Here is a 54,712-nt window from a genome sequence, read left to right on the forward strand (position 1 = left end):
CAGGCCGACAGATCACTCCAAAGACAGCCCGGAGACGTCAGTCAGTGTCAGGGTCAGACCCGCTGAACGAGGCGAGTACATCATCAACGTCAGTGAGGCCGTCTATCGTTGCGGGGGTGAGCACCGCCCTATACCGCCGCTACAGGCCCGAGACGTTCGCCGAGGTGATCGGCCAGGACCACGTCACGGGCCCCCTCATGCAGGCCCTGCGCAGCGGGCGGGTGAACCACGCCTACCTCTTCAGCGGTCCACGAGGCTGTGGAAAGACGACGTCGGCACGCATCCTCGCCCGCACGCTCAACTGCGCGAAGAACACACCCGAGTCGCCGATCGACACCCCGTGCGGCGAGTGCCACTCGTGCCTGGAGCTGGCGCGCGGCGGCTCCGGCTCGCTCGACGTGGTGGAGATCGACGCGGCGTCGCACAACGGTGTGGACGACGCACGCGACCTGCGCGAACGCGCCACGTTCGCGCCGGCGCGTGACCGGTACAAGATCTTCATCCTCGACGAGGCGCACATGGTGACGCCGCAGGGCTTCAACGCGCTGCTGAAGATCGTCGAGGAGCCGCCGCCGCACATCAAGTTCATCTTCGCGACCACGGAGCCGGACAAGGTGATCGGCACCATCCGGTCGCGCACGCACCACTACCCGTTCCGGCTCGTGCCGCCGGACGTGCTGTCCCCGTACCTCGAACAGCTCTGCGCCGCCGAGCAGGTAGAGGTCACCAGCGGAGTGCTCCCGCTGGTCACACGTGCGGGCGGCGGTTCGGTACGCGACTCCCTGTCCGTGATGGACCAGCTCATCGCCGGCGCCCCGGACGCGGTCGTCGACTACGACCTCGCGGTCGGCCTGCTCGGCTTCACGCACGCGACCCTGCTCGACGACGTCGTCGACGCGCTCGCGGCACGCGACGGCGGTTCGATCTTCCGGGTGGTCGACCAGGTCATCGTGACGGGGCACGAACCGCGCCGGTTCGTCGAGGACGTGCTGGAGCGTCTGCGCGACCTCATAGTCATCGGTGTCTCGGGTGACGCCGCAAGTGCCGTTCTCCGGGGTATCCCGACCGACCAGCTCGACCGCATGCGAACCCAGGCCGGACGCCTCGGGGTTGCCGAGCTCTCCCGGGCAGCCGACCTCGTGAACGCGGCCCTCACCGAGATGACCGGCGCCACGTCACCGCGCCTGCACCTGGAGCTGCTGTGCGCTCGCTTGCTCCTGCCCGGAGCCGACGACGGTGCCGCGGGCTTCGCCGCGCGTATCGACCGGCTCGAGCGTGGCGGGATCGTCGCTACCGGAGCCCCGGCCGCACCCGGGCCGGGCCACGGCGCGGCATCGGGCGGTACGGCACAGGGCGGCCCGCCTCCGCAGGAGCCGACGGCGGGCGGTCTTGCCGGGGCCGCTGCCGCGCGTGCGGTGCTCGACGCGCGCAAGAAGCGGGGTGAACCCGGCCAGTCCGCCACGACGGAGCCCGCTCGCCCCGCGCCCGAGGCTGCGCCGGTCGCTCCTGCAGCCGCACCCGAGCCCGAGCCCGAGCCGGCGGCCGAGGACGCACCCGCGCCGGCGGCGCCCGCAGAACCTGAGTCGGTTGTCGTGACGGCGGCAGCGGCACCAGTCCAGGAGGCACCGGCACAGCCCGCCTCTCCCTCGGCATCGGCCGCGTCCGGAGCGGAGTCGGCTGTCACGACGGAGACGGTCCGGCGGCGCTGGCCAGAGGTGCTCGGCTCGCTCGCCGCTGCGCGTGTGACGTGGTCGCTCGTCGGCCCCAACGCTCAGGTCGCCTCCCTGGAGGGCAACACGCTGAAGCTGGGCTTCGCGGCCCCCGGCCTGGCCCGCACGTTCTCGAACGCGCGGCACACCAGCGCGGTGGAAGAGGCGGTCTACCAGACACTCGGCATCCGGGTCCGGGTCGAGGCGACTCTCGACGAGGGGCCGGCCGGCGGCGGTGCAGCGTCCGGTGGCGGAACCTCCGGCGGCGGCTCGTCGGCCGGGGCGTCGCCGGCTGACGGGCCGTCAGGGGGCGGCGTCGGTCCTGTGCCGGACGAGCCCAGCAGCGAGGCGCCGGCGCCCGATACCGTTCCGGCGCCCGACTGGCCCGACGTAACGCCGCCCGGCGGGGCCTCGGCCACGGTGTCCGCTACGCCAGCCTCGGCCGACGCGGTGGCCGTCGTGGGCGTCACCACGATGAGTGCGGTGGGCGCAGGTTCCTCCGGTGGGGCGACGGCGATGGCCCCGGCGTCGGCCCAGGGGAGCGTCGCGGTTGCCGAGCGGCCCGAGCCTTCTCGGCCCCAGCCAACCGCCCCCGAGGCTGGTCGCCCGGAGCCTTCCAGGCCTGCCGCCCGCCCGCCGGCGGCGGCGAGCGCGGCCGACGAGGCCTGGCTCTCGGGGGCCAGTGCGACCGAACCTCCTGTGGACTACGACATGCCGGAGCCCGAGCCGGTCTACGAGGATCAGGCTCCGGCACAGGCTCCAGCACCGGCGCAAGCCACCATGTCCGGGGCGGGCAGTGCGCGCGAGGCCCTGCGGCAGGCGAACGAGCGCCGGGCGCGAGCCGCGAGCGGTGCCGCCCCCGAGCCGCGTGGGACCACCGCGGACGCGGGCACGAGCGCGCCCCGAACGGCGGCTGCCCCGGCCAGTGAGCCCGACTTCTACGACGAGCCGTCCGCCGACGACCCGGACATCGCGTCGGCCGGCATGGTCGGCGTGCCACTGGTGGTGCAGGTCCTGGGCGGAACGGTGATCGAAGAGATAGTCGAGCAGTCATGAGCGGGGACGTGGCCGTCGGTCCGATCACGACGCTGCGCATCGTCGCGGCCGTCGTCGAGCGGTCCGATGGGCGGCACCTGCTCGTCCGCAAGCGAGGCACGCAGACGTTCATGCAGGTGGGCGGCAAGATCGAACCGGGTGAAGAGCCCCTGGCCGCGCTGGTCCGGGAGTTCGAGGAGGAGGTCGGCCTGCGGCTAGAGCCGGCGGACATCGAGAGCCTCGGCAGGTTCGGGGCGCCGGCCGCGAACGAACCTGACCACATCGTCGACGCGCACGCCTATCGGGTACGTCTGCGGCCAGGCACCGAGATCGCTGTCCGGGCAGAGCTCGAGGAGCTGGTGTGGATCGATCCTGCCGACCCGGTCGCGAGCTACCCCCTTGCGCCGCTCTCCCGGGATCTGCTGATCGCCGCAGGGCACTGAGCTCAGCCCTGGACCCGCTCGGCCCGGAGCTGCGCCACGAGCGCGGCACGTTCACGCTCCATGCGGCGTCGGGGGTCCGTGTCGTCCGCCTGCTGGGCAGGTCCGGCCACGGTCAGGAGCAGCCAGTTGAGCCGCCACTTGAAGCGGTACCCGAGGGTCAGGCCGTCGCTGTTGCGCATCTCGATCCTCCATTTGCTTGGTGTACCAATAGTTTGCACGCAAACTGTTAGCCTGGTCAATATCCGAGAGGAGTGACATGACCGCCACATCACGGCCCGACGCCGCAGCCGCCGACGACCTCCTGGCTCTCGACCGCCAGGTCTGCTTCGCGCTCGCCGTCGCCTCGCGCAGCGTCATCGCGCTGTACCGGCCCTTGCTCGAACCGATGGGCATCACGCACCCGCAGTACCTGGTCATGCTCGCCCTGTGGGAGGGGTCGCCGCTGTCCGTCAAGCAGCTCAGCGGGCTGCTGCAGCTCGACCCCGGCACGCTGTCACCCCTGCTCAAGCGGCTCGAGGCGATCGGTTACGTGACGCGCCGCCGGGATCCCCGTGACGAGCGGGCGCTCGCCGTCGAGCTCACGGAGGAGGGCCGCGAGCTGCGCGAGCAGGCACTGCTCGTGCCGCCGGCCATCATGGCGCGGCTGGGTATGTCCGCCGAGGAGCTCCAGGCGCTGCACCGCAGCCTCACCCGGGTCATCGCGGCGGCCGCACCGTGAGTCGTGGCCGCCTGCACCACGTCGAGCTGTGGGTCCCGTCCCTCGATCGTGCGGAGCGGTCCTGGGGCTGGCTCCTCACGACGCTGGGTTACAGCGAGCACCAGCGCTGGAGTGCGGGGGTGAGCTGGATCCTCGACGGCACCTACGTCGTCGTCGAGCAGAGCCCGGCCCTCGCCGCCGATGCGCATGACCGGCTCGCTCCGGGCCTCAACCACCTCGCGTTCCACGGCGGCACGCGCGACGACGTGAATCGGCTGGTCGAGGCGGCGTCGGAACACGGCTGGGTTCTCCTGTTCCCCGACCGGCATCCGCACGCCGGCGGACCGGACCACTACGCCGCCTACCTGGAGAACGGCGACGGCTACGAGGTCGAGGTCGTCGCGGACTGACCGCTCGACCGGGCTGGCATGTCAGAGGCACCTGGCACACTTCCGTTATGCCCGACGACGTCACCTACCCGCCCGCGTCCGCCCGTTCCGTCGGGGAGTTACGGGCTCTGGTCGAGGCCGGAACCGCCGTCAAGTACCTACATTTCTGGGGTCACGCGCCCGAGCCCGACGGGAGTCCCGGCAGGGGCAGCCTGAGCCAGTGGTTCGAGGCGCCGTTCGTGGTGGACGGCGACTGCTATCGCACCGCCGAGCACTGGATGATGGCGGAGAAGGCGCGCTTGTTCGGCGACGCGGACGCGGAGGCTGCGGCGATCGACGCCGCCAACCCCGCGTTGGCCAAGGCTGCGGGGCGCACGGTCCGCGACTTCGACGACGTCGTGTGGGAGCGCGAGCGATTCGAGATCGTCGTGCGGGGCAACGCGCACAAGTTCGCAGCGCACCCAGAGATGCGTGAGTACCTGCTGCGCACCGGCTCGCGTGTCCTCGTGGAGGCGAGCCCGCGAGACCGTATATGGGGTATCGGGATGGGCGCCAAGAACGAGGATGCGGAGAATCCGGCCGCGTGGCGTGGTCTCAACCTGCTCGGATTCGCTCTCATGGAGGCCAGGGACCGGCTTCGAGGCTGAGCCGCTGGACGGATGGGCGGCCTGCATCGGACGGATCGAAAAGATCGCGACTCCGCCGTCGCTCCGCCGCTACGTTCCGTGCATGCGCAACATCCTTGGCTCGATGGATCCGGACGTCGTCCGTGCCGTCGACGCGCGTCTCGACCGTGTCGAGGAAGAGCACGACGTCAGAGTGCTGTGGGCGATCGAGAGTGGTAGCCGCGCCTGGGGATTCCCGTCGCCGGACTCGGATTACGACTGCCGCTTTCTCTACGTGCGCCGCGCCGCCGACTACCTGAGCCTGCGCGCGCGGCGTGACGTGATCGAGACACCCCTCGACAAGGTCTTCGACGTCAACGGCTGGGACGTCCGCAAGGCCCTCGGACTGATGGTCAACGGAAACGCGACGGTGGGGGAGTGGCTGCGCTCGCCGATCGTCTATCGCGGTGACGCGGCTTTTCGCGACGATCTGCTGGCTCTGGCCGAAGACGTCGTGGACCAGAACGCGCTGAGGAAGCACTACGTGCACGTGGCCAGGAACAACCTGGCTCTGCTGGCCTCGAGCGGTGTGGCGAAGAAGTTCTTCTACGCGTTGCGTCCGGCCGTCACGCTGCGCTGGATGCGGTTGCGGGAGACCACTGCACCGCCACCGATGGATCTGCCGACGCTCGCGGCGGAAGCCGAGCTTCCCGAGGGACTCGGAGCGCTCGTCGACGAGCTGATCGGTCGTAAGTCGCGCACCCGGGAGATGGGTTCGATCCTGGTGCAGGACGCCCTCCTGGACTTCGTCGAGACGGAACTGCGGACGACGGAGGCGCTGCTGCCGGACTCAAGGCCACCAGGTACGGGCGAAGCCCGTGAACGAGCGTGGGCCCTTGCGGAAGATGGCTTCCGACGGCTGATCGGTAACCCGTCAGGCGCGGTCGTGGCGGGCTGACCCGCCGCGCTCGCTCGCCCGTCGCGTGTCGGTGGCTCGTGGCACAGTCAGTCCATGGCCAACCTCCAGATCGCCGAGCTCACGACGGACAATCTCTTCGCGGCCATCCAGCTGCCACCTCAGCCACCCGACAAGGAGCCGGTGGCACCGGTCGCCTGGTCGGTCGCCGAGGCGTACGTCAATCCCACCGCATGGCCAAGGGTGGTCCTCGACGGCGACGAGGTGGTCGGCTTCGTGATGGCGAACTGGAACCCGGACGAGGAGATCCCGGAGTTCCGGGCCGGGATCTGGCGACTCAACGTGGCACGCGAGGCGCGGAAGCGCGGGGTGGGCCGGTTCGCCGTGGAGCAGGTGGCCGAGGAGGCCCGGCGTCGCGGACTCGACCGCATCACCGTCTTGTGGGTACCCGGACCCGATGGGCCCGAGGAGTTCTACCTGCGCTGCGGCTTCCGCAAGACGGGGAACATGCTGTTCGACGAGGTGGTGGGCGAGCTGCTGCTCTGAGAAAGCTAGCCGTTCAGCCAGTCCTGGACTCCGGCGAGCAGCTGCCGCTGCAGACCGGCCGGCGCGTGCGAGGCCCGGATCGAGGCCGCAGCGATCGTCGCGAGCTCTGAGTCGGAGCAGACCTCCCGCACGATCTCGTACTGGCCCCGTACCCCGACCCCGAACAGCAACGGGTCGTCGCTCGCGAGGGCGACGGGGACGCCCCCGGCCAGCAGCGCCGGAACAGCGCCCAGCGCGGACGTGACGCCGAACGGCGGGTACGACGTCGGGCAGACCTCGAGCGTGACCTGGCGCTCCGCGAGGAGCGCAACCACCGACGGGTCGTCGGACGCGGTCAGCCCGTGCCCGATCCGTGTGGCGCCCAGCAGCTCGACGCACTCCCGCACGTGCCAAGCGCCCTCGTAGAACCCGGCGTGCGGCACGCGGGCCAGTCCCGCATCGGCCACCAGCCGGAACGTCGGGACGAAGTCGCCGACACGTCCGCGCCGCTCGTCGTTCGAGAGCCCGAAGCCCAGCACGCCGTCCGCCGCGTACCTCACCGCGAGCCCGGCGATCCGCTCCGCGTGCTCCGGGTCCGCGCCCCAGCTCGCCGCAAGGATCACGCCGATTGGCAGGCCTCGTGCGCCGTCGAGCAGGGCTTCCACCACGGCTTCCAGCGACCCGAGCCGTCCCGCGTACGACGTCGGGTCCACCTGCAGCTCGGTCCACCCGACGCCGTCGGCGGCATCGTGCTCCACCGCCTCGCGAACGACACGCGCGATGTCCTCGGCTGAGCGGACCGCCGCACGAGCCGTGTCGTACCGGGCCTGGAACGCGTCCCAGCCCCGCACGACGCCGGGTTCGATCGGCACCGCGGGGAGCGGCGGGAGGCCGTAGCCGGCCGCCAGCTCGGCAGCCGTCGACGGTTGCATCGACCCCGTCAGGTGCAGGTGCAGGTTCGCCTTGGGCAGCGCGCGCAGGTCGCGGGGCATGCCAGGGAGTCTGGCATGTCCGCGGCTGATAAGACCGCGACGCCAGGGACCTCCTGCGGCTACCTTCCGGGGGTGCGCAACATTCCCGACTCGCTGGACCCGGACGTCGTCCGGGCCGTCGACGCGCGCCTCGGCCGCGTCGAGGAGGAGCACGGCGTCAGCATCGTGCGGGCCATCGAGAGCGGAAGCCGCGCGTGGGGATTCCCGTCCCCGGACTCGGACTATGACTGCCGCTTCCTGTACGCGTGGCGAAGAAGTTCTGCTACGCCCTGCGCCCAGCCGTCACGCTGCGCTGGATGCGTGTCCGGGACGATGCGGGGATGCCCCCGATGGACCTGCCGACGCCCGCGCCAGGGTCTGGACCTCGCCGAGGACGCGTTCCGGCGCCTGGTCGGCGTGTCCTGACCGCATGGCGGGCTCCGCTTCCGGCGTCGTGCCGGGTACGAAACAATGTCGCGTCGCCGAGCGAAAGGACGTGCCCAGCATGTCTCGGATCCTGCCCCGCTCCACCCCAGTGGCCGAGGGGGTCGATCCCGCAGCGGTGCGGCGCCTCGTCGACCGCCTGGACCGGCTCGAGAACGTACACAGCGTGATGATGCTGCGGCACGGACGTGTCATCGCGGAGGGCTGGTGGCATCCCCACACCGCCGACCGTCCGCACACCATGTTCTCGGTGAGCAAGAGCTTCACGTCGACGGCGGTCGGGCTGGCGGTCCACGAGGGCCTCCTCACCCTGGACGACAAGGTGATCGACCTCCTGCCGGACGACGCCCCCGCCGACCCGAGCGCGCATCTCCGCGCGATGCGCGTACGCGACCTCCTGACCATGACCACGGGTCACAGCGCCTCGACGATGGACGGCATCAACCAGACCATCTCCCTGCCCGGATCCGGCTGGGCCCGCGCGATCCTGGCGCAGCCCGTGGAGCACGAGCCGGGCACGCGCTTCGTGTACAACACGGGCGCCACCTACCTGCTGTCGGCGATCCTGCACCGGCTCACCGGTCAGCGGCTGCTCGACTACCTGACGCCGCGCCTGCTGGCGCCGCTCGGCATCACGCACGCCGAGTGGGAGCAGGACCCGGACGGCATAGACACCGGCGGGTTCGGGTTGTCGATCACCACCGAGGAGATGGCGGCGTTCGGGCAGCTCTACCTGCAGGGCGGCGTCTGGGAGGGCACGCAGCTCGTCCCCGCCGACTGGGTAGCGGCGGCGACGGCCGGGCAGGTGCCGAACGGCCCGCACGACTGGCCCGAGTGGAAGCAGGGCTACGGCTACCAGTTCTGGCAGTGCCGCCACGGCGCCTACCGGGCCGACGGCGCGTTCGGACAGTACATAGTGGTCTGGCCCGAGAAGGACGTGGTGATCACCATGACGTCGGGTCTAGCGGACCTGCAGTCGGTGCTCGACGTGGTGTGGGACACGCTGCTGCCCGACGACGTCTGGGCCGGCCAGCCGGCCACCGACCCCCGAGCGCTCGACGGGGCCGACGTCTCCGCCCCGTTCGAGCTCGCTCTGCGCCCGCAGGACGGCGCGGCCTCGTCCCCGGTCGAGGAGTCGCTGCGGGGCACGACCTACGACCTGGAGCCGAACCCGCGCGCCGTCAGCGCCTTCACGCTGGGCCGCGACGCGCACGGCCGGACCGAGCTGACGCTCATGATCAGTGGGGTGGACCACGTGGTGGCGTTCGGGCACGGGGAGTGGAGCCCGGGCACCTGCTTGCTCCTGAGCGCACCGGCCGACATCGCGACCAGCGCGGCCTGGACCGACGGGTCGACGCTGCGTGGCTGCGTGGTCTTCCCCGGGTCGCCGTTCGAGTGGCGCCTGGAGCTGCGGTTCTCCGGCGAGGACGTGGCGGTTACCGTCGACCGGAACGTGTCCTTCGGCAGGCTCGGCCTGCTGGACGTGCACGGCAAGGCGCGTCGAACCTGACAGCAGGGTCATCCCCAGGACTGACGGCTCCGGGACCCCAGTCGCGCTACTGTCCCGACATGACACCAGACGGTGGTATCCGCGCGCAGGGCGTGCGGCGTTCGTTCGGTCCGGTGCACGCGGTGGCCGACGTCGACCTGGTCGCCGCACCGGGCCGGGTCACCGCGCTCATCGGACCCAATGGGTCGGGCAAGACGACCCTTCTGCTCATGCTCGCCGGTCTCCTGGCGCCCGATGCGGGGAGCATCCGCATCGCCGGTGCCGACCCGGTCGCCGAGAACTACGTGGCGCGCTCGCGGACCGGCTGGATGCCTGACGTGTTCGGCACCTGGGACTCCCTCACGGCGCGCGAGGTGCTGACGACCGTCGCGGCGGCGTACCGGCTCGACGCAGCCGCCGGCCGGGACCGCGCGAGCGAGCTGCTCGCGCTGGTGCACCTCTCCGAGCTGGCCGACCAGCCCGCGCACGTCCTGTCCCGCGGCCAGAAGCAGCGGCTCGGCCTGGCCCGCGCGCTGGTGCACGACCCCGACGTCCTGCTCCTCGACGAGCCCGCCTCGGGTCTGGACCCGCGTTCCCGGGTGGACCTGCGTGTGCTGCTCCGGCAGCTCGCGGCCGAGGGCAAGACGATCCTGGTCTCCTCGCACGTGCTCACCGAGCTTGACGAGATGGCCGACGACGCGGTGTTCATCTCGCGCGGCCGCACCGTCGACACCCGGTCCGTCGCCGACGGCGACCGGCCGCGGGCCTGGCGCCTGACCGGCCTGGACCCCGTAGCGCTCGCGGCCTGGCTGGACGAGAACGGTCCCGCCTATCGCAAGGAGACGGACGGGCCCGGTGTCCTCGTCGACCTGACCGGGGACGCAGCAGCCGCCGAGCTGCTGCGGTCCGCGGTCGAGGGCGGCGTCGCGGTGTCGAGCCTCGCCCCGGCCGGCGGCGTGCTGGAACAGGCCTACCTGGCCCTCGAGGAGGAGCGACGATGAGCGTTGACGTAGAGGTCGTCGGATCCGCGCCGACCGGCGGCGGAACACCCCGCGGGCGCGGCACCTGGTCCCTGTCGTGGCACGGCCTGCGGACCGTGACGGTGCTGGAGCTGCGGCAGCGCGTGCGCTCGACACGGTGGAAGACCGCACTGATCGTCTGGTTCGTGGTGGTCGGCCTGATCACGCTCCTGACCACCGGCGCGTTCCAGATGCTCTCGAGCGACACGGGCCTGACCGGCGGCGACGCCTCGTACGGCGGGACGGTCTACAGCATCGTCGTCGGGTTCGTGCTGTTCCTGGGCCTGCTGGTGGCGCCGACCCTGTCGTCGGGCGCGATCAACGGCGACCGGAACGCGGGCACCCTCGCGACGCTGCAGGTCACCCTGCTGTCACCCGCCGAGATAGTGCTCGGCAAGCTCGCCGCCGCCTGGATCGCGGCGCTCGCGTTCCTCGTCGCGAGCATCCCGTTCCTCGCCTGGGCGCTGATCGGGGGCGGCGTGCACTGGTTCGCGCTGCTGACCACGGTGCTCATGCTGGCCCTCGTGCTGGGCGTCGTCTGCGCCATCGGGCTGGGCTTCTCGGCCATGGTGAGCAAGACGTCGGGATCGGCCGTGCTGACGTACCTGACCATCGGCGCGATCACCGTGGCGCTGCCGATCCTGTTCGGCCTGCTGGTACCCGTCACCAGCACGACCGAGGAGGTCGAGGTCTGGGACGTCGAGGCCGGCTACAACTGGGAGGAGACCACCGCACCCGAGTGCGAGTGGCAGACGCACGAGATGTCCGTGTGGCACAGCGAGCGCACCTGGTGGCTGCTGGCCCCGAACCCGTTCGTGGTGGTCGCCGATGCGCAGCCCCTGCAGGGCGACGTCGATGTGCTGGCGAACGAGGGCAACATGCTCGCGATGCTGCAGTACGGCGTCCGGTACGCGCGGACCGGTGACACCGGCCCGCAGGACTGGTGCAGCGAGTTCGTGTCCGACGAGAGCGGCCGGGGAGCCCAGCCGGACTCCCCGGTGGAGCCGGTCGAGGTCACCGACCAGCTCGTGTGGCCGTGGGGCCTCGGGTTCGACCTGCTGCTCGGTGCGGCGGGCATCCTCGTGGCGGTCAACCGCCTGCGGATCCCGACGACCGAGCTGCCGCAGGGCACCCGCGTCGCCTGACCTCCTGGTCAGGAGTGGAGGGCGTCGTACTCCGCCTCGGCGGCTACGTCGTCCTCCACATCGAGGCGCACGTGCGCCAGCAGCCCCTGCAGCACGCGCAGGGCGGACGCCGCGCGCTCGCCCCACAGCGAGAAGTAGGAGAACTGCCACCACCACAGGGCCTCGAGCTCGTGGCCGCTGTCGAAGTGCTGCAGGCCCTTGGCCAGGGCCTCGGCGACACACGCCAGGTCGCCGGACAGCGACGCCGAACCGGTGTCCTCGCTGAGTACCGGGTCCACGACCTCGGTGTAGTCGTCGAACCCGTCGAACATCTTGGACAGGGCCTCGCGCAGCGGGTCGAGGTCGGTGTCGGGTCCGGCGTCGGGCTCGTACCGTTCCTTGGGCACCACGTCCACGATCGCGGCGAGCCGCGCTCCCGCGGCCAGCAGGTCGGACGACGCGAGCACGAGCAGCGAGAGCTCCGCCCCCGGCATCCCTCCGGACGCCACCTGGGTCACCGTCGAGAGGAACGTCCGTGCCTGTGCGGACACCTGGTCTGCGACCTCGCTGAGGTCTGACCCAGGGGTTATCTCACTCATCGTGATCCCACCTACTTGTCGTTGCCGATGCTCTAGTTTTTGGCGATGACGCGACGACCTTCGAACGCGCGACCGAGCGTCACCTCGTCCGCGTACTCCAAGTCTCCACCCACGGGGAGACCCGAGGCCAGCCGCGAGACAGTAATTTCCATGTGACCCATCAGTCGGGAAAGATAGGTCGCCGTGGCCTCTCCTTCGACGTTCGGGTCGGTCGCGAGGATGACCTCCTGCACCCTCCCGTCCGCGAGCCGGGACAGGAGCTCGCTGATGCGCAGGTCGTCCGGGCCGACGTTCTCGATCGGGTTGATGGCGCCGCCGAGCACGTGGTAGCGGCCGCGGAACTCGCGGGTGCGCTCGATGGCGACCACGTCCTTTGGCTCCTCGACGACGCAGATCACGTCGTCGCTGCGCCGCGGGTCGAGGCAGATGCGGCAGCGCTCCGACTCCGCGACGTTGCCGCAGAGCTCGCAGAACCGGACGCGCAGCTTCACCTCGGTGAGCGCGTCGACCAGCCGCTTCACCTCGTCGTTGTCGGTCGAGAGCACATGGAACGCGATGCGTTGCGCGCTCTTGGGCCCGACGCCGGGAAGCCGGCCGAGCTCGTCGATCAGGTCTTGGACCGCGCCTTCGTACACAAGAGGTCACCCTACGGGTCGGCACCGACATCCGGACGGCGTTCCACCGGCCCCACGCCGGTCGCGCACAATGCATCCGTGCCCGAACTCGATCTCCTCACCATCGTCCTCCTCCTGCTCGCCGGCCTCGCCGCCGGGTGGGTCGACGCCGTAGTGGGCGGCGGCGGGCTGATCCAGCTGCCCGCGCTGCTGCTCGTCCCGGGGATCAGCCCCGTGCAGGCCCTGGCGACCAACAAGCTCGGCAGCATCATGGGTACGTCCACCAGCGCCATCACCTACTACCGGCGGGTCCAGCCGGACCTTCGTACTGCCGGCCCGATGGCGCTCGCAGCCCTGGCCGGAGCGTTCGCCGGCGCGATCGGCGCCTCGTACATCCCGGAGCAGCTCTTCAAGCCGATGATCCTCGTCGTGCTCGTCGGGGTGCTGACGTGGACCCTGCTCAAGCCGAACGTCGGCCAGCACGACAACCTGCGGTGGGTCGGCAACGGGCACAAGCGGATCGCCGCCGCGATCGGCCTGCTGATCGGCGCGTACGACGGGCTGCTCGGCCCCGGGACGGGCACGTTCCTGGTCATCAGCCTCGTGAGCGCCCTCGGGTACTCGTTCCTCCCGGCGTCGGCCATCGCGAAGATCGTCAACTTCGCGACCAACGCGGGCGCCCTGATCTTCTTCGTGCCGAGCGGGGCCGTCATCTGGAGCCTCGGCCTCGGGCTGGGCGTGGCCAACCTGATCGGGGCGTACATCGGTGCCCGGATGGCGGTGGCCAAGGGTTCGAAGTTCGTCCGCGTGGTGTTCGTCGTCGTGGTTGGCGCCCTGATCGCCCGCCTGGCCTGGGACGTCTTCGCCGGATAGGGCCGGCCGTCCCGCACGGTGAACATCACAGCCGCCCGGGATGCCCGCCGTCGTACCATCAATGCGCAAACCCAGCCACCCGGCGGGCCGTTGAAAGAGACGGAGGCCGGCAACGGAAGGCAGGCGCATGGCTCTTGTCGTGCAGAAGTACGGTGGATCCTCGGTCGGCGACGCGCGCAGCGTGAAGCGCGTCGCGAAGCGGATCGCCGAGGCGAAGCGAGCGGGCAACGACGTGGTGGTCGTGGTGAGCGCCATGGGCGACACCACCGACGAGCTCCTCGACCTCGCACAGCAGATCACCCCGCTCCCGCCCAAACGGGAGCTCGACATCCTCCTCACCGCCGGCGAGCGCATCTCGATGTCGCTCCTGGCGATGGCGATCAACAACCTGGGCGTGAAGGCCAAGTCCTACACGGGCCAGCAGGCCGGCGTCATCACCGACGCGGTGCACGGCCGGGCACGGATCGTCGACGTCGTGCCCCACCGCATCCGCGAGACGCTGGACCGGGGGCAGGTCGCCATCGTGGCCGGCTTCCAGGGCGTCACCGAGTCCACGAACGACGTCACCACCCTCGGCCGCGGCGGCTCCGACACGACCGCGGTGGCGCTCGCGGCCGGTCTGAACGCCGACGTCTGCGAGATCTACACCGACGTCGACGGCATATTCACCGCCGACCCGCGCATCGTGCCCGCCGCGCGCAAGATCGACCAGGTCTCCTACGAGGAGATGCTGGAGCTCGCGGCCTGCGGCGCGAAGGTGCTCGCGCTGCGCAGCGTCGAGTACGCGCGCCGGTACAACGTGCCGGTGCACGTCCGCAGCTCGTTCAGCGCCCACGACGGCACGCGCGTGGTCGCGGCAGAGAAGAAGTCGAAGGAGAACCCCATGGAAGCCCCGATCATCTCCGGCGTGGCGCACGACCGTTCCGAGTCCAAGATCACCGTCATCGGCGTGCCGGACGTGCCGGGCATGGCCGCCCGCATCTTCGAGGTGGTGGCCGGAGCGGGCGCGAACATCGACATGATCGTGCAGAACGTGTCCGCTGCCGCGACGGGCCTCACCGACATCTCGTTCACGCTGCCCGACGGCGACGGCCCGGCCACCATGGCGGCCCTCACCGCGGTGCAGGGCGAGGTGGGCTTCGACTCCCTGCAGTTCGACGACCAGATCGGCAAGCTCTCGCTCGTGGGCGCCGGCATGAAGTCGCATCCCGGTGTCTCGGCGCGGCTGTTCGGCGCGCTGCGTGACGCCGGCATCAACATCGAGATGATCTCCACCTCGGAGATCCGCATCTCGGTGGTCACCCGCGAGGACTCGCTGGACGACGCCGTGCGCGCCGTCCACACCGCGTTCGAGCTCGACGGCGTCGACGGCGAAGCGGTCGTCTACGCGGGAACGGGGCGCTGACATGGCACAGATCAACGACCACGGTGTGCACGTCGCAGTCGTCGGGGCCACCGGCCAGGTCGGCGCCGTGATGCGCCGCCTGCTGGAGGAGCGGGAGTTCCCCGTCGCCTCCGTCCGGTTCTTCGCGTCCGCACGGTCTGCGGGCAGCACCCTGCCGTTCGCCGGGTTCGACGTCCCGGTGGAGGACCTCGCCGCGACCGCGACGGACGACCTCGCCGACATCGACATCGCCCTCTTCTCCGCGGGCGGTGGCACGTCGCGCGAGCACGCGCCGCGGTTCGCGGAGGCGGGCGCCCTCGTCGTCGACAACTCGTCGGCCTGGCGGCTCGACCCCGAGGTGCCGCTCGTCGTCTCCGAGGTGAACCCGGAGGCGATCGCGGAGGCGGCCAAGGGCATCGTCGCCAACCCGAACTGCACCACGATGGCCGCGATGCCCGTGCTCTCGCCCCTGGCGCAGGCCGCGGGGCTGGAGCGGCTCCGCGTGGCGACCTACCAGGCGGTGTCCGGTTCCGGGCTCGCCGGGGTGGAGGAGCTGGCGGGGCAGGTGCGCTCCGCCGTCGGGCAGGACCTCGAGGGCCTGGTGCACGACGGCGGTTCCGTCGACCTGCCTGCCCCCAAGCAGTACGTGGCGCCCATCGCGTTCAACGTGCTGCCGCTGGCCGGCAACCTGGTCGACGACGGCTCGGGCGAGACCGACGAGGAGCAGAAGCTCCGCAACGAGTCCCGCAAGATCCTCGGCCTGCCCGACCTGGCAGTGGCCGGCACCTGCGTGCGCGTCCCGGTGTTCACGGGGCACTCGCTGTCGATCCACGCGGAGTTCGCGCGTCCGATCACCCCGGACGAGGCTCGCACGCTGCTGGCCGGCGCCCCCGGCGTCCAGCTGGCCGACGTCCCGACGCCGCTCGCGGCGGCCGGCGTCGACCCGTCCCTGGTGGGCCGCATCCGGCAGGACCAGTCCGTGCCGGACGGCCGCGGCCTGGTCCTGTTCGTCAGCAACGACAACCTCCGCAAGGGCGCAGCCCTGAACACGATCCAGATCGCCGAGCTCATAGCGGCCGACCTGGCCGAGCTCCAGACCCTGGATGCCGCTGACGACGCCTGACCGACTACCGACCGCCACGAGGGGCGGGGGAGCGTGCGCACATCGCGCAGGCTTCCCCGCCCCTCGTTCTTCGTCCACGAAAGGTCTTGTGCGCCGGCATGACGTATGGTTCATTGGTCAAGTAACGAACCAACGAAGGGGGTGAGCCGGTGTTCGACGGTCCCGAGCCGATCTATCTCCAGATCGCGCAGATGATCCGCGCCCAGGTGCTCGCCGGTGAGCTGAAGGAGGAGGAGCAGGTCATGTCCACCACACAGTTCGCGACGACGTTCCGCATCAACCCGGCGACCGCGCAGAAGGCGTTCGCGGGGCTGGTCGACGAAGGCGTGCTCTACAAGCGCCGGGGTCTGGGGATGTTCGTCGCGCCGGGCGCCAGGGAGCGCCTGCTCGACGACTACCGCAAGAGCTACTTCGAGGAGGTCCTGGCGCCGGCTCTGCAGCAGGCGGACATCCTCGGGATCTCCACCGACGAGGTGGTCGCCTACGTCCTCGGCAAGAACGGCCGGCGCAAGCCAACCACGGAGGAGTCATGACCACCGCACCATTCGGCGCCCGCCTGGACGACGTAGTCGTCCACTTCGGCACGAGCTACAGGATGCAGCAGAACGGCATCCCGATCAGGGACGACGCGAGCACCGCGCTCGACGGCGCCACGCTGACCATCCGTCCAGGGGTCATCACAGGGGTGCTCGGCCGCAACGGCGCGGGCAAGACGACGATGCTCTCGCTGCTGGCGGCGTTCACCCGTCCGACGAGCGGCACCGTCGTCGTCGGCCCGGAGGGCGCTCAGGAGGACCCGTGGGAGAACCCGTGGATCACCTCGGGCACGCAGCTCGTCCGCGAGAGCGGTGACCTGATGGCCGAGGAGAAGGTCGCCACCTCCCTCAAGTACTACGCCGACATGCGGCCCGAGTGGAGCGCCGACACGGCCGAGCGCCTGCTGGACCTGTTCGAGGTCGACGTCCGCAAGAACCCGTCCGCACTGTCGCGCGGCAAGCGGTCGGCGGTCGGCGCGACCCTCGGCCTGGCCGCGCGCGCACCGTTGACGATCTTCGACGAGGTGTATCTCGGCATGGACGCGCCCACGCGGTACGCGTTCTACGACGAGCTCCTCGCCGACTACGCGGAGCATCCGCGCACGATCCTCCTCTCCAGCCACCTGGTCGAGGAGGTCGAGCGGCTGTTCGAGGACGTCGTGGTCATCGACCGTGGGCGGGTGCTCCTGGCCGAGTCCGCCGACGAGATGCGGGCGCGCGGGTTCAGCCTCACCGGTACCAAGGACGCCGTCGAGCGGATCGCCCGCGGACGCCGCGTGCTGCACCGCCAGCAGCTCGGCACGACCGTCCAGGTCACGCTGGAGGGAGCCCTCGAGGCCGACGAGCTGACGGCGGCCCGCGGTGCGGGCGTCGAGGTGGGGGCCGTGCCGGTCCAGGACCTCTTCGTCCGCCTGACCGGTCACGGGAGCGTGCAGCCATGAGCGCCGGGACCACCCACCCCGTCAGCGTCGGCGCGAGCCGGGAGGCACTGGTCCGTGCGGCCGACCGGCGCGGCGCGCGTCAGGCGGCCGCGGTCACCGTGCGGGTGGTCAGCGTCATCGGCGGGTGGTACTGGGTGATCTTCACGGTAGTCGCCGTGTCGGTCATCCTGGGCAGCGTGCGGTTCGGCTCAGGCCTGGACCAGGGCGTCGTCGACGCCCAGATCGGCGGCTCGTCACGGTGGTTCATGATGGTGCTCGGCACCATCGTCCCCGCCGCGTACCTCCGGCTGCACGTAGCGGCGGGCGGCACCCGTCGGTCGCTCGTGACGGGCACAGTTCGTGGTGGCGTCGTCGGCGGCGCGCTGATCGGCCTGGTCACCGCGGTGTACATGGTCGGAGAGCGTGCGCTGTTCGGGGCGCTGGACCTGACCTGGTCACGCGAGTACGGGCTGCCGGTGGACGGCTACGCGGGCATCGCGCTGTCGATCGTCACCGAGGCGCTGGTCGCCGCCACGTACTACCTGGTGGGCGCCGCGATCTCCGCCGGCTACTACCGCCTCGGCATGGTCCGCGGCACGGTCTACGCCCTCGCGGCGCTCGTCCCGGCGGCACTCGTCGACCTGGCGTCGCACACCGGCGTCACGGCCCTGATCGCAGGCCTCGACAACCTGCCGGCCGGCGGAACCGGTGTCCTGCTGGGCCTGGTGGGCGGCGCTATCGCGGTCGGGCTCGCGGCCTGGCTGTTCAGCGTCCCGCTGCGCTCCGTCCCGCTGCGGCCGACGCCGTGAGGGGCCTCGACCGGGCCGCGCACCTGCGCGGCGCCGCGGCCGGGAGCCGGCGGCTCCGTCGCTCCGGCCTCACCATCGGGATCTGGTTCTGGGCCATCTACGCGCTGTACGCCGTCGGGATCACCGTCGGCAACGCCGTGGCAGGCAACGACCTGGAGATCAGCGCGCTCGACGCCACGCTCGGCGCGTCACGCTGGCCCATGATCACGCTCGGCGTCCTCGCGTCGTCCGCGATCCTGACGCTGCACGTGGCAGCGGGCGGCAGCCGCCGGTCCCTCTTCGAGGGCGTGGTCCGCGGCGCGGTGGTCGTCGGCTCGCTCTTCGGCGTCGTCACCACGCTCGCCCTGCTGGGCGAACGCCTGCTGAGCACCTCGCTCGGGATGACCTGGCGGAGGCTCGGCGCCCTGCCCTTCGACTCGCCCGCCACGGTGCTCGGCACCGCCGTCGCCGAGTCGCTAGTGCTGATCACCTACGTGCTGGTCGGTGCGGGCATCGGGATCGGCTTCACGCACTCCAAGGTCTGGGGCACGCTCCTGATGATCCCGCTCGCCGTGCCCGCCGTCCTCGTCGACCTCGCGACCCGGACGGGTGTGATCGGCACGATCGCCAACGTCGAGCTCCTGCCCGACCTCGACCACGCCGAGGTGCCGCCGTCCGAGGGGCTGCTGACCATGCTGCTCGGCCTCGGCGGGTCGGCGCTCGCCGTCGTCCTGGCCGCCGTCCTGCTCTACGCCCTGCTGCGCACGGCACCCGTGCGTCCCCGCTGAGATCTGACCAAGGAGCAGCCATGACGTCCCCAGTCGTCGAAGTCAGTCAACTCCGCAAGACCTATCCACCCGCCAAACGCGGCGGTACCCCCAAGACCGCCGTCGTGGACGTGTCGTTCCAGGTCGGCCGAGGTGAGATCTTCGGGATCCTCGGCCCCAACGGCGCCGGCAAGACCACCACCGTCGAGTGCGTCGCCGGGATCCGGCACGCGGACGGCGGCACGGTCCGCGTCCTGGGCCACGACCCCCAGGCCGATCCCGGGCTGATCCGCGAGCACGTCGGCGTGCAGCTCCAGGAGGCGGCGCTGCACGACAAGATCACCGTCGCCGAGGCGCTCGAGGTCTTCGGCTCGTTCTACTCCCAGCGGGCCGACTCGGCAGAGCTCCTCGACCTGCTCGACCTGACCGCGCACCGCCACCAGCAGTTCGGCAAGCTGTCCGGCGGGCAGAAGCAGCGGCTGTCCATCGCGCTCGCGCTGGTCGGCAAGCCGCAGGTGGCCATACTCGACGAGCTCACCACCGGCCTCGACCCGGCGGCCCGCCGCGCTACCTGGGACCTCGTGGAGCGGGTCCGGGACTCCGGGGTCACCGTCCTGCTGGTCACCCACTTCATGGACGAGGCCGAACGGCTCTGCGACCGGCTCGTCGTGATCGACGGCGGCCGCGTGGTCGCCGAGGGAACGCCGTCGGCCCTGATCGAAGGGCTCGAGGGCGACAGGGGAGTCCGGCTCCGCTTCGCCGACGACGGCGCCCGTGCTCGCGCCACCCAGCTCCTCACCGCCCTCGCCGAGCGGGACGACGACGTCACCGCCGCCGTACCCGTCGGTGACGAGATCGAGGTGACCGGCACCCGCAAGGTGCTGTTCGCCGTCGTGCAGGCGCTCGCCGCCGCCGACGTCGTCCCCGACGACGTACGCACGCTCGAACGCACCCTCGAGGACGTGTTCGTCCAGGTCACCGGCCGGGAGTACCGGGTAGAGGAGAACGAGGAGGTGGCGGCATGACCGCCGTCGAGACCACTGTGCCCGCACGGGCAGGCCGTGGCGCAACGAGTGTCCGCGGCTTCGGGACGCTGTTCCGCACGGAGCTCAAGGTGTGGCTGCGCGAACCCAGCGGCGTGTTCTTCGCGCTGGTCTTCCCCAGCATGCTGCTCCTCGGCCTCGGGCTGGCCATCCCGTCCTTCCAGGAGCCGATGACCGACGCACCGCCGCCCTGGAACGAGGCGCCGGGCATCACCTCCTACCTGCCCACGGTCATCGCGCTGGCCGTGGGGACGATCTCGCTGACGACCATGCCGGTGCAGTTCGCGACCTTCCGGGAGAAGGGCATCCTGAAGCGGCTGTCGACCACGCCCATGCCGCCGCAGAACCTGATCGGCGCACACATGATGATCAACGTGCTGGCGCTGATCGTCTCGGCGGGTGCGGCGGTGGTGGGCGGCATGGTGGTGCTCGGCGTCCCGTTCGCGGCCGACCCGCTGGTCGTCCTGCTCGTCCTCGTGCTCTCCACGACCGCCATGTTCTCGCTCGGGCTGCTCGTCGCGGCACGTGCGGAGAAGGGCCAGACGGCGTCCGGCCTGGGGATGCTCATCTACTTCCCGTCCCTGATGTTCTCCGGGGTGTGGGTGCCGCTGCCGGTCATGCCCGAGTGGATGCAGAACATCGGCCTCTACCTGCCGCTGGGCGCTTCGGCCCAGGGGCTGACGATCGGCTGGTTCGGCAACGAGGGGTTCCCGTTGGCGCAGGTCATGGTGCTGACCGTGTGGACGCTCGTGCTCTTCCCGCTCGGCGTGAAGCTGTTCCGCTGGACCTGAGCGAGGTCTCGACAGGTTGGACCACAGGTCGAGCCTGTCGAGACCGCTGACAGCCCCTACCCTCTTGTCATGAAGCCGTTTCTGCTGCTGGCGACGCGCGGAGAAGACGTGGCCGCCGACGGTGAGTACGAGGCGTTCTGCCGCTACGGCGGCCTCGCGCCGGAGCAGCTGCACCGGGTGCGCCTGGAGCGCGAACCGCTGCCGCCCGTGGACCTCGACGACTACTCGGGTGTGCTCGTCGGCGGCGGGCCCTTCAACTCGTCGGACCCCGAGGAGAAGAAGGGCCCGGTCCAGCGTCGTGTCGAGGCGGAGCTCGCGGTGCTGCTGGACGAGCTGGTCGCCCGCGACTTCCCCTTCCTCGGTGCCTGCTACGGTGTCGGCACGCTCGGCGCACACCAGGGCGCCGTGATCGACGGGACGTACGCGGAGCCGGTGGGCCCGGTGACTGTGGAGCTGACGCCGGACGCGGCATCGGACCCGCTGTTGGCGGGCATGCCGCAGAGCTTCTCCGCCTACGTCGGCCACAAGGAGGCGGTGCGCAAGCTGCCGGACCATGCGGTGCTGCTCGCCTCGTCGGCAGGTTGTCCGGTGCAGATGTTCCGGATCAAGCAGAACCTCTACGCCACGCAGTTCCACCCGGAGCTGGACGGCACGGGCATGGCCCAGCGAATCGCCGTCTACCGCGACTACGGCTACTTCCCGCGGGACGAGGCGGAGCTCGTTCGCGCGCGAGCGGTCGCCGCGACCATCACCGAGCCGATGCGGATCCTGCGGGCCTTCGTGGAGCGCTACTCCCACCAGTAGACGTGGCCAGGCGCAACTGTGACCGACCGCATCCTGGAACCAGGTGGACAGCCTGTAGAGGTGCGGCTACCGTTTTCGCTGTGGACATCCGTTGGTATTGGCGCTTTACGTCGGCTCCTGGTGGGGCTCGGCGGGCGCACGCCTGACCAACTTTCCACCCGGAGCCAGGGCCTGGGACGCCGATCGCGTCCAGGCCCTTCGTCTTTGCCAGACGGACCGCTCCGGACCAGGAGTCGGTGGCGGGCCGTCCGGTTCCTTCGAACCAGACCCGCCTACCAGGAGCCCCGATCCCGATGAGCATCACGCCTGCGGAACCCAGCACCGAGATATCCGAACTCGGTACCCGCACCTCCGACCTGCGCATCCGCGCTCTCGACCCGCTCCCCGCGCCGAACAGCCTGCTGGAGTCGATGCCGCTCGGCACCGCCCGCAGCGACCTCGTCACGACGTCCCGCCGCGAGGTGCGTGACGTCCTGACCGGTGACGACGACCGCCTGCTGACGATCGTCGGCCCGTGCTCCGTGCACGACCCGGTCGCCGCGCTCGACTACGCGGCCCGGCTCGCCACGCTCCGGCGCGAGCTGTCCGACGACCTGGTCGTCGTCATGCGGGTGTACTTCGAGAAGCCGCGCACCACTGTCGGGTGGAAGGGCCTCATCAACGACCCGCACCTGGACGGCTCGCACGACGTGCGGCACGGCCTGAACCTCGCCCGCGAGGTACTGCTCGGTGTGCTCGACGCCGGCGTCCCGGCCGGGGCCGAGTTCCTCGAGCCGACCAGCCCTCAGTACATCGCCGACGCCGTGACCTGGGGCGCCATCGGTGCCCGCAACGTCGAGTCGCAGGTGCACCGGCAGCTCGCCTCGGGCCTGTCGATGCCTGTCGGGTTCAAGAACGCGACGGACGGCGACGTCCAGATCGCCGTGGACGGCTGCATCACCGCCGCGAGCGAGCACACGTTCTTCGGGGCCGACGGCCAGGGCCGTGCCGCCGCCGTCGAGACCACTGGAAACCCGGACTGCCACGTGATCCTGCGTGGCGGGCGCTCGGGCCCCAACTACTCGACCGAGGACGTCGCCGCCGCACTGCGCGTGGCGCGCACCTCCGGGCTGGGCGGCCCCGTCGAGAACGGCGTGATCGTGGACGCGAGCCACGGCAACTCGGGCAAGGACCACGTGCGTCAGGCGAGCGTCGTGCACGAGATCGCCAACCGCGTCGCCGACGGCGAGCGGGGCATCACCGGTCTCATGATGGAGAGCTTCATCGAGGCCGGCGCGCAGAAGCCCGCCCCGCTGTCCGAGCTCGTCTACGGCCAGTCGGTCACGGACAAGTGCATGGACTGGGACACCACGGAGGACCTCCTCCGTGAGCTGGCGAAGGCCGTCCGCGAGCGTCGCGGCTGAGGCTGGGTACTTCTGCTGGTCGAGCTTGCGAAGATCCGTCTCAGCAAGCTCGACCAGCGAGGTCAGCCCGCCGCCTGCGTGAAGCGGCCGACCAGCAGCTCCAGCCGGTGGTCGCGCGCCTCGAGAGGTAGGCGGCCGCTGCGTTCGAGCATGGCGAGGCCGTGCAGGCCGGCCCAGAAGGTCTCGGTGAGGATGCCGGGATCGTCGTCCCCGGCGAGCGGCCGGACTGCCTGGAGCAGCTCCTCGAAGCCGTCGCGGAGATAGGCCGGTCCGTCCGGGCTCGCGAACGTCAGGTCGACGGCATGCGTGAACATCGCGTCGTAGAGCGCGGGCCGCTGCTGGGCGAAGTGGGTGTAGGCCGCCGCGACGGCGGCGAGGGCCTCGCGTGTTCCTCGGGCCGCGGTCCGGGCGGCGCGCACCTCGACCGCCAGCTCCTCGAATCCCTGGACGGCGACCGCCGTCATGATGGCGCCCTTGCCCTTGAAGTGGCTGTACAGCACCGGCTGGCTGTACTCGATCTCGGCGGCGAGCCGTCGAGTGGTGACTGCCTCCCACCCTTCGGCCTCGGCCAGTTCCCGGGCAGCGGTGACGATCAGCTGTTCGCGCTGCGCCCGCTCGCGCTCACGGCGCGTCTCAATCGTCATACGCACATCCTAGCGCTGCTAGGCAATCTGCTATCGCTCTGCTAGCGTTGCTACATCACCTATCAGCGCTAGCAAGGAGTAATCATGACCGTTGTTGCCTACAGCCTGGCCGTGGTCCTGAACCTGTTCATCCTGTTCATCGGGGTGCGGTTCCTGCTCCAGCCCTTCCCTGCCGCCGCCGGGTACGGCGTCCCCGCGACGCAGGACCGGGCCTACCTCGAGATCAAGGGGCTACGCGACGCCACCTTCGGCATCGTGGGTCTCGTGCTGCTTGCCTTCGCGGGTGCGCAGGCGGAGGCCTGGTTCATGCTCGCCGTGGCGATAGCCCCGCTCGGCGACACGGTGATCGTGCTCCGCCACGGCGGGAGCAAAGCCGTCGCGTTCGGGATCCACTTCGCCACGGCCGTGGTCGTGCTCGTGAGCGCCGGGCTGTTGTTCGCGGTCTGACGGCAGTGGTCCTCAGCCGACGAATCCCTCCAGCTCGGCCGTCGACACCTTCTTCCGGGACCTGATCAGTTCCTCCACACGCCCCATCTGTTCCCACACGTTCACCGCCATGCCTGCCACCACCTGCCCGTCGACGCGCCAGAACGCCACGAACTCTCGTGCGCCGGCGTCGCCGGAGACCACAACATCGTCGTAGCCGGCCTCGACGTCCACCCAGCCGGTGTACTCCATGCCGACGTCGTACTGGTCGCTGTAGAAGTAGGGCAGCTTGTCGTACTGGTCGCGAGCTCCGAGCATGGCCCGGCCCGCATGTGCGCCGGTCCTCTGGGCGGTGGCCCAGTGCTCCACCCGGAGCGGGCGCCCGTAGAGGGGCGACGGAATGCTGGCGACGTCACCTCCGGCGAACACGTCAGGGTGTGACGTCGCCAGCGTGCCGTCCACGACGACGCCTCCGCCCTGCGCGGCGGGCCGGAGGTCCAGGCCCGCAACCTCAGCGAGCCCGACGTTCGGCGTGGCGCCCACGCCGATCACCACGACATCGGCTCCGACATGCCTTCCGTCCGACAGGTCGACGCCGGTGACGCGGCCGTCAGCGCCGTGGATCCGCGTGACGGAGGCGTTGCGGAGCAGGTGTACCTCGTGCTCGGCGTGCACACCCGCGTAGAAGTCGCTCATCTCGCGCCCGAGCACCCGTCCGAGGGGGTGGGAACCCCGGCCGACCACAGTGACGTCCAGGCCAAGGGACCGCGCCGATGCGGCCACCTCGAGCCCGATCCACCCGTCGCCGATCACGACGAGGCGGCCCACACCCTCGAGCGACGCCTCGAGCAGCGTGCTGGAGATGCGGTCCGAGTCGTCGATGGTGCGGAGGTAGTGCACTCCGGCGAGGTCTGCGCCGGGCAGGCCAAGTGCCCGCGGCGTGGACCCGGGGGCGAGGAGCGCCTTCGCGAAGGCGAGCGTGCTGCCGTCGGACAGAGTCAGGGTGTGTCCGGCCGCGTCCAGCCCGACCACCATCTCGTTAACTTGGATGGTGACGTCGTGCTCGGTGTACCAGGCCTCGTTCAGCGGGAAGACGACGTCTCGCTCCGACTCGCCGCGCAGGTAGTCCTTGCTCAGCGGCGGGCGCTCGTACGGGTGGTGAGGTTCGGCCGTGACGACCACCAGGTCGCCGTCGTAACCACCGGTGCGGAGCGCTTCTGCGGCGCGAGCTGTGGTCAGCCCGCCACCGACGAGGACGTACGGATCCATCGGTTGCCTCCCGTGCTGGGTTGGTCCCAAGTCTTGCACCAGCGCCCCACGGCGGCCGGTTCAGCGGATATGCGCCCAGGCGAGGTCGGCCCGGGGTCGTCGGCTCGAGGCCCTCCGCCGTCTCCGCGGACGATAGGCGATCGTCCCGCTGTGCCGCGGCGCAGAGCATCCGATGCTGTATCGGCTGCGTGGAACGCGACCGTCGCGGGGGCCCGTCACGCCTACTGCGGGAGCCCAGGCCGGGGGCGTCTCCCGGAGGGGTTCGGGTGGTTCGGGCGCGACGAACGTGTAGCTGTGCCCTGTGGGCGTGGCGGTCTCGACGGCTTGGCGGCCGTCGCTCTCGGTGGTGGACTGTGTCCAGCCCGGCGACTGCTTGGCATGGTTGCAGCGCACGCACAGCCCTTGCCCGTTGTCGAGGCTCGTCGGCCCGCCTTCGGCGTACGGGGTGACGTGGTCGATGTGCCGAACCTGGGCGTCGCACCACGGTGTGGCGCAGACGCCTTGCTCCCGAGCGCGCAGCAGATCAGCCATGCCCTGGGGGTGGAACCTCGCCTTCGACGTCGAGGCCACCAGTCGCCCGCCCGGAGCGACGTAGATCGTGCGCAGCCACGCGGCGTCGGCGTCGATGCCCTGCGCGACCAGGTTCCGCGCCACAGGCCCAGGGACGACACCCGCGCCCGCGGGCATGCCCTCGATGACGACACCTGGCCGGTCGCCGCCGGCGAGCAGGGTCTGGTCGGAGACCAAGAGGTTGATCGTGACCGGGACGTCGTCGGCATGGCCTGGCTCGCGGCCGGTGACACGCTCGATCAACGTGTCGGCCATGAGCTGTCCGGTCCCGCGCTCGTCACCCGCGGCCTTTGCCGCCTCCGCGTGCTTCTTGAGCTGGGCGTAGGCCTGCACTCCCTGCTGCATCGGCACGAGGGCGGTCAGATACACCATCAGGTCCGGCGCCGGCCGTACCGAGACGCACCGCTCGGCGACGGCCTTCGCCCTGCGCTTCACGCACGCATGCACGTCCAGCTCCCCGGCGAGCTCCTTCACCCGCGCGATCAGCCGCCGGGTGCCCGTCCGCGCCAGAGTGGGCAGGTTCGCCGGCCCGCAGATCTGCTCGTCGATCTGGGCGCGGTGCTCCGCCGTCAGATGTGAGGTCTCCCGGACCAGGAGTGTCGCCCGCCACTGCGACAGGATGCCGATGCGGAGGGCACGGAATGTGTGCGGCATGCCGGTCAGCCACACCCGGGCGGTGCTCAGGAAAGCCCCTCCGGCGTGCGGGCTCTGCTGTATCGCAGCCCCTACCTGGTTCGGCACGGCACGGCCTCGCCGGTCGGCACGGATCCCTTGCTCGGCCTCGGCCGCCTTTGTCGACTCCTCCAGCGCCACGGCCAGCTGCGCCTGAGCGGCGGTCGCGGTGTTCTTGAGGGCCTCGAGCTCGCCGAGCAGGTCTACCCACCCCGCTGTGTCGGACGCGCCTGGAAGGATCATGCCCGCCAGCCGCTCACGCATCGCCCGGACGTCCGGCGGTCGAAGCGCGGCGCCGCCCACACCGAACGACGCCGACGGAGGTGGGCCGTCCTGTGTCCGTTGTGCTGGCTCAGTGGTGCGCTTCATCGCATCAAAGTATCCGACAAGTGTTCGATGCGCGCGCCGAGCGGGCGTCGTCTGCTGACGGCAGAACCGGACGCCGGTTCGATCGTCCGCCCCTGCCGGGCGGCTTGACATGAACGCGGAGGGCTGATTGTATCTATGTACCAGTACATAGATACGTGAGGTGATGTCATGTTCGAGACGTATGGTCTGCCGGCGCTGATCGCCGGTCTGGTCGGTCTGGCCGGCCTCGTCCTGCTCCTTGTGCCGCCTTCGCAGCATGCTGTGCGGTCGTGGCTGAGCGTCCTGGGCGGAGGGGGCGCGGACGAGACGGTCGTGGCAGTGCGGGGTGCCGTGCTGCGGATGAGCTACGTCGGAGCAGGGGTCTTCGTCCTTGTGACCGTCCTCGGGCTCTTCGCGCAGTTCCGGGCGACTTCTGCTGCGATAGCGCTCGCGCTCGCAACCGTCGTGGCTGCCGGTGTGCGCGTCGAGAGCGGAACCCGCCGTCGAGCCGACATCACAGCGCACGGCGTTCCCGATGCCGGCGCCTCTCGGCTGCTGATCGCGGCCACTGGGCTGGCTGTGGTCGTCTTCGCCCTAGGGATCCTGCTCGCCGTGCTTGAGGCAGGGCCCGGCGGTCCCGGCTCGTCGAGCTGGTTCCCCGAGTCCAGCTCGGTGCTCCCCGCTGTGGAGTACTACACGATGCCCACGGTCGCAGCGGCAGCTGTCCTGGTCACCGTCATCACGTGGCTGGCGTATCGCCGAGTACTCCGTCGCCAGTCACTGGCGGGCGTGGACAGCAATGTGGATCACGCGCTGCGTCGGGCCAGCATTCGCCGCATCTCGGTGGGTGCTCTCAGCTGCCAGATCCTCCTGTTGTCGACGATGGTCATGGCGACACCGCTCCTGGCCCGAACCATCGTGCCTGACGGCAGCGGCGGGACCCCGAGCCAGGTTGATGCGCAGGCGGTTACTGCAGCCAGCGGGGTAGCTCTGGCGCTCGTGATCCTGGGTCTGGTGATTGCAGCTGCCGCTCTGGCTGCCCCCTTCTGGGCCGCTGCAGCGCGTCAAGCTCGGCTCATCAAGGCGGGCGTGTGACCGATGGAGATTCAAGTCGACACGGGCAGCCCGGTGCCTCACTACGAACAAATCCGTGCGCAGGTCACCCGGTTGGTACTGACCGGAGCGCTTCCGCAAGGAACACGGTTACCCCCCATCCGTCAGCTCGCCGGTCACCTCGGACTGTCCAACGGGGCCGTCGCTCGGGCATATCGGGAACTTGAGCGGGAGGGGACGGTCCTCACTGCCGGCAAGAAGGGGACCACCATCGCACCGATCGACCAAGCCGACGGGGCGACCGCTCGCGACAAGGACAGACGGCAGGCGCTGACCGACGCGGCAGGTACATACGCCATCACCGCATACCGTCTTGGCTACACGCTCGACGCGGCGGTCGCCGTGCTCGCAAAAGCCATGGCTTCCGAAGCGGAGGAGCAACGCACATGAGTCGGGACCAAAGGTTCTACCCAACGGCGGCACTCGTCGTCCGGGCGCAGCTGGCGGCGGCGAGTCAGGTGCAGCTGGTCCCTCAGACAGTCCCTCGCCCCAAGGCATGCCACTACCTCTAGGCGACAGAAAGGCCCTCCGACCGAGCATTTCTGCTGGTCGGAGGGCCTTTCGCATGGTCGGGGTGACAGGATTTGAACCTGCGACCTCTTCGTCCCGAACGAAGCGCGCTACCAAGCTGCGCCACACCCCGATGAATACACCGCACGACAGGCACGAAGCCTTTCCGCGGGAGCCTGCTCAGAATAGCCGACGCAGGGCCCGGAACGGAAACCGAATCCGGAGTGGGTCCGATCACGCCCGTTCCAGGCCGCTGCGGAGGAGCTATGCCAGCTCGACGACGAGCTCCAGCTCGACCGGAGAGTCCAGCGGAAGCACTGCCACGCCCACGGCGGAGCGGGCGTGCACACCGGCGTCACCGAAGATCTCGCCGAGCACCGAGCTGGCGCCGTTGATGACCGCCGGCTGACCGGTGAACGACGGATCGCTCGCGACGAATCCGACGACCTTCACGATCCGTGAGACCGCATCGAGCGAGCCCGTGACCGACCGGACCGCGGCGAGCGCGTTGAGCGCACAGGTGCGCGCATAGGCGGCGGCTTCGTCGGCGGAGACCAGGCCCTCGCCCTCGCCGACCTTGCCGGTCGCGGGCAGCTTGCCCTCGACGAAGGGCAGCTGGCCGGACGTGTAGATGTAGTTGCCGGTCTGCACCGCCGGGACGTACGCCGCGACCGGAGCCGCTACCTCGGGGAGCGTGATGCCCAGCTCGGCGAGGCGCTTCTCAAAGCTCATGCGTCACCGCCGGGCCGCTTCAGGTAGGCGACGAGACCGGTGCCGTCGGGTCCGGGGACCACCTGCACGAGCTCCCAGCCGTCCGAGCCCCACTGGTCGAGGATCGCCTTGGTGTTGTGAATGAGGAGGGGGATCGTCGCGTACTCCCACTTCGTTGCCATGCCGACGATGCTAGCCCGCGAATGGCAGCGGCGATTCCCTACGAGACCTGCACAAGGGCGAGTCCGGTTTGGGTGCGCCCTGTCAGGGACACCCCGTAACCTGGGCCCATGGCCATGGCGAACCCTCGCGAGCCGCGCCGGATCACCCGAACCATCCCCGCCGCGCAGCTCATCGGACTCCTTCTTGCATTCGTGCTCACCGCAGGCGCTGGTGGCGTGATCGCGGCCGGGCTCGTGATCCCGCTGGCGTCCGGCGTGAACACCGCCGTCGACACCGGCGTCGAAGTGTTCGACGAGGTGCCTGCGGAGCTGGTTCCGGGGCCGCTGTCGGAGCAGTCCCAGATCTACGCGAGTGACGGCAAGACGAAGCTGGCCACGTTCTACGTGCAGAACCGCATCGTCGTGCCGCTCGACAAGGTGTCGGATCACATGAAGACCGCCGTGATCTCCATCGAGGACGAGCGTTTCTACGAGCACGGTGGCGTGGACCCCGAGGGCATCTCGCGAGCCGCGCTCAAGAACTTCGGCGGCGGTGACATGCAGGGCGCCTCGACGCTCACCCAGCAGTACGTGAAGAACGTCCTGATCGAGGAGGCCGACCGGTCGGGCGACGCCTTCGGCATCCTGGAGGCCCGCGAGGACTCGCTGACGCGGAAGCTTCGCGAGGCGAAGCTGGCGATCGCGCTCGAGAAGGAGATGTCCAAGGACGAGATCCTGCAGGGCTATCTGAACATCGCGCAGTTCGGCTCAAGTGTCTACGGCGTCGAGACGGCCTCGCGGCACTACTTCAACAAGTCGTCGAGCAAGCTGTCCGTGGTTGAGGCGGCGACGATCGCCGGCATCACCAAGGCGCCGAGCCAGTTCGACCCACTGGAGAACCCCGTGAAGGCCGAGGAGCGGCGTGACCTCGTCATCGGCAAGATGTGGCAGCTCGGCTACATCACTACGGAGGAACGCGACGCGGCGCTGGCGACGAAGCTGGCGGACAGCCTCCATGTCCAGCCGCTCGACGTCGGTTGCGAGTCCGCCAAGGGTGCGGCGTTCTTCTGCGATTACGTCATCAAGGAAGTCATGTCCAGCCCGGAGTTCGGGAAGACCAGGGACGACCGCTTCAACCTGCTGTACCGCGGTGGCCTCCAGATCATGACCACGCTGGACATCAAGAAGCAGCGAGCCGCCGAGGCGACGATCAACGACGCAGTCCCGGCCAACGACCCGAGCCAGCTCGAGGCTGCGATCACCTCGGTCGAGCCCGGCACCGGGAAGATCCTGGCCATGGCCCAGAACGTTCCCTATGACGCGGGCGCCGAGCCTGCACCCCGGCACACCTCGCTGAACTACTCGGCGGACTACGCGCACGGCGGGTCACGCGGTTTCCAGGCCGGCTCGAACTTCAAGCCGTACATCCTCGCGGAGTGGCTGCGCTCCGGACGACAGCTGTATGACCCCATCAACGCGAGCGCGTTCTCGGCGCTGTCGTCCTCCTTCCAGGTCAAGCCGTGCAAGCAAACCCTGGCTAACACCCCCTGGCCTGTCGGGAACGTCGAAGGCTCGACCAGCGGCATGACGGACGTGCTCACCGGCACGTTCCAGTCGCTCAACACCGTCTACGCCCGCATGTCGCACGAGCTCAACCTGTGCGACATTGCTGGCACAGCCTGGGACGCCGGATTCCGGCCGACCACGTCGTCCGACCCGGCGCCCCGGATCATCGAAGTTCCCAAGGAGACGGACATCGACGTCTTCGCCCCGATGGTGCTGGGCACCCAGTCGACGACGCCGGTCTACCAGGCGGCCTCGTACGCGACGTTCGCCAACGGCGGCACCTACTGCGCGCCGATCGCGATCCTGGAGGTGCGGGAGCGGGACGGCGCAAAGATGAAGGTGCCCGGCAGCGACTGCAAGCAGACGCTCGAGCCCGCGGTGGCGAACACCGTCGCCTTCGCGATGACCAAGGTCTTCGGCTCCACAGGAACGGCCTGGAAGCTTGGCGGCGGACTGAGCGATGGCCGCGCGGTGGCTGGTAAGACCGGCACGACGAACGGGGCTAATCAGAGCTGGTTCACCGGGTATACGCCCAACCTCTCGACCTCCGTCTGGGTCGGGGAGGCGAACGGCGACTTCGAGCACAAAGACTTCTACGTGAAGGGCCAGTTCTACAAGGCCCTCTACGGCGGTGAGATCGCTGCGCCGACCTGGAAGACGTACATGGACCAGGCGGTCGTCGGCCTTCCGGAGAAGAGCTTCCCGGCACCCGACCCGAACCTCGTCGGGCAGAAGGCCACCCCGCCCAAGCCGGACAAGAACGACGACGAAGAGGGTGACTCGAACGGCGGTGGCTCCGGCGACGAGGACGGCTCCGAGGGCGGTGACTCCGGAGACACCGGTGGCGGTGGCGACGCCGGCAACGGCAACGGGAACGGCAACGGCAACGGCGGCAACAACGGGAACGACTGATCTCTATGGGAACGCTGGGTAACGTCGGCAAGGCGCTCGGGATCGCCGGGGGCGTAGTAGTCGCCGGGATCGCGTACGCGCACGTGGAGACGAAGCTCTTCCGCGTGCGGCGGGTGACCGTGCCCGTGCTGCCCCCGGGGCAGCGTCCGATCCGGGTGCTCCACGTCTCCGACCTGCACCTGACGCCGAGCCAGCGGACCAAGCAGGCCTGGGTCCGCTCGCTGGCCGCGCTTGAGCCCGACCTGGTGATCAACACGGGTGACAACTTCGGGCACACCCAGGCGCTGGCCCCGCTGCTCGACGTCCTCGGCCGGCTCATGGACGTGCCCGGCGCGTTCGTGATGGGTTCGAACGACTACCACGCGCCGACGTTCAAGAACCCGGCCAGGTACCTGCTGCCCGATGCTCGCGTCCAGGGTGCGGAGAAGGTGCCGCTGCCCACGGAGTCGCTCACCAAGGCGTTCACCGAAGCAGGCTGGGTGGACCTGAACAACAGCCGAGGCCTGGTCGAACTGCGCGACGGTCGCACCGTCGGGCTGGTCGGGATGGATGACCCGCACCTCGACCGCGACGTCATGCCGGAGCCGGGCCGCGTGCCCGGTGAGGAGGACGCGGTGCTGCGCCTCGGCGTCGTGCACGCGCCGTACAAGCGGGTGCTGAACCAGCTGAAGGCTGACGGCGTCGACGCGATCATCGCCGGGCACACGCACGGCGGGCAGCTCTGCCTGCCGTTCTACGGCGCGCTCGTGACGAACTGCGACCTGGACCGCACGCGGGCGTCCGGCCTGCACGGCTGGCCCGGTGTCCGCCCGGACCGCGAGGGCGGCGAGGGCTCGACGTGGCTGCACGTCTCGGCGGGCGCCGGCACCTCGCCCTACGCGCAGGTCCGGTTCGCCTGCCGCCCCGAGGCGACGCTGATGACGCTGACAGCCCGGGCGGTCTGAGCAACGACGAAGAGGCCAGGTGATCCGTAGATCACCTGGCCTCTGGCGTGCTACCTCAGCGCGCCCTGCGCTCCAGCCTGTCGAGGTCCAGCAGCACCACTGCCCGGCCCTCGCGGCGGACCCAGCCGCGGGTCGCGAAGTCGGCAAGGGCCTTGTTCACGGTCTCGCGGGAGGCGCCGACGAGCTGCGCCAGCTCCTCCTGGGTGAGGTCGTGCGCGACGCGGATGCCGTCGTCGTTCGGCTCGCCGAAGCGGGTCGAGAGGTCCAGCAGCGCCTTGGCCACGCGGCCGGGCACATCGGAGAAGACGAGGTCCGCGAGGGTCTCGTTGGTGCGGCGCAGCCGGCGCGCCAGCGCGCCGAGCAGCTGGGTGGCGACACCCGGGTGGTCGGCGATCCAGCGCACGAGCGACTCGTGGCGTAGCTCGTAGACCACGGAGTCCGACACGGAGGAGGCGGAGGCGGTGCGGGGGCCGGGGTCGAACAGGGACAGCTCCCCGAACATCTCGCCAGGGCCCAGGATCGACAGCAGGTTCTCGCGGCCGTCACTCGACCGGCGACCCAGCTTGATCTTGCCCTGCGCGATGACATAGAGCCGGTCGCCCGGTTCGCCCTCGCGGAAGAGCACGTCGCCCCGGACCAGCTCCACGGGCACCATGGACTCGAAGAGCGCGCGCGTCTCCTCGCCTTCCATGTCCGCGAACAGGGGGGCAGAGAGTACGACTTCGTCGTCCACCAGTGGTGTCCTCACGTGTCGGGGACTTTCGTCCATCAGTCTTTTCCACCTCTCAGTCTGCCTCAATGTCACGAGATTGCCGGGTCATCGGGTTCTCTCGCGGCGTCCGCGTGGCGTGCAGCCCGACTCGATCGTCCGCCAGGTGCGGGATGTCGGCTTTGCTCGGCGCGAAGTAGGACGCCCGTCCATAAATCCTAGGGGGTTTCACCTGGGAGTTTGGAACGGGCGTCCCAGGTACCTCTCAGGGAACGTCGCGCTGTTCCGGACCCACGTACTCGCACACCGGTCGGATCAGCGCGTTGGCCGCACGCTGCTCCATGATGTGCGCGGTCCAGCCCGTGATGCGCGAGGCCACGAAGAGCGGCGTGAAGATGTTCGTGTCGAACCCCATCAGGTGGTACGCCGGGCCTGCCGGGTAGTCCAGGTTCGGCTTGATGTTCTTGGCCGCGCCCATGGCGTTCTCGAGGGTGTCGTACAGGTCGAGCACCGCGGTGTCGCCGTAGTGCTCGGCCAGGTCGCCGAGCACGGCACGCATGGTCGGCACCCGCGAGTCGCCGTTCTTGTAGACCCGGTGGCCGAACCCCATGATCTTCTTCTTGTTCGCCAGGGCGTCCTCGAGCCATGCCTCGGCCCGGTCGGCGGTGCCGATCTCCTCGAAGGTCGCCTGCACCGCCTCGTTGGCCCCGCCGTGGAGCGGGCCCTTGAGGGCGCCGATGGCGCCGGTGACGGCGGAGTGCAGGTCGGCGAGCGTCGACGTGATGACGCGCGCAGTGAACGTGGAAGCGTTGAACGAGTGCTCCGCGTACAGCACCATCGAGGCTTCGAAAGCCTGCACGACGGCGGGCTCCGCCTCCTTGCCGAACGCCATCCACAGGAAGTTCGCGGAGTAGCCGAGGTCCTCGCGCGGGTGCACGAGCTCCTGGCCGTGCCGGCGCCGCTGGTCCAGCGCGACGACGGCGGGCAGGACCGCCCACAGGCGGACGGACTTGGCGAGCTCGGCCTCGACGGACGAGTCCTCGGCCGCCGGGTCGTGGGCGCCAAGGATCGAGACCGCGGTGCGGCACACGTCCATGGGGTGGCAGTCGGTGGGCAGCTCGAGGATGGCGTCGCGGACGTTGTCCGGCAGCTCGCGGTGCACGCGCTCGGTCGCCGTCTGCTCGGCCAGCTGGGCCGACGTCGGGAGCTCGCCGTGCCACAGCAGGTAGGCGACCTCCTCGAAGCTCTTCCTCGCGGCCAGCTCCTGCACCGGATAGCCCCGGTACAGCAGCGAGTTGGTCTCGGGATTGACCTTCGAGATCGCCGACGTGTCGGCGACGACGCCGGCCAGACCCTTACGGATCTCCGTGGTCTCGGTCATGAGCACTCCTTCGTGTCGAGACAAAGTCAGGGCTTGTAGGTGAAGACGTTCGAGTCGAAGTGGTTGTAGGCCGCGTAGTCGGTGAGCTCGTACAGCCGCGCGCGGGTCTGCATCTGGGGCACCAGGGCGTCCTGGGTGCCGGACGCCGAGATCTCCTCCAGCGCGCGCTCCGCGGCACCCATCGCTATCCGCAGCAGGGTGACGGGGTAGATCACGAGCCGCGCCCCGGCGTCGTGCAGCTGCTTGGCCGTGAAGAGCTCTGACTTGCCGAACTCGGTCATGTTGGCGAGCACAGGGACGTCGAGCGCCGAGGCGACGGCCTCGAACTCCGCGAGGTCCTTCATCGCCTCGGGGAAGATCGCGTCGGCGCCCGCGTCGACCAGGACCTTGGCGCGGTCGATCGCGAGCTTGAGCCCGCGCTCGCCCGGCTCCGTGCCGCGCACGTCGGTGCGCGCCATGATGAGGAAGTCGGGGTCGCGGCGGCCGTCGACGGCGGCCCGGACGCGCCGGACGGCGTCGTCGAGCCCGACGACCTCCTTGCCGTCCAGGTGACCGCACCGCTTGGGGTTGACCTGGTCCTCGATGTGGATGCCGGCCACGCCGGCGTCCTCCATGGTCTGGACCGTGCGGGCGACGTTCATGGGCTCGCCGAAGCCGGTGTCGGCGTCGGCCAGTACCGGCAGGTCGGTGACCCGGGCGATCTGGCCGGACCGGCCGGCCACCTCGGTGAGGGTGGTCAGGCCGATGTCCGGCAGTCCGAGGTCGGCGGAGAGGACGGCGCCGGAGACGTAGACGCCGTCGAACCCCTTGTCCTGGATCAGCTTGGCGCTGAGCGGGTTGAACGCACCCGGGAGGCGAAGGATGTCCGGACCGGCGAGGGCCTCGCGGAAGGCGCGGCGCTTGGCCGCCGGGGTGAGGTGGGAGTAGAGCATCAGGCCTGTCCCAGCTCGAAGAGGCCCGTCGGGGACTTGACCGCCTCCAGCACGCCGGGCGCCGCGACGATCGTGAGCTCGCGGACCTCGGCGGGCGTCAGCTCGGGCAGCCGCTCGGCGAGGCCGAGGAAGCGCTCGATCTCCGCGTCCGTCAGGATGCCGGCGGCGAGCGTGCGGAACTTGCCGACGTAGTTCGCGCGAGCGAACGGGCGGGCGCCCAACGGGTGCGCGTCGGCGACGGCGATCTCGCGCGTCACGACCTCGCCCGAGGTGAGCGTGATCTCCACGCGGCCGCCGAACGCCTTCTCGGCGGGGTCGGTCGAGTGGTAGCGGCGCGTCCACTCGGCGTCCTCTGCGGTGGTCACCTTGCGCCACAGCACTACCGTGTCCGGCCGCTGGGCCCGCGACGGGGCGTAGGAGTCGACGTGGTGCCAGCCGCCGTCCTGCAGCGCGACGGCGAAGATGTACGGCACGGAGTGGTCGAGGGTCTCGCGGGACGCCGTCGGGTCGTACTTCTGCGGGTCGTTGGCGCCCGAGCCGATCACGTAGTGCGTGTGGTGGCTGGTGTGCAGCACGATGCCCTGGACGTTCCTGGGGTCCCGCAGCTCCGGCCGCTCGTTGCCGAGCGCGCGGGCCATGTCGATGATGGCCTGCGCCTGGTACTCCGCGGAGTGCTCCTTGGTGTACGTGTCGAGGATGCCGGTGCGCGGCTCGCCGGCCTCGGGCAGCACGACGTCGTAGGCGGCGTCGGGCCCGTCGAGGAGCCAGGCGACGACGCCGTCCTCACCCTCGTAGATGGGCTCGGGGGAGGTCTGGCCGCGCAGCGCGCGGTCCACTGCCTCGATCGCGAGCTTGCCCGCGAAGGCCGGGGCGTGCGCCTTCCACGTGGAGATCTGGCCCTTGCGGCTCTGCCGCGTGGCCGTTGTGGTGTGCAGGGCCTGGCCGATCGCCTGGAACACGGTCTCGGTGTCCAGGCCGAGCAGGGTGCCGATGCCTGCCGCCGCCGACGGCCCGAGGTGCGCCACGTGGTCGATCTTGTGCTTGTGCAGGCTGATCGTGCGGACCAGGTCCACCTGGATCTCGTAGCCGGTCACGATGCCCCGGACCAGGTCCTTGCCGGTGCAGCCGGCGTGCTGGGCCACCGCGAGGATCGGCGGGATGTTGTCACCCGGGTGGGAGTACTCGGCCGCGAGGAACGTGTCGTGGAAGTCGAGCTCCCGCACTGCGACGCCGTTGGCCCATGCTGCCCACTCGGGGCTGCTGGTCGCCTCGGGCGCGAGGCCGAACACGGTGGACCCGGGACGGTAGGGGTGCGCCTGCGCCTGTGAGCGGGCGGCGACCGCCGGGCCACGGGTGAGGCTGGCCGCCGCCACGGCGGCGTTGTCGATCACCCGGTTGATCACCATGTCGGTGACCTCTGCGGTGGGTTCGACGGCGTCCGTGGCGAGCTCCGCGAGCTTCCAGGCGAGCTGGTCGGTGCGCTTGAGCGGCTCGGCAGACGGGTAGACGCGCAGGTGGTGCGTGTACGGCATGGTGATTCTTCCTCGATTCACGTGGACCGTCGTGGGGTCCTCAGATATGCGTCCTCGACCTTCTCATACTCCGCGTCCTAGGTACATGGCGCCAAACCGGGCGGCGAAGCACAGGGGCCGAATGTCAGTGAGGATCGTTAGTCTGGCCGATGTGACCACAGTCAGGGAACGCGAACCCGATAACGCAGCGAAGGGCACGCCGGAGAGCAAGCTGGCGCTCGTGCGCAGAGCGCGGCGTGTCAATCGCCTGCTCGCTGAGACCTATCCGGATGCCCGGGCGGAGCTGGACTTCACGACGCCGCTGGAGCTGCTGATCGCGACCGTGCTCAGCGCCCAGACCACCGACGTCCGGGTCAACCAGACCACGCCGGAGCTCTTCGTGATGTACCCGGACGCCCAGGCGTACGCCGAGGCGGACCCGGACGAGCTCGAGGACATCCTGCGGCCCCTCGGCTTCTTCCGGGCCAAGGCGCGGGCGGTGATCGGCCTGGGCCAGGCGCTGGTCGAGCGGTACGACGGCGAGGTCCCTGGCCGGTTGAAGGACCTGGTCACACTCCCGGGCGTGGGGCGCAAGACGGCGAACGTGGTGCTCGGCAACGCCTTCGGCGTCCCGGGAATCACCGTCGACACGCACTTCGGGCGGGTGGCGCGGCGGCTCGGCTTCACCACCGAGGAGGATCCGGTGAAGGTCGAGACCGAGGTGGGGGAGCTGTTCCCCAGGAAGGACTGGACCAAGCTCAGCCACCACCTCGTCTGGCACGGACGGCGGGTGTGCATAGCGCGGAACCCGGCGTGCGGGGCGTGCAGCATCGCCGACCTCTGCCCCTCCTACGGAGCGGGCGAGACGGACCCCGACAAGGCGGCGAAGCTGGTGCGCCCGGCGCCGGAGCGTTCGGAGTCGGCGGGCCTGCCCCTGAAGTAGCGCTACCTCGGCGCGGGGCTCACCCGGGCCAGCCAGCGCAGCAGGATCTGATTGACCTGGTCCGGGGCTTCCTCTGGCAGGAAGTGGCCGGCGCCCGGGATCAGCTCGTAGTGCAGGTCCGGCGCGAGGGCTATGGCGTCGAGGTCGGCGCGCTCGGGCCGCACGATGCCGTCCCGGCCACCCTGCAGCTGCAGCGTGGGTATACCGAGTGGACGGCGGAGCGCGGTACCGAACCGGCGCCCGTCCATCCGGGGCGTGGACCGCACGGCCCAGCGCAGCGCCTCCGCGGCCGAGTGCGCGGCGAACGGGATCCGCATGACCGCCTTGTACAGGTCGACCACGTCGGCGGGCAGCGGGGCGGCCGCGCCCAGCGCGAGGGTGCGCTCCACGAGGTCGCCCTGGGCCAGTGCCCGCTCAGGCAAGGTCGGGACCTGGAGGTACGCGATCTCGCGCAGGGCCGCCGTGGTGAAAGCGGCCCGGCTGCGCAGGCGCACCCGGGCCGGATGCGGGCTGGCCAGCACGGCGACCGCCGTCGTCGTGCCGGGGTGCAGGGCGCCCATCGCCCAGGCGAGCGTGCCGCCCGTGCCGTGCCCCACCACCACGGCGCGCTCGCGCCCGAGGGAGCGGACGACGCCCGCGACATCCGCCGCCCGCGCGGGTACCCCGTAGCCCGACGGCGGCTTGTCCGACCCGCCCACACCGCGCACGTCCATCGCCGCCACGCGGTAGCCGGCGTCGGCCAGGGCGGGGATCTGCGCGCGCCACGCCCACCAGAACTCGGGGTAACCGTGCAGGAGGACGACCAGCGGCGCCGAACGGCTCTCGGTCCCGGCGACCGCCACGTGGAAGCGTGAGCCGCCCGACGAGACGAACTCGTGCTGCCACGGACCCTCGACCAGGGCGCACGTGTAGTCGCTGGTGGCTGCCGTGCGGACGGCCGGTCGGGCCGAGAGTGCGGTCACAGGTACGAACCTACGCGGTCGGTGCCGCGCGCGCCCGGCTACCGGCCACCGGTTCAGTGGCCGGTCTGTGCGACCTGTCGCCCGGTCGGCCCCGGGTTGGGGTCGTCCGTGCCGGCCGGCGCGGCCTCCGCCGGTGCGGGCGGGAGCACTGCGGCGGGCGGCGGGGCGGGGAGCTCCTCGGTCGGCCGTTCCTTCGGCGGGTCGAACCGGTAGCCGACGTTGCGCACCGTGCCGATGAGCTGCTCGTGCTCCGGCCCGAGCTTCGCCCGGAGCCGCCGCACGTGCACGTCGACGGTACGAGTGCCCCCGTAGTAGTCGTAGCCCCAGACCTCCTGCAGCAGCTGCGCACGCGTGAACACGCGGCCCGGATGCTGCACGAGGTACTTGAGGAGCTCGAACTCCTTGTAGGTCAGGTCGATCGGGCGACCGCGCAGCCTTGCGGTGTACCCGCCGGCGTCGATGGCGAGCTCGCCCGCGGAGATCTCCTGCTGCGACTCCTCCGCGGGGCCACGCGCCGAACGCTCGATCACCAGGCGCAGGCGAGCCTCGACCTCTGCGGGTGAGGCGGTCTCCAGCAGCAGGTCGTTGGCGCCCCACTCGTGGGTCACCACCGTCAGGCCGCCCTCGGTGAGGATCAGCACGAGCGGCACGGTCAGGCCCGTCGCGTGCAACAGCCGGCAGGTGGTGCGGGCGGCGACCAGGTCACGGCGGGCATCCAGCAGGACGACGTCCGCATCCGGGGCGTCGACGAGCGCCGAAGGCTCCATCGGGAGCACCCGGACCCGATGGGAAAGCAGTCCTAGTGCGGGCAGTACCTCGGCAGACCCACCGGTGGCGGGTGTGAGGATCAACAGCTCTGCCATTGACGCACCTCCTCTCGGAACCGGCGTCTTGCAACCGTCCCTGGCTCGGGTCTCGCTGTAGCGAGACGTCCCGTCGCGTCCAACTGGCTCTGCGGAAGTCTGCCCTGTTGCTTGTTGCGTGCATGTTACACGCCCTTTTCCTGGACACCACCATGCTGCTCAGGACCCGTGACACTCACATGACACGCGCGTTGCCCGACGCTCACAGGCCCCTGATCAGGCGGTTCGGAGGCTCGTCCGGAGACTCTTTCGAGACTCTCTCGGAGCCAGATTGAAGGAACACGGACAGACTCTGGAAAACTCGGTGTCGTGTCCGTCTCCACCCGCGCCGTGACGACCGCTGCGCTCGCAGCCCTCGTCGCCGCTGCGTCCTACGTCCAGCCCCGGCCGCTGCCCCTCGTGGCGGCGGTGGTGGTCCTGGTGGTTCTCGTCGCGCTGGGCTGGCCGTCCCTGCTGCGGCTGCCCGCGGCCGGAAGTACACGGTTGGTCGTGGCGCTCTGCGGCACCGGCGGAGCGGCCGCCACGTATTTCACCCAGGGGGAGCCGGTGCTGCGGCACCTGCCGACGGTCCTGGCCGGTGCGGTGGTGCTCTCGTTCATCGCACAGATGCTGCGCCGCGACGGCCGCCCGCAGCTGACCGAGTCGGTATCGGGCACGGTCGCCGGCGTCGTCGCCGCCATCGCGACCTCCGGCTGGATCGCCGCCGCACGGTCTGACGCCGGCGCCACGCTGGTGGTGACGAGCGCGGTCGCCCTGGCGGTCGCGGCTGCCGTCGCGGCCCTGCCGGTCCGCGGCTGGGTGGCGCTGGGGATCTCCGCGGTCGCCGCGGTGCTGGTGGGCGGGGCCGCGGCGACGCTGCTGCCGGACATCGACACAGTGAGCGGCCTGTGGTGCGGGCTCGTCGCAGGTGTAGTGGTCGGTGCGCTGCACCTGCTGCTCGAACGGCTGCCCGCCCGCGGTGCGCGGCTCGCCGGGCTCACGGCGAGCGCGCTGCCCGTGGCGGTCTGCGGCATCTTCGTGTTCGTCGTGGGCCGGATGGTGATCCTCTAGGACTGACGGATCAGGACTGACGGATCATCTCGCCGGCGATCTCGATGCGGACCTTCCTGGCGACCAGGACGCCGCCGGCCTCGAGCGCGACGTTCCAGAGCAGGCCCCACTCCTCGCGGTCGATGTCGCAGCTGCCGTGGAACCCGAAGATGTCCTGGCCGTAGGGGTCGTGCCCCACGCCGCCGAACTCGCACTCGAGCGAGACCGGGCGGGTGACGCCGCGCACCGTGAGCAGACCGTCCATGACGAACTTCGTGAAGGAGCCGTCGGGCTGGTCCGGGTCGTGCGGACGGCGTCCCGCGGTGCCCGCCTTGAGCCGCGCCCACGAGAAGATCGGGTCCACCTGCGTCCGCATCCGGAAGCCGGTGCTGCGGAACTCGATGGTGGCGTGGTTCTCGACGTCCAGGAAGTCGGGGCCCGACAGGTGCGCGTCGCGGTCGGGCACGTGGGTGCCGATGGACGCCGCCTGGATCGTGCAGCTGACCTGGGACATCAGCGGGTCGTCGGCCACGACCACCGTCGCCTCGCCCTCGGCGAACTCGCCGCGGACGGGGCTGACCATCATGTGCATGGCGAGAAAGCCGAGCCGCTTGTGGTTCTGGTCGAGCGCGTACTTCCCGGCCGCCGGAATGGTGATTCCGTTCCAGGTACGTGTTGGCAAAACTTCCATCTTAGCAAATTCTCCCATATATGCGGATACATGCACGTTACCACCGGGGCGACATGGGCTTGGTAGGCATTTCGGCACGAGAAATACTGCTTCGGGCGGGGGCGGTGCCAAGGAAATCACGCGCGCGAACCCGCGAGAAGCGAGCCTGCACGCAATGTGACAGGTGTCATTGCAGGTGAGGACTTGTCTGGACGAGCAACACACGGCATCGTGGGTTAAATGTTGTTGGGACAAGTGGTCGCGCTGGTCGTGCTCGTGCTGGGTACCGCAGCTCTCGGAGTGTGGTGGTCGGCACGTCAGGGTGCCGTGCGCGCACCCCGGCAGGCGCCGGCCGGCATCGACTGGGCGTCGGCCGGGGTCGCGCTCGCGGACCGGGTGACGTTCGTGCAGTTCTCCGCCGAGGTGTGTGCCGCGTGCCGGTCCACCTCACGGGTGCTCGGAGGGCTCACCGGCTCGAGCTCCGGCGTCGGGCACCGCGAGCTGCTCGTGGACGACCACCTCGACCTCGTGCGCAGCCTGGGTGTGCTCCGCACGCCCACCGTGCTCGTGGTCGACGGCGGCGGCCGCGAGGTGGCCCGCATGAGCGGCGTAGTCTCCGACACGCAGGCACGTCAGGCACTCAACCGGGTCCCCACTGCGGCGGCCGAAGCGGACGGGGAAGGGCAGTCATGAGCATGAACAAGGGGATCGACCCGCGCGGACCGCGCGTAGGGGCAAGCATCACGGCGGTACTGCTGGCAGCCGTGGTGCTGCTCGGCCCGAGCCCCGCCGGTCTGTGGCTGCTGACGTTCATCATGCTGAGCTTCCTGCTCGGCACGCTGCGCGGAGCCGAGGGCTCGTGGCAGGGCATGCTGTTCAAGAAGTTCGTCCGGCCGCGGCTGGGCCCGCCCGCGGAGATGGAGGACCGGCGTCCGCCGCGCTTCGCGCAGGGAGTCGGCCTCTTCGTCACCGCGGTAGGCGTGATCCTCGGGTTCTTTGGCGTACTTCCCGCTGTCCCGATCGCGGCAGCGGTGGCGTTCGTCGCAGCGGCGCTCAACGCCGTCGTCGGCCTGTGCCTCGGGTGCGAGATGTACCTGCTGCTGCGTCGGGCGGGCCTGGTCCGCGCCTGATCGAAGCATCGGTTCGGAGCCCAGGCCGCTCAGTAGACGAGCGCCTGGGCTCCGTCGCGCAGGATCTCCTCCGTGAAGAGGGCCGCGCCCGCGATCCGGACGCCGGGCAGCACGTCCGCCTCGGTGATGTCCCGGCGCGCGGCGCACTGGGTGCAGAGCGTCACGGTTCCCCCGGCCAGGACGGCCTCCAGCAGGTCGGGCAGCGGCGTCGCGTGCTCGAGCGCGAGGTCGGCCGCGCGGCCGGGCAGCGCGAACCACGCCGACTCCCCGGTGAGCCAGAGGCTCACCTCGGCCCCGGACGCCACGGCGGCGGCCGCGACGGTGAATGCCTGGTTGGTGGCCTCGGGCCGGTCCAGGCCTGCAGTGGTCTTGATCACGAGCTGGCGCATGCCGCTGACTGTAAGCGGTCGACCGTTAGGATCGACGGCATGTCGATCCATGCCCTTGAGCTCATCTTCACCGGCCTCATCGTCGCCGTCGCCGTCACGGTCACCTGGTTCGCCGGCTACGTCGTCTACAAGCTGTACACCGGCCAGCGCTGATGACGTTCACCTTCCCTGACGGCCTCTCGCCCGACGTGTACCCGCTGGCCTGGCTGGTGGGCCGGTGGCGCGGCGAGGGCGTGATCGAGTACCCGGGCATCGGCAAGAAGACGTTCGTGCAGGACCTGGTCTTCGACCACGACGGCGGCCCGTACGTGCGGTTCGAGTCCACGCTGCGGGTGCTGGACGAGACGGTCCCGGACAAGCTGCCCGACGACGGCGAGTGGCCGGCCCCCGTGCCGGACCCGGCAGGCACCGTCTGGTCCACCGAGACCGGCTACTGGCGCGTGTCCACCGACCGCCCCGACGGCCTCGAGGAGGACAAGCACGCGCTCGAGGTGCTCGTCGCCGACGCCTCCGGGCGCATAACGGTCTACGTCGGCGCCGCGGGCAACGGACGGATCGACCTGGCTTCGGACGCCATCGCGCGGACGTCGACGGCGTCCGAGGTGCGTGCGTCGAAGCGGCTGTACGGCCTGGTGCAGGGTCGCCTGCTCTGGGTGGAGGAGCTCGCCGCGTTCGGTGAGCCCATGCGCTCGTACGCGTCGGCGGAGCTGGACCGGCAGTGACAACCGGCAGTGACAACCGGCAGTGACAACCGGCAGTGACAACCGGCAGTGACAACCGGCAGTGACAACGCGGACGGGGAATGCCTCGTCCGCCCACAACGCTGCACCTGAGGTGAGCATGGATTACGAGAGCCCCCTGTTGAGCCGCCACGGCGCGGTCGCCGCATCCGGTCCCGACGCCGGAATCGCCTGGCACTACGGCGACCCGACGGCCGAGCAGCGCGCGCTGTCGCGCGGCGGGGCGGTGGTCGACCAGTCGCACCTCGGGATCGTCCGGGTCGCCGGCCCGGACCGGCTGAAGTGGCTGCACTCGATCACCTCGCAGCAGCTGGAGGGCCTGGCCCCCCGGACCAGCACGGAGCTGCTGGTCCTCTCGCCGCAGGGTCACATCGAGCATGCGGCGGGCGTCGTGGACGACGGCGAGGCCACGTGGCTGATCACCGAGCGCGAGTCGGCGCCCGGCCTGGCCGGCTGGCTCGACCGGATGCGGTTCACGCTCCGCGTCGAGGTCGCCGACGTCACCGACGAGTGGGCGGCGATCGGCGAGCCCGTCGCCGCGGAAGGTGTCGAGGGTGAGCCGGTGACCTGGCACGACGCCTGGCCGAACGTCCTGGCCGGTGGCACGCGCTACGGCCCGCCCGAGTCCGAGCACCCCGGTGCGGAGCGCCCGTGGCGGCTCGTGCTGGTGCCGCGTGCGGACCTGGACGCCGAGGTCGCGGCGCGTGAGGCGGCCGGCTGGCCGCTCGCCGGCACCTGGGCCACCGAGGCCCTCCGGGTCGAGGCGTGGCGCCCGCGGTACGCGCGCGACGTCGACGCCCGCACCATCCCGCACGAGCTGGACTGGCTGCGGACCGCCGTCCACATCAACAAGGGCTGCTACCGCGGCCAGGAGACCGTCGCCCGCGTGCACAACCTCGGCCGGCCGCCGCGCCGGCTGGTCATGCTGCACCTCGACGGCTCCCAGCACCTGCTCCCCGAGCCCGGTGCGGAGGTGCGCCTCCCGGCGTCGGACGGCGGAACCGGCAAGGTGGTGGGCACGCTCACCTCGATGGCCCGGCACCACGAGCTGGGACCCATCGGCCTCGCCGTGCTCAAGCGCAACGTGCCCGAGGAGGTCGAGCTCATGGTGGCGGGGGAGGTCTCCGGCCAGATCCTCGAGGTGTCGGCGGCCCAGGAGATAGTGGTTCCCGGCGACGGCGTCTCGGTCGACCGACCGGAGTCGCACGGACCGCTGACCCGTGGCCTCCGCGGTCCGGGCAGCCTCATCTAGCCCGAGTGAGCTCGCTGCCCGGCTCGGCCGACGAGATGTGGCGCAAGGCCATGCGCACGCTCATGCTGCGCACGAGGCTGCGCCAGGGTTGGACACGCGCGCGGGCGGGCCTGATCCCGATCGCCCAGGCCTCGCTCGCCGCCGGTGCCGCCTACCTGGTCGCGCGGTACCTGCTGGGGCACGAACAGCCCTTCTTCGCGCCCGTCGCGGCGTGGGTCCTCCTCGGCTTCTCCGCGCAGCGGGACGTCCGCCGGGTGTCCGAGATGGCCGTGGGCGTGGCGGTCGGTGTCGCCATGGGCGACCTGATCGTGCACCTGATCGGGTCGGGCTGGTGGCAGCTCTCGCTGGTCCTGTTCATCTCCGCGATCGCCGCTCGGTTCATCGACCGGGGAGCCCTGCTGGTCACGCAGGCCGGGGTGCAGGCGATCATCGTGGTGGGCCTGCCGTCGGTCTCCGGCGGGCCGCTCGGGCGCTGGACGGACGCCCTGGTCGGCGGCGCCATAGCCCTCCTCGTCGCGCTGCTCACGCCTGGCGACACCCGGCGCCGTCCGCGGGCCCTGGCCGAACAGGCGGTGACCGAGCTCGCCGAGACCCTGGAGACGCTGGCTCGTGGCCTGCGCTCGCGCGACGCCGACGACGTCCAGGCCGCCCTCGTACGCGGCCGGGCCTCCGAGCCCGTGCTCGCCGAGTGGCAGGAGGCCGCGCGCGGGGCGCGCGAGCTGGCGCGGATCTCCGTGGGGCGGATGCATCGCGCGGAGCTCGCCCGGCTGGAGGAGCAGGCGGTGCTCGTGGACCGGACCATGCGCTCGGTGCGGGTCCTGGCGCGCCGCGTGCTCCCCGTCATCGAGGCCGACCACGACGTCGAGCCGGTCGCGGAGCTCGTCGAGGGCTTCGCGACCGGCGTGCGGCAGCTCGCGTCCGACGTCGGCTCGGGTGATGACGGCAAGCGCGGACGCGACGCCCTGACCGCCGTCGCTGCACGGGTGGACCCGCGGACCGTCGGCGAGGGCGACTGGCAGGTGCAGTCGCTGGTGATGCTGCTGCGCTCGCCCGTCGTCGACACGCTGGAGGCCGCGGGCGCCTCCCCGGGCGAGGCCCGGGACGCGCTGCCGGAGCTGTAGCGGCAAGTTATCCACAGCTCTGTGCACAGAGTTCGTTGTGGTCAGGTAGTTGATGGCACGCCGTCACGTGGAGGCCGGGAACCGCTTCGAACGGGACCCTGCAGCGGCCGCGCGGTTCGGCATCTACACGGCAGTGGTCTGGAGCCTGACCGGCGCCGCGGTCCTGATCGTCGGCCTGACCCTCGGCTGGACCTGGGTCTGGCTGCCCGGCCTGCTCGGCTGGGCGGTGTTCATGCTGATGCTCGCCACCATGCTGTTCGGCGCTCAGCACGCCGCCCAGGACTGATCAGCGGCGAAGGTCCGGGTCGGGACACCGGTCGGTGCCGTAGGCTCTCGGCGTGGGATTCTTGCAGTGGTTCGTCATGGCCGCACTCGCGCTGGTGGTCTTTGTCGTGCAGGTCGTCGCGCTGATCGACGCCGCACGCCGACCGGACAAGGGCTTCCGGGCCGAAGGGCGGTTGCCCAAGGTCGGCTGGCTGGCGATCCTTGGTGTCGCCGCCGCACTCGGTTTCCTCGGGCTGCCGCAGGGCTGGCTCCAGGGCGGGTTCATGTTCGGCTCCTTCCTCAACATCATCGCGGTGGCGCCGGCGATCATCTACTGGGTGAGCCTGCGTCCCCGGCTGCTGCCGTACAGCGCGCGCAACCGGCCCCGTGGCCCGCAGGGCGGCTGGTGACAGCGCCCATGGAGACCGGGCGAGTGGCGTCACCGATGGCCCGCACCGGCCGGACGTCGTCGGGCAGCGTGTTCGACGACGCGGCGCCGCTGGCCGAGGTGATCCGCGGCGACCTCGTCGAGTCCGTGCACCTCGGGCACCTCGTGGTGCTCGACCCGGCCGGCCGGCCGGTGGTCCAGGTGGGCAACCCGACCACGCAGATCTGGGCGCGGTCGTCGCTCAAGCCGCTGCAGCTCGTGGCGATGCTGCGCGCCGGCCTGGAGCTGCCGGACCGCCTGCTGGCGCTGGCCGCGGCCAGCCACAACGGCGAGCAGTTCCACCTGGAGGGCGTGCTGCAGATCCTCGCCTCGAGGGGCCTCGGCACCGGCGCGCTGCAGAACACACCTGACCTGCCGCTCTACCCGCCGGCCGCGCTCGAGTGGCACCTGGCGCCGCTGGGCGGCGGACCGGGTCCGGCGTCGCTCGCGCAGAACTGTTCGGGCAAGCACGCCGCGATGCTCGTCACCTGCCTCGCGCAGGGCTGGGACATCGAGACCTACCTGTCGCCCGAGCATCCGCTGCAGCGGGCGATCCGCTCGACCATCCTCGAGCTGACCGGCGACGCCGAGGTGGTCATGCACACCACCGTCGACGGCTGCGGCGCACCCCTGTTCTCGACGACGCTGCTCGGCCTGGCCCGCGCGTTCTCGACCCTGGGTGCCGCGCCCACCGTCGACGTCATCTCCCACGAGGCACGCGTCGGCCGTGCGCTCTCCGCGCACCCCGACATGGTGGGCGGCACCGGCCGCGACGCCACGCTCGCGATGGAGGCGGTGCCGGGCCTCGTCGCGAAGGACGGCGCCGAGGGCGTCTACGCCGCCGGCCTGCCCGACGGCTCCGCCATCGCGTTCAAGGTGCTCGACGGCTCCGCACGGGCCCGTCCGGCGATCCTCGCCGCCGCCCTGCGCGCAGCGGGTGCGTCAAGCCTGCCCGGTGTGTACCCGGGCGGCCTCGACGGGCTCGGCCGCGTGCCGGTGCTCGGCGGCGGGCGTTCGGTCGGAGAGGTCCGAGCGGTCTTCGCCGACGCGTACGAGGGCCGTCGATGAGGGCGGTCCTGCAGCGCGTCACGCGCGCCTCGGTGACCGTCGACGGCGAGGTGGTCGGCGCCATCGACAAGCCGGGCGTCATGGCGCTGGTCGGCGTCACGCACGACGACGGCCCCGCCCAGGTCGAGACGATCGCCCGCAAGATCGCCGAGCTGCGGATCCTGCGTGACGAGAAGTCCGTGGCCGACGTCGGCGCGCCCGTGCTCGTCGTCAGCCAGTTCACGCTCTACGGCGACGCCCGCAAGGGGCGCCGCCCGACCTGGGTCCAGGCGGCGCCCGGGCCGGTGGCGGAGCCGCTGGTGGACGCCGTCGTCGCCGCGCTGCGCGAGCGTGGCCTGACCGTCGAGACCGGACGCTTCGGCGCCGACATGCAGGTGGAGCTGGTCAACGACGGCCCGGTCACGATCCTCGTCGAGGCCTGACCGGGCGCGTAGCGGCTCAGCCGCTGTGTCGTTGCGCGGCTGAGTCTGCGGTTCCGCTCCGGGCGGATGCCTCGTTCCTCGGCCTCCACCCTGCGCTGCACCTCCGGCTCAGCCGCGGAGCGCCAGCACCGCCAGCTCCGTGCGGGAGCGCACCCCGAGCTTGCGGAAGACCCGCCCGAGGTGCACCTCGACGGTGCGGACCGACACGTAGAGGTTCGCGGCGACCTGCCGGTTCGTCCGGCCCTGCACCACCAGCCGCGCCACGTCGAGCTCGCGTTCGGTGAGCAGGCCGTCCCACTGCCCGCACAGCTCGTCCCGGCCGCCTGCGGTGGCAGACTCGTCCGTCGTTTCGTCAGGCGCCCGGCCCGCGGTCTCGCTCGCGCCCGCGGGCACAAAGCCAGGCGTCTTCAGCGCCTGCTCGGCGACGTGCTCCCAGGCCTTCGCCCCGGACTCCTCGAACAGCTCGTGGGCTCCGAGCAGGTGCGCCGCAGCGTCCCCGGGCAGACCGAGGCGTGCGTATGCCCGGGCCGCGACCAGCTCGGTGAGGCCGCGCTCGAACGTCGAGCCGACCCGCAGCGACGCCTCGACGGCCCGTTCACGCGCCCGGTTGACGCCGGAGGCGTCCGCGAGGGCGAGCTCGGCCCGCGCCAGGTCTAGCCGACGGCGCCGTGTCGGCCCGCCGGAGAAACCGCCCGCCGACTCCGGACCCGCCGTCGGCAGGACGTGGAGCCGCAGGCGCTCGTGCGAGTGCCGGGCTGCCCGGTCCTGGCCCGCGAGCACGAGCAGCTCCACCGGGTCCGGGGTGGGCAGCCAGAGCCGGCGCAGCTCGTCCCCGCCGCGTTCTGCCGCGAGCCCGAGCAGGGTTGCCGCCTCGACCCAGCGGCCGTTGAACACTGCGGTCTGGGCGCGGTCGCCCAACGTCGCGGCCCGCACGACGGGCGCCACCTGGCCGGGCACCGAGGCCTCGAGCGCGGCGGTCGGCCGGCTCAGGTGCCCCTCCCGGACCAGGTCGAGGCGGCGTGCCAGCGCTATCCCGAGCCCACCGAAGGCGAGGGCAACGGGCAGGCGTTCGACGGCGTCGTCGAGCACCGATGCCGCGCCGGTGATGTCGCCGAGGCGCAGCGCGAGGTACGACTGCGCGACGCGCAGGTGCGCCTCCGCGAGCGGCGTCATGGCATCGGAGGGCCCGTCGAACCACCAGCTGGGCGGACGTGCGGGAGCCAGCTCCGCGACCTCGCCGAGGATCGTCGCGGCCTCACCGGGGGCGCCGTCGAGCATGCGCATCGTCTTGCGCGCGGCCGCGATCGCCGCACGGTCGGCGCCGCAGGCGTCGCCAGGGACCACCGCGTCGGGCCGGCCGTCCAGGAGGGCGAGCGCGATGCCGAGCGGGCGTGCGGCGTCGGGCGCCCCTTCGGTGGTGGGGCCGGTGCCCGCGGCATGGGCGGCGCGGCGGAGGTGCACGACGGCGTCGTGCACGTGCCCCGCCCAGAGTGCCGCGCGGCCGGCGACCGCGAAGGCGCGTGCGCGCACCTTGTCGGTGCCGTGACTGGCGGCCTCACGGGCCACCTCGTGGGCGCGGTGGACGTCGCCGCGCGCGAGATGCTGCTCGGCGAGCTCGACCAGCCCGTCCGCGAGCAGGGGATCACCCGCGAGCGTGCTGAGCGCCGTGTGCCACATGGCGATGAGCGGTTCGTCGGCTCTGCGGTGCACCTTCGCCAGGGCCCCGTGGGCGGCGGTGCGGGTCGCGAGGTCGGCGTCCTCGTGGACTATCGAGCGGATGCGCGGGTGGTGGAACCGGAACCGGCCGCCCACCAGGTGCAGGTGCCGGCCGGCCGGTCCGGCCATGAGCGTGTCTATGTTGATGCCCGACGCGGCGAGCAGCACCTCGGTGCGGTCCACCACGGCGACGGCGGCGACGAGCAGGACCCGGCGTGCGTCGTCGTCCAGGCCGAGCGGGCCTACCGCCTCGCGGACAGCGCGCGCGGCAGGTAGCGGGTCCGGCATCAGCGCCGTCCCGAGGAGATGCTCGTCGTCGAGCATCCGGGCTGTCTGGTCCACACATCCAGGTTCGTCACCCACCACTCGGCTGAGCTCGCACGCGACGTGGGGTGCCACTGTGCGGTCGCCAAGGGGGAGCGGAAATACGACTTGCTGCGGCAGCGCGGTCATCGTCGACCCTCCCGGATTCGTTCACGGTGCTCGCAAGTATGGCCTCCGAACGTTTCACCCGCATCAACCTGAGGTCACGACTTTTGCTGCGAACCGCCGCCTGACCTGCCATGCTGCCCCGCCCAGACGGCGAGGTACCTGATACCGCACGAGGTTGTTTCGGAGGCGAAGGTTTCACCCAGTAACAACCTCGTGCGGTTCGCGCGGTTCCACTACGTAGTCCCATCGTGTGGAATTCCCTTATTTCCCATTAACGCAGGTTTCCTTACTTTTAACGAAGCGCGACTTAGCGTGACCCGCCGTCACCGATCGAAGACGACCGGACCAGGAGAGGGAAGACGATGGACTCGACGTACGAATCGCCGTCAGGCATCAGCAGGACGGGCCGACGAATCCTCGCGGGGGTGGCCGCGCTCGCCGTGGCGGCCTCCGCCGCCGTGACCGGCATCGGCCTCCGCGACGCGAACGCCGCGGAGAACGAGGCCGCCTCCGCCGCCGGCACCTCCGCCATCAACGGCTTCCGCAGCGTCGGCTACTTCGCCCAGTGGGGTGTGTACGGGCGCGGCTACCAGGTCAAGCAGATCGACACGTCAGGCGTGGCCGACGAGCTGACCCACATCAACTACGCCTTCGCGAACATCCACCACCAGAACCTCGAGTGCTTCGAGGCGAACAAGGCGCAGAGCCCCGGGCCCAACGGCTCCGACGGCGCGGGCGACGCCTACGCCGACTACGGCATGGGCTACACGGCGGCCAACTCGGTCTCCGGCACCGCCGACTCCTGGGACCAGCCGCTGGCGGGATCGTTCAACCAGCTCAAGCAGCTCAAGGCGAAGCACCCCGACCTCAAGGTCATGATGTCGATGGGCGGGTGGACCTGGTCCAAGAACTTCTCGCTCGCGGCCAAGACGGACGCCTCGCGCGAGAAGCTCGTGTCGAGCTGCATCAACATGTTCATCAAGGGCAACCTGCCGGTCATCGACGGCCGCGGCGGCGCCGGTGCCGCCGCAGGAGTCTTCGACGGGTTCGACATCGACTGGGAGTGGCCGGGCTCGCCGAACGGCGCCGAGGGCAACCACGTCGATCCGGTGAACGACAAGCGCAACTTCAAGCTTCTGCTCGCCGAGTTCCGCGAGCAGCTCGACGCGCTCAGCGCTCAGACGGGCAAGGACTACGAGCTCTCCGCGTTCCTCCCCGCCAACCCCGCTGACATCACGGCCGGTGGCTGGAACGACCCCGAGATCTTCAACTACCTCGACTTCGGCAACGTCCAGGGCTATGACCTGCACGGTGCCTGGGACCCGGCGCTGACCGGTCACCAGGGCAACCTCCACCACGACTCCGAGGACCCGCGGCCGCTCGCACGGCAATTCAGCGTCGACCTCGCGGTGCAGTCGTACACGGACGCGGGCATCGACCCGGCACAGCTCGGCCTCGGCCTCGCGATGTACGGGCGCGGCTGGACCGGCGCCCCGTCGTCCGACGCGTGGGGTACCGCGACCGGTGCCGCCTCCGGGCAGTACGAGGCGGGCATCAACGACTACGACGTGATCAAGAACGTCGGGACCGGGTACTACGACGCCGCACTCGGGGCCGCCTGGCGGCACGACGGCAACAACTGGTGGTCGTACGACAACGAGCAGTCCATCAGGGCCAAGGCCAACTACATCCGGGCAGAGGGCCTGGGCGGGGCCATGTGGTGGGACCTGTCGGGTGACCGGTCCGGCACCCTGACCGGTGCGCTGCAGGGCGTGCTCGGTACCGGCACGCCGGGCCCGGTGGAGGGCGGCGGTCCGACGGACCCGACCGATCCCCCGGACCCGACGGACCCGCCGGACCCGACCGACCCGCCGGTCGAGGAGTGCACGGCGGCGGCATGGAGCGCGTCGGCCGTCTACGTGGGCGGCAACACGGTTTCGCACAACGGCCACGAGTGGCGCGCCAAGTGGTGGACGCAGGGCGAGGCGCCCGCGCCGTCCGAGTGGGGGGTGTGGCAGGACCTGGGCGTCTGCTGACGCGGGGTCTCGACAGGCTCCGCCAACGGGGCCAGACGGTCTCGACAGGCTCGACCAACGGTGGTCGAGCCTGTCGAGACCGTTTTGTTGTGCGGCGCGGGTGCAAGGAACCCCGCGGCCACGACAGAGTGTGGGGGTGGACGACAGCCCCGGCGCCCCGCAGGACGATCTGCCGCACGAACGGCTTCCGCACGACGAGGCCTGGTTCAGCGCACTCTTCGACGCGCACTCGCGCGCCCTCTACTCCTACTTCATCCGCAGGCTGCCCGACGGCGGCCGTACCTCCGACGCCGAGGACCTCGCCGCCGAGGTGCTCGCCACCGCGTGGCGCCGTCGCGACGACGTCCCGGACGGCGCCGAGCTGCCGTGGATGTACCGGACGGCCGGCTACGTGCTGGCGAACCACCGGCGCAAGATGCGGGCGCTGCCCGTCGCGGTCGTGCCCGACGAGCCGGACGACGTGGACCCCGCGACCTTCGCCGTCACCGACGACGCCGTCCGGCAGGTCCTGTCCAGGCTCTCCCCGCGCGACCGGCGCATCCTCCTGCTCGTCGCCTGGGACGGGCTGTCCGGGGACGATCTCGCCGGGGTGCTCGGGGTCTCCCGCGGCGGCGCCGATGCGGCGTTGTCCCGCGCGCGGGCACGGCTTCGCGACGCGTGGGACGCCCACGAGCAAGCGGTGGACGCATGAGCACATGTACAGGGTGTGCGCGGTGCGCAGCCGAGCACTGCACGGAGGGACGGCGATGAACGAGCACGAACGGCAGGCGGACCCGGCGTTCGACCGCCTGATGGCGGCGGACCCCGCGAAGCATGCGCCCGATCCGGTCCAGGGCGTGCTCCGGGCCAAGGTCGACGCGCTGATCGCCGAGCAGCCCGAGGCAGGGCAGCCCGGCACCACGCGGCCCGGCACCACGCAGACGCAGCCCGCCGGGCGCGAACAGGGCGACGAGCTCGCGCTGCGGCGCTACCGGCGTCGGACGCCGTGGCTGGTCGCGGCCGCGGTGGCCGGCATCGTCGCGGCGGGTGGGGGCGGTTACCTGGCTGGGGAGTCTGGGGCCGCTCCCATCCAGGCGTCGGAGACGGCGCCAGAGGGGGGCGCAGAGAGCGCCCCCGACGAGCCGTCGGTCATGGCCGAGACGGACGAGGGCACGGCCAGTCGCGAGAGCAAGGCGGAGGACCAGGTCCTGGAGTCGCTCGGCGCGGGCGGTGACCTGCCGACGGCGACCGGGCTCGTGTTCCATGCCGGCGCCGGGCTGTCGGACGCGCCGACGACTGCCGAGGTGCGGGTGGCCGGGCCGTCCGGCGAGAGCCTCGGCTCCTACCCCGTGATCAGCGAGGTGGAGGCCGTCGAGCGGCTGGGCGACCCGAGATTCGCCGGCGCGGTGCTGGGCCGGACCTCTCAGGAACCGCCTCAGCAGGAGGCGGGTCCACTGGCGGCGACGCCCGTGCCGGGCGGCCCCATCGCGTGGCCCGTCGAGGACGTGACGATCGTCGGGGCGGCTCTCACGGAGGTGCGCTACACGCTGTCCGGAGCTGCCGTTCTGGACGTGCCCGCGTACGAGCTCAGGGACGCTGAAGGCAACGGCTGGACCGTCCTGGCGGTTGATGATGAGGTCCTTGACTTCGCACCGTGACGAGAGTGCTTGCCCGGTAGGGTCGCGAACGCAGGACGTCAGTTGAGAACACTTCTCGTCATACAAGGAGCGCACCATGGCAACACGTACCGCCCGCACCGCTTGGAACGGCACCTTCACGGAGGGGTCGGGACAGGTCGAGCTGTCGTCGTCGGGCGTAGGGACGTACGACGTCTCCTGGCCGGCGCGTATCGCCGACCAGGCCGCCGGCGTCACCAGCC

General features: G+C 70.8%; 60 protein-coding genes and 1 tRNA gene (1 of these 61 cut by a window edge). 42 read left to right on the plus strand and 19 right to left on the minus strand.

Annotated features, from left to right (window positions below; genetic code table 11):
• Positions 1-116 precede the first annotated feature (116 nt).
• The gene (locus AB0F70_RS17060) at positions 117-2,765 is read left to right on the plus strand and encodes a DNA polymerase III subunit gamma and tau (RefSeq protein WP_357450449.1); all 2,649 of its coding nucleotides are present in this window, start codon (positions 117-119) and stop codon (positions 2,763-2,765) included.
• Positions 2,762-3,187, plus strand: a complete 426-nt coding sequence (locus AB0F70_RS17065; RefSeq protein WP_357450452.1) for an NUDIX domain-containing protein — start codon at positions 2,762-2,764, stop codon at positions 3,185-3,187. The genes AB0F70_RS17060 and AB0F70_RS17065 overlap by 4 nt, the downstream gene beginning before the upstream one ends.
• 2 nt (positions 3,188-3,189) lie before the next feature.
• Here the strand turns inward: AB0F70_RS17065 and AB0F70_RS17070 are convergent, their stop codons facing one another.
• Complete coding sequence (locus tag AB0F70_RS17070; RefSeq protein WP_357450455.1) at positions 3,190-3,366, minus strand: hypothetical protein; 177 nt, start codon at positions 3,364-3,366, stop codon at positions 3,190-3,192.
• 77 nt (positions 3,367-3,443) lie between these two features.
• Here AB0F70_RS17070 and AB0F70_RS17075 point away from each other — a divergent pair, with 77 nt between their 5' ends.
• The 5 genes from AB0F70_RS17075 (at position 3,444) to AB0F70_RS17095 (ending at position 6,340) form a co-directional block, all read left to right on the plus strand.
• Positions 3,444-3,905, plus strand: coding sequence for a MarR family transcriptional regulator (locus AB0F70_RS17075; RefSeq protein WP_357450458.1), 462 nt, complete (start codon positions 3,444-3,446; stop codon positions 3,903-3,905).
• Entirely contained in the window at positions 3,902-4,294 is a 393-nt protein-coding gene (locus AB0F70_RS17080) for a VOC family protein (protein WP_357450461.1), read from the plus strand. Before AB0F70_RS17075 ends, AB0F70_RS17080 begins: the two co-directional genes overlap by 4 nt.
• A 47-nt stretch (positions 4,295-4,341) precedes the next feature.
• Positions 4,342-4,920, plus strand: coding sequence for an NADAR family protein (locus AB0F70_RS17085; protein ID WP_357450464.1), 579 nt, complete (start codon positions 4,342-4,344; stop codon positions 4,918-4,920).
• 103 nt (positions 4,921-5,023) lie between these two features.
• On the plus strand, positions 5,024-5,836 hold the full coding sequence (locus tag AB0F70_RS17090) for a nucleotidyltransferase domain-containing protein (protein WP_357450467.1): 813 nt from the start codon (positions 5,024-5,026) through the stop codon (positions 5,834-5,836).
• 54 nt (positions 5,837-5,890) lie between these two features.
• Positions 5,891-6,340 (plus strand): GNAT family N-acetyltransferase, encoded by a 450-nt coding sequence (locus tag AB0F70_RS17095; protein ID WP_357450470.1) that lies wholly within the window; start codon positions 5,891-5,893, stop codon positions 6,338-6,340.
• A 5-nt stretch (positions 6,341-6,345) separates the two neighbouring features.
• On the opposite strand, the gene add is transcribed toward AB0F70_RS17095, so the two are convergent.
• Entirely contained in the window at positions 6,346-7,311 is a 966-nt protein-coding gene (add, locus tag AB0F70_RS17100) for an adenosine deaminase (RefSeq protein ID WP_357450473.1), read from the minus strand.
• A 15-nt stretch (positions 7,312-7,326) separates the two neighbouring features.
• Between add and AB0F70_RS17105 the strand changes: the two genes are divergently transcribed.
• The 4 genes from AB0F70_RS17105 (at position 7,327) to AB0F70_RS17120 (ending at position 11,387) form a co-directional block, all read left to right on the plus strand.
• Positions 7,327-7,716: a nucleotidyltransferase domain-containing protein gene (locus AB0F70_RS17105; protein ID WP_357450475.1), complete on the plus strand. Its 390-nt coding sequence runs from the start codon at positions 7,327-7,329 to the stop codon at positions 7,714-7,716.
• Between the two features lie 79 nt (positions 7,717-7,795).
• Entirely contained in the window at positions 7,796-9,244 is a 1,449-nt protein-coding gene (locus AB0F70_RS17110; RefSeq protein ID WP_357450478.1) for a serine hydrolase domain-containing protein, read from the plus strand.
• Positions 9,245-9,303: 59 nt separating this feature from the next.
• Positions 9,304-10,224, plus strand: a complete 921-nt coding sequence (locus AB0F70_RS17115; RefSeq protein ID WP_357450481.1) for an ABC transporter ATP-binding protein — start codon at positions 9,304-9,306, stop codon at positions 10,222-10,224.
• Positions 10,221-11,387, plus strand: a complete 1,167-nt coding sequence (locus AB0F70_RS17120) for an ABC transporter permease subunit (protein ID WP_357450484.1) — start codon at positions 10,221-10,223, stop codon at positions 11,385-11,387. The genes AB0F70_RS17115 and AB0F70_RS17120 overlap by 4 nt, the downstream gene beginning before the upstream one ends.
• An 8-nt stretch (positions 11,388-11,395) precedes the next feature.
• Here the strand turns inward: AB0F70_RS17120 and AB0F70_RS17125 are convergent, their stop codons facing one another.
• Positions 11,396-11,965, minus strand: coding sequence for a DUF5063 domain-containing protein (locus tag AB0F70_RS17125; protein ID WP_116677111.1), 570 nt, complete (start codon positions 11,963-11,965; stop codon positions 11,396-11,398).
• A gap of 32 nt (positions 11,966-11,997) precedes the next feature.
• On the minus strand, positions 11,998-12,600 hold the full coding sequence (gene recR, locus AB0F70_RS17130) for a recombination mediator RecR (RefSeq protein WP_357450488.1): 603 nt from the start codon (positions 12,598-12,600) through the stop codon (positions 11,998-12,000).
• Positions 12,601-12,678: 78 nt separating this feature from the next.
• Here recR and AB0F70_RS17135 point away from each other — a divergent pair, with 78 nt between their 5' ends.
• The 11 genes from AB0F70_RS17135 (at position 12,679) to AB0F70_RS17185 (ending at position 23,011) form a co-directional block, all read left to right on the plus strand.
• Positions 12,679-13,452 (plus strand): TSUP family transporter, encoded by a 774-nt coding sequence (locus tag AB0F70_RS17135; protein ID WP_357450491.1) that lies wholly within the window; start codon positions 12,679-12,681, stop codon positions 13,450-13,452.
• 127 nt (positions 13,453-13,579) lie between these two features.
• The gene (locus AB0F70_RS17140; protein ID WP_357450494.1) at positions 13,580-14,857 is read left to right on the plus strand and encodes an aspartate kinase; all 1,278 of its coding nucleotides are present in this window, start codon (positions 13,580-13,582) and stop codon (positions 14,855-14,857) included.
• Between the two features lies 1 nt (position 14,858).
• Complete coding sequence (locus AB0F70_RS17145) at positions 14,859-15,959, plus strand: aspartate-semialdehyde dehydrogenase (protein ID WP_357450497.1); 1,101 nt, start codon at positions 14,859-14,861, stop codon at positions 15,957-15,959.
• Between the two features lie 149 nt (positions 15,960-16,108).
• The gene (locus tag AB0F70_RS17150; RefSeq protein WP_357450499.1) at positions 16,109-16,492 is read left to right on the plus strand and encodes a GntR family transcriptional regulator; all 384 of its coding nucleotides are present in this window, start codon (positions 16,109-16,111) and stop codon (positions 16,490-16,492) included.
• The gene (locus AB0F70_RS17155; protein ID WP_357450502.1) at positions 16,489-17,436 is read left to right on the plus strand and encodes an ABC transporter ATP-binding protein; all 948 of its coding nucleotides are present in this window, start codon (positions 16,489-16,491) and stop codon (positions 17,434-17,436) included. Before AB0F70_RS17150 ends, AB0F70_RS17155 begins: the two co-directional genes overlap by 4 nt.
• Complete coding sequence (locus AB0F70_RS17160; RefSeq protein ID WP_357450506.1) at positions 17,433-18,224, plus strand: hypothetical protein; 792 nt, start codon at positions 17,433-17,435, stop codon at positions 18,222-18,224. The genes AB0F70_RS17155 and AB0F70_RS17160 overlap by 4 nt, the downstream gene beginning before the upstream one ends.
• On the plus strand, positions 18,221-18,991 hold the full coding sequence (locus AB0F70_RS17165; RefSeq protein WP_357450509.1) for a hypothetical protein: 771 nt from the start codon (positions 18,221-18,223) through the stop codon (positions 18,989-18,991). The genes AB0F70_RS17160 and AB0F70_RS17165 overlap by 4 nt, the downstream gene beginning before the upstream one ends.
• Positions 18,992-19,011: 20 nt before the next feature.
• The gene (locus tag AB0F70_RS17170; RefSeq protein WP_357450512.1) at positions 19,012-19,995 is read left to right on the plus strand and encodes an ABC transporter ATP-binding protein; all 984 of its coding nucleotides are present in this window, start codon (positions 19,012-19,014) and stop codon (positions 19,993-19,995) included.
• Positions 19,992-20,804: an ABC transporter permease gene (locus tag AB0F70_RS17175; RefSeq protein ID WP_357450515.1), complete on the plus strand. Its 813-nt coding sequence runs from the start codon at positions 19,992-19,994 to the stop codon at positions 20,802-20,804. Before AB0F70_RS17170 ends, AB0F70_RS17175 begins: the two co-directional genes overlap by 4 nt.
• 69 nt (positions 20,805-20,873) lie before the next feature.
• Entirely contained in the window at positions 20,874-21,608 is a 735-nt protein-coding gene (locus AB0F70_RS17180) for a glutamine amidotransferase (protein WP_357450518.1), read from the plus strand.
• A gap of 293 nt (positions 21,609-21,901) precedes the next feature.
• Positions 21,902-23,011 carry a 3-deoxy-7-phosphoheptulonate synthase gene (locus AB0F70_RS17185; RefSeq protein WP_357450521.1) on the plus strand — a complete coding sequence of 370 codons (1,110 nt, stop codon included), beginning with the start codon at positions 21,902-21,904 and terminating at the stop codon, positions 23,009-23,011.
• A 62-nt stretch (positions 23,012-23,073) separates the two neighbouring features.
• Here the strand turns inward: AB0F70_RS17185 and AB0F70_RS17190 are convergent, their stop codons facing one another.
• Positions 23,074-23,655, minus strand: coding sequence for a TetR/AcrR family transcriptional regulator (locus AB0F70_RS17190; protein WP_357450524.1), 582 nt, complete (start codon positions 23,653-23,655; stop codon positions 23,074-23,076).
• Positions 23,656-23,739: 84 nt separating this feature from the next.
• Here AB0F70_RS17190 and AB0F70_RS17195 point away from each other — a divergent pair, with 84 nt between their 5' ends.
• Positions 23,740-24,102: a DUF4267 domain-containing protein gene (locus AB0F70_RS17195; RefSeq protein ID WP_357450527.1), complete on the plus strand. Its 363-nt coding sequence runs from the start codon at positions 23,740-23,742 to the stop codon at positions 24,100-24,102.
• 12 nt (positions 24,103-24,114) lie between these two features.
• On the opposite strand, the gene AB0F70_RS17200 is transcribed toward AB0F70_RS17195, so the two are convergent.
• Together AB0F70_RS17200 and AB0F70_RS17205 are read right to left on the minus strand one after the other, a co-directional pair.
• Positions 24,115-25,350 carry an FAD/NAD(P)-binding oxidoreductase gene (locus tag AB0F70_RS17200; protein ID WP_357450530.1) on the minus strand — a complete coding sequence of 412 codons (1,236 nt, stop codon included), beginning with the start codon at positions 25,348-25,350 and terminating at the stop codon, positions 24,115-24,117.
• A 60-nt stretch (positions 25,351-25,410) separates the two neighbouring features.
• Positions 25,411-26,856 (minus strand): HNH endonuclease signature motif containing protein, encoded by a 1,446-nt coding sequence (locus AB0F70_RS17205; protein ID WP_357450807.1) that lies wholly within the window; start codon positions 26,854-26,856, stop codon positions 25,411-25,413.
• Between the two features lie 273 nt (positions 26,857-27,129).
• Between AB0F70_RS17205 and AB0F70_RS17210 the strand changes: the two genes are divergently transcribed.
• Entirely contained in the window at positions 27,130-28,035 is a 906-nt protein-coding gene (locus AB0F70_RS17210) for a hypothetical protein (RefSeq protein ID WP_357450533.1), read from the plus strand.
• Positions 28,036-28,038: 3 nt separating this feature from the next.
• Entirely contained in the window at positions 28,039-28,443 is a 405-nt protein-coding gene (locus AB0F70_RS17215) for a GntR family transcriptional regulator (RefSeq protein ID WP_357450537.1), read from the plus strand.
• Positions 28,444-28,619: 176 nt separating this feature from the next.
• On the opposite strand, the gene AB0F70_RS17220 is transcribed toward AB0F70_RS17215, so the two are convergent.
• From AB0F70_RS17220 to AB0F70_RS17230, 3 genes are all read right to left on the minus strand, one after another.
• Positions 28,620-28,696: transfer RNA gene (locus AB0F70_RS17220), tRNA-Pro, on the minus strand.
• A 131-nt stretch (positions 28,697-28,827) separates the two neighbouring features.
• Positions 28,828-29,295 carry a RidA family protein gene (locus AB0F70_RS17225; RefSeq protein WP_357450540.1) on the minus strand — a complete coding sequence of 156 codons (468 nt, stop codon included), beginning with the start codon at positions 29,293-29,295 and terminating at the stop codon, positions 28,828-28,830.
• Positions 29,292-29,456 carry a DUF4177 domain-containing protein gene (locus tag AB0F70_RS17230; RefSeq protein WP_116677091.1) on the minus strand — a complete coding sequence of 55 codons (165 nt, stop codon included), beginning with the start codon at positions 29,454-29,456 and terminating at the stop codon, positions 29,292-29,294. Before AB0F70_RS17230 ends, AB0F70_RS17225 begins: the two co-directional genes overlap by 4 nt.
• A 108-nt stretch (positions 29,457-29,564) precedes the next feature.
• Here AB0F70_RS17230 and AB0F70_RS17235 point away from each other — a divergent pair, with 108 nt between their 5' ends.
• Together AB0F70_RS17235 and AB0F70_RS17240 are read left to right on the plus strand one after the other, a co-directional pair.
• Entirely contained in the window at positions 29,565-31,913 is a 2,349-nt protein-coding gene (locus AB0F70_RS17235; RefSeq protein WP_357450543.1) for a transglycosylase domain-containing protein, read from the plus strand.
• Positions 31,914-31,918: 5 nt separating this feature from the next.
• On the plus strand, positions 31,919-32,857 hold the full coding sequence (locus tag AB0F70_RS17240) for a metallophosphoesterase (RefSeq protein ID WP_357450546.1): 939 nt from the start codon (positions 31,919-31,921) through the stop codon (positions 32,855-32,857).
• 55 nt (positions 32,858-32,912) lie between these two features.
• On the opposite strand, the gene AB0F70_RS17245 is transcribed toward AB0F70_RS17240, so the two are convergent.
• The 4 genes from AB0F70_RS17245 to AB0F70_RS17260 form a co-directional block, all read right to left on the minus strand.
• Positions 32,913-33,590, minus strand: a complete 678-nt coding sequence (locus AB0F70_RS17245) for a Crp/Fnr family transcriptional regulator (RefSeq protein WP_116677089.1) — start codon at positions 33,588-33,590, stop codon at positions 32,913-32,915.
• 241 nt (positions 33,591-33,831) lie between these two features.
• Positions 33,832-34,947, minus strand: a complete 1,116-nt coding sequence (locus tag AB0F70_RS17250; protein ID WP_357450550.1) for a bifunctional 2-methylcitrate synthase/citrate synthase — start codon at positions 34,945-34,947, stop codon at positions 33,832-33,834.
• Between the two features lie 26 nt (positions 34,948-34,973).
• Entirely contained in the window at positions 34,974-35,879 is a 906-nt protein-coding gene (gene prpB, locus AB0F70_RS17255; RefSeq protein WP_357450553.1) for a methylisocitrate lyase, read from the minus strand.
• Positions 35,879-37,411 carry an MmgE/PrpD family protein gene (locus tag AB0F70_RS17260; RefSeq protein ID WP_357450556.1) on the minus strand — a complete coding sequence of 511 codons (1,533 nt, stop codon included), beginning with the start codon at positions 37,409-37,411 and terminating at the stop codon, positions 35,879-35,881. The genes prpB and AB0F70_RS17260 overlap by 1 nt, the downstream gene beginning before the upstream one ends.
• A gap of 151 nt (positions 37,412-37,562) precedes the next feature.
• Here AB0F70_RS17260 and nth point away from each other — a divergent pair, with 151 nt between their 5' ends.
• Positions 37,563-38,333 (plus strand): endonuclease III, encoded by a 771-nt coding sequence (gene nth / locus AB0F70_RS17265; RefSeq protein ID WP_357450559.1) that lies wholly within the window; start codon positions 37,563-37,565, stop codon positions 38,331-38,333.
• Positions 38,334-38,335: 2 nt separating this feature from the next.
• Here the strand turns inward: nth and AB0F70_RS17270 are convergent, their stop codons facing one another.
• Positions 38,336-39,295, minus strand: coding sequence for an alpha/beta hydrolase (locus tag AB0F70_RS17270; protein ID WP_357450561.1), 960 nt, complete (start codon positions 39,293-39,295; stop codon positions 38,336-38,338).
• 53 nt (positions 39,296-39,348) lie between these two features.
• On the minus strand, positions 39,349-40,158 hold the full coding sequence (locus AB0F70_RS17275; protein ID WP_357450564.1) for a response regulator transcription factor: 810 nt from the start codon (positions 40,156-40,158) through the stop codon (positions 39,349-39,351).
• Positions 40,159-40,467: 309 nt separating this feature from the next.
• Here AB0F70_RS17275 and AB0F70_RS17280 point away from each other — a divergent pair, with 309 nt between their 5' ends.
• Positions 40,468-41,208, plus strand: coding sequence for a hypothetical protein (locus tag AB0F70_RS17280; RefSeq protein WP_357450567.1), 741 nt, complete (start codon positions 40,468-40,470; stop codon positions 41,206-41,208).
• A gap of 10 nt (positions 41,209-41,218) precedes the next feature.
• Here the strand turns inward: AB0F70_RS17280 and AB0F70_RS17285 are convergent, their stop codons facing one another.
• On the minus strand, positions 41,219-41,878 hold the full coding sequence (locus tag AB0F70_RS17285) for a YceI family protein (protein ID WP_357450570.1): 660 nt from the start codon (positions 41,876-41,878) through the stop codon (positions 41,219-41,221).
• A gap of 219 nt (positions 41,879-42,097) precedes the next feature.
• On the opposite strand from AB0F70_RS17285, the gene AB0F70_RS17290 reads away from it, so the two are divergent.
• Together AB0F70_RS17290 and AB0F70_RS17295 are read left to right on the plus strand one after the other, a co-directional pair.
• On the plus strand, positions 42,098-42,550 hold the full coding sequence (locus tag AB0F70_RS17290) for a thioredoxin family protein (protein WP_357450573.1): 453 nt from the start codon (positions 42,098-42,100) through the stop codon (positions 42,548-42,550).
• Positions 42,547-42,987 (plus strand): DUF4395 domain-containing protein, encoded by a 441-nt coding sequence (locus AB0F70_RS17295; protein ID WP_357450576.1) that lies wholly within the window; start codon positions 42,547-42,549, stop codon positions 42,985-42,987. The genes AB0F70_RS17290 and AB0F70_RS17295 overlap by 4 nt, the downstream gene beginning before the upstream one ends.
• A gap of 29 nt (positions 42,988-43,016) precedes the next feature.
• On the opposite strand, the gene AB0F70_RS17300 is transcribed toward AB0F70_RS17295, so the two are convergent.
• Positions 43,017-43,376, minus strand: a complete 360-nt coding sequence (locus AB0F70_RS17300) for a DsrE family protein (protein WP_357450579.1) — start codon at positions 43,374-43,376, stop codon at positions 43,017-43,019.
• Positions 43,377-43,528: 152 nt separating this feature from the next.
• Here AB0F70_RS17300 and AB0F70_RS17305 point away from each other — a divergent pair, with 152 nt between their 5' ends.
• The 7 genes from AB0F70_RS17305 to dtd all read left to right on the plus strand — a co-directional run bounded on the left by AB0F70_RS17305 (position 43,529) and on the right by dtd (position 48,670).
• Positions 43,529-44,098: an FABP family protein gene (locus AB0F70_RS17305; protein ID WP_357450582.1), complete on the plus strand. Its 570-nt coding sequence runs from the start codon at positions 43,529-43,531 to the stop codon at positions 44,096-44,098.
• 118 nt (positions 44,099-44,216) lie between these two features.
• A complete protein-coding gene (locus AB0F70_RS17310) occupies positions 44,217-45,368 on the plus strand; it encodes a folate-binding protein (RefSeq protein WP_357450585.1) in 1,152 nt (383 codons plus the stop codon).
• A gap of 5 nt (positions 45,369-45,373) precedes the next feature.
• A complete protein-coding gene (locus AB0F70_RS17315; protein ID WP_357450589.1) occupies positions 45,374-46,489 on the plus strand; it encodes an FUSC family protein in 1,116 nt (371 codons plus the stop codon).
• 52 nt (positions 46,490-46,541) lie between these two features.
• A complete protein-coding gene (locus AB0F70_RS17320; RefSeq protein ID WP_357450592.1) occupies positions 46,542-46,775 on the plus strand; it encodes a hypothetical protein in 234 nt (77 codons plus the stop codon).
• Positions 46,776-46,827: 52 nt separating this feature from the next.
• Complete coding sequence (locus AB0F70_RS17325) at positions 46,828-47,163, plus strand: DUF2516 family protein (protein WP_357450595.1); 336 nt, start codon at positions 46,828-46,830, stop codon at positions 47,161-47,163.
• A gap of 35 nt (positions 47,164-47,198) precedes the next feature.
• Entirely contained in the window at positions 47,199-48,248 is a 1,050-nt protein-coding gene (locus AB0F70_RS17330; RefSeq protein WP_357450810.1) for an asparaginase, read from the plus strand.
• Complete coding sequence (dtd, locus tag AB0F70_RS17335) at positions 48,245-48,670, plus strand: D-aminoacyl-tRNA deacylase (protein WP_357450598.1); 426 nt, start codon at positions 48,245-48,247, stop codon at positions 48,668-48,670. The genes AB0F70_RS17330 and dtd overlap by 4 nt, the downstream gene beginning before the upstream one ends.
• A 108-nt stretch (positions 48,671-48,778) precedes the next feature.
• Here dtd and AB0F70_RS17340 read toward each other — a convergent pair whose 3' ends face one another.
• Positions 48,779-50,728 carry a LuxR C-terminal-related transcriptional regulator gene (locus AB0F70_RS17340; protein WP_357450601.1) on the minus strand — a complete coding sequence of 650 codons (1,950 nt, stop codon included), beginning with the start codon at positions 50,726-50,728 and terminating at the stop codon, positions 48,779-48,781.
• A 452-nt stretch (positions 50,729-51,180) separates the two neighbouring features.
• On the opposite strand from AB0F70_RS17340, the gene AB0F70_RS17345 reads away from it, so the two are divergent.
• The 4 genes from AB0F70_RS17345 to AB0F70_RS17360 all read left to right on the plus strand — a co-directional run.
• Positions 51,181-52,854, plus strand: a complete 1,674-nt coding sequence (locus AB0F70_RS17345) for a glycosyl hydrolase family 18 protein (protein WP_357450604.1) — start codon at positions 51,181-51,183, stop codon at positions 52,852-52,854.
• A 136-nt stretch (positions 52,855-52,990) separates the two neighbouring features.
• Positions 52,991-53,545, plus strand: a complete 555-nt coding sequence (locus AB0F70_RS17350) for a sigma-70 family RNA polymerase sigma factor (RefSeq protein WP_357450608.1) — start codon at positions 52,991-52,993, stop codon at positions 53,543-53,545.
• Positions 53,546-53,600: 55 nt separating this feature from the next.
• On the plus strand, positions 53,601-54,491 hold the full coding sequence (locus AB0F70_RS17355) for a hypothetical protein (protein ID WP_357450611.1): 891 nt from the start codon (positions 53,601-53,603) through the stop codon (positions 54,489-54,491).
• A 76-nt stretch (positions 54,492-54,567) separates the two neighbouring features.
• On the plus strand, positions 54,568-54,712 hold the beginning of the coding sequence (locus tag AB0F70_RS17360; protein WP_357450614.1) for an OsmC family peroxiredoxin. The gene runs 299 nt beyond the window's last position; only the first 145 of its 444 coding nucleotides appear in the window; it begins with the start codon at positions 54,568-54,570; the stop codon falls past the right edge of the window.

Origin of the sequence: Promicromonospora sp. NPDC023805, from assembly GCF_040639635.1 — a bacterium.
Lineage (GTDB): Bacteria > Actinomycetota > Actinomycetes > Actinomycetales > Cellulomonadaceae > Promicromonospora.

Coding starts and splice junctions, on each gene's coding strand:
- AB0F70_RS17065 (WP_357450452.1), top strand. CDS start 2,762: ATGAGCGGGGACGTGGCCGTCGGTCCGATCACGACGCTGCGCATCGTC.
- AB0F70_RS17070 (WP_357450455.1), bottom strand. CDS start 3,366: ATGCGCAACAGCGACGGCCTGACCCTCGGGTACCGCTTCAAGTGGCGG.
- AB0F70_RS17075 (WP_357450458.1), top strand. CDS start 3,444: ATGACCGCCACATCACGGCCCGACGCCGCAGCCGCCGACGACCTCCTG.
- AB0F70_RS17085 (WP_357450464.1), top strand. CDS start 4,342: ATGCCCGACGACGTCACCTACCCGCCCGCGTCCGCCCGTTCCGTCGGG.
- AB0F70_RS17090 (WP_357450467.1), top strand. CDS start 5,024: ATGGATCCGGACGTCGTCCGTGCCGTCGACGCGCGTCTCGACCGTGTC.
- AB0F70_RS17095 (WP_357450470.1), top strand. CDS start 5,891: ATGGCCAACCTCCAGATCGCCGAGCTCACGACGGACAATCTCTTCGCG.
- add (WP_357450473.1), bottom strand. CDS start 7,311: ATGCCCCGCGACCTGCGCGCGCTGCCCAAGGCGAACCTGCACCTGCAC.
- AB0F70_RS17105 (WP_357450475.1), top strand. CDS start 7,327: ATGTCCGCGGCTGATAAGACCGCGACGCCAGGGACCTCCTGCGGCTAC.
- AB0F70_RS17110 (WP_357450478.1), top strand. CDS start 7,796: ATGTCTCGGATCCTGCCCCGCTCCACCCCAGTGGCCGAGGGGGTCGAT.
- AB0F70_RS17115 (WP_357450481.1), top strand. CDS start 9,304: ATGACACCAGACGGTGGTATCCGCGCGCAGGGCGTGCGGCGTTCGTTC.
- AB0F70_RS17120 (WP_357450484.1), top strand. CDS start 10,221: ATGAGCGTTGACGTAGAGGTCGTCGGATCCGCGCCGACCGGCGGCGGA.
- AB0F70_RS17125 (WP_116677111.1), bottom strand. CDS start 11,965: ATGAGTGAGATAACCCCTGGGTCAGACCTCAGCGAGGTCGCAGACCAG.
- AB0F70_RS17140 (WP_357450494.1), top strand. CDS start 13,580: ATGGCTCTTGTCGTGCAGAAGTACGGTGGATCCTCGGTCGGCGACGCG.
- AB0F70_RS17145 (WP_357450497.1), top strand. CDS start 14,859: ATGGCACAGATCAACGACCACGGTGTGCACGTCGCAGTCGTCGGGGCC.
- AB0F70_RS17155 (WP_357450502.1), top strand. CDS start 16,489: ATGACCACCGCACCATTCGGCGCCCGCCTGGACGACGTAGTCGTCCAC.
- AB0F70_RS17160 (WP_357450506.1), top strand. CDS start 17,433: ATGAGCGCCGGGACCACCCACCCCGTCAGCGTCGGCGCGAGCCGGGAG.
- AB0F70_RS17170 (WP_357450512.1), top strand. CDS start 19,012: ATGACGTCCCCAGTCGTCGAAGTCAGTCAACTCCGCAAGACCTATCCA.
- AB0F70_RS17175 (WP_357450515.1), top strand. CDS start 19,992: ATGACCGCCGTCGAGACCACTGTGCCCGCACGGGCAGGCCGTGGCGCA.
- AB0F70_RS17180 (WP_357450518.1), top strand. CDS start 20,874: ATGAAGCCGTTTCTGCTGCTGGCGACGCGCGGAGAAGACGTGGCCGCC.
- AB0F70_RS17185 (WP_357450521.1), top strand. CDS start 21,902: ATGAGCATCACGCCTGCGGAACCCAGCACCGAGATATCCGAACTCGGT.
- AB0F70_RS17190 (WP_357450524.1), bottom strand. CDS start 23,655: ATGACGATTGAGACGCGCCGTGAGCGCGAGCGGGCGCAGCGCGAACAG.
- AB0F70_RS17195 (WP_357450527.1), top strand. CDS start 23,740: ATGACCGTTGTTGCCTACAGCCTGGCCGTGGTCCTGAACCTGTTCATC.
- AB0F70_RS17200 (WP_357450530.1), bottom strand. CDS start 25,350: ATGGATCCGTACGTCCTCGTCGGTGGCGGGCTGACCACAGCTCGCGCC.
- AB0F70_RS17205 (WP_357450807.1), bottom strand. CDS start 26,856: ATGCGTGAGCGGCTGGCGGGCATGATCCTTCCAGGCGCGTCCGACACA.
- AB0F70_RS17210 (WP_357450533.1), top strand. CDS start 27,130: ATGTTCGAGACGTATGGTCTGCCGGCGCTGATCGCCGGTCTGGTCGGT.
- AB0F70_RS17215 (WP_357450537.1), top strand. CDS start 28,039: ATGGAGATTCAAGTCGACACGGGCAGCCCGGTGCCTCACTACGAACAA.
- AB0F70_RS17225 (WP_357450540.1), bottom strand. CDS start 29,295: ATGAGCTTTGAGAAGCGCCTCGCCGAGCTGGGCATCACGCTCCCCGAG.
- AB0F70_RS17230 (WP_116677091.1), bottom strand. CDS start 29,456: ATGGCAACGAAGTGGGAGTACGCGACGATCCCCCTCCTCATTCACAAC.
- AB0F70_RS17235 (WP_357450543.1), top strand. CDS start 29,565: ATGGCCATGGCGAACCCTCGCGAGCCGCGCCGGATCACCCGAACCATC.
- AB0F70_RS17240 (WP_357450546.1), top strand. CDS start 31,919: ATGGGAACGCTGGGTAACGTCGGCAAGGCGCTCGGGATCGCCGGGGGC.
- AB0F70_RS17250 (WP_357450550.1), bottom strand. CDS start 34,947: ATGACCGAGACCACGGAGATCCGTAAGGGTCTGGCCGGCGTCGTCGCC.
- prpB (WP_357450553.1), bottom strand. CDS start 35,879: ATGCTCTACTCCCACCTCACCCCGGCGGCCAAGCGCCGCGCCTTCCGC.
- AB0F70_RS17260 (WP_357450556.1), bottom strand. CDS start 37,411: ATGCCGTACACGCACCACCTGCGCGTCTACCCGTCTGCCGAGCCGCTC.
- AB0F70_RS17275 (WP_357450564.1), bottom strand. CDS start 40,158: ATGGCAGAGCTGTTGATCCTCACACCCGCCACCGGTGGGTCTGCCGAG.
- AB0F70_RS17285 (WP_357450570.1), bottom strand. CDS start 41,878: ATGGAAGTTTTGCCAACACGTACCTGGAACGGAATCACCATTCCGGCG.
- AB0F70_RS17290 (WP_357450573.1), top strand. CDS start 42,098: ATGTTGTTGGGACAAGTGGTCGCGCTGGTCGTGCTCGTGCTGGGTACC.
- AB0F70_RS17295 (WP_357450576.1), top strand. CDS start 42,547: ATGAGCATGAACAAGGGGATCGACCCGCGCGGACCGCGCGTAGGGGCA.
- AB0F70_RS17300 (WP_357450579.1), bottom strand. CDS start 43,376: ATGCGCCAGCTCGTGATCAAGACCACTGCAGGCCTGGACCGGCCCGAG.
- AB0F70_RS17305 (WP_357450582.1), top strand. CDS start 43,529: ATGACGTTCACCTTCCCTGACGGCCTCTCGCCCGACGTGTACCCGCTG.
- AB0F70_RS17310 (WP_357450585.1), top strand. CDS start 44,217: ATGGATTACGAGAGCCCCCTGTTGAGCCGCCACGGCGCGGTCGCCGCA.
- AB0F70_RS17320 (WP_357450592.1), top strand. CDS start 46,542: ATGGCACGCCGTCACGTGGAGGCCGGGAACCGCTTCGAACGGGACCCT.
- AB0F70_RS17330 (WP_357450810.1), top strand. CDS start 47,199: ATGGCCCGCACCGGCCGGACGTCGTCGGGCAGCGTGTTCGACGACGCG.
- dtd (WP_357450598.1), top strand. CDS start 48,245: ATGAGGGCGGTCCTGCAGCGCGTCACGCGCGCCTCGGTGACCGTCGAC.
- AB0F70_RS17345 (WP_357450604.1), top strand. CDS start 51,181: ATGGACTCGACGTACGAATCGCCGTCAGGCATCAGCAGGACGGGCCGA.
- AB0F70_RS17355 (WP_357450611.1), top strand. CDS start 53,601: ATGAACGAGCACGAACGGCAGGCGGACCCGGCGTTCGACCGCCTGATG.